Source organism: uncultured Helicobacter sp. (assembly GCF_937906905.1).
GTDB lineage: Bacteria > Campylobacterota > Campylobacteria > Campylobacterales > Helicobacteraceae > Helicobacter_B.
In genome coordinates, this window is the sequence record NZ_CALERY010000002.1 from 173,014 (window position 1) to 230,684 (window position 57,671).

The following is a 57,671-nucleotide window of genomic DNA, read 5'->3' on the forward strand; positions in this document are numbered from 1 at the left end:
CTTGATGCCATTTGCTCTGTGCCTTATCTTATCGATTTTATCTATGACTACAAAGACGCGCTTATCAACCGCGAGCGCCGCGTCAAAGAGCTGTTTAAGAGCTTTGATGATGATGGTGATAGCGAGGGAGAGAGCTTTGATGGAGAAGATGAGATTGAGGAGAGTGAGGAGGAGGGCGAAGAGGGCAAGCGCCCCGTGTCCAAAAAAGACCAGCGTCGAATCGACAAGGTGCTAGAGAGCTTCAAAGCCCTTGAAAAAGCCAAAAAGGACTGGCTCAAGGTGCTAGACTCGCATGCGGATATGAAGTTTGATAATGAAGTCGATGAGCTTGTGTTTATCCTAACACTTGCGCATAAAAAGGAGCTGCTAAAATCTAGGCTGCTTGATCTAGGACCTACAAGCAAGCTTATCAACGAAATCGTCAAAGCCATGGAAAATAGCCTAAAAAACGGCGATGGATTTGAACGCGAGCTAGCCCGCCTAGAATACAAGCTCCCGCTCTTTAATGACACCCTAGTCCAAAACCACCAGAAAATCCTTAGCAATATCACCAATATGAGCCGCGATGAGATCGCCCAAGCCGTGCCAGAGACAACAATGGTAAGTGTCTATATGGAGCTAAAAAAGCTCTTCCAAACCAAAGAAGCAAGCGAAAGTGGCTTCAATATCGACCCAGAAAAGCTTAAAGAAATTTTAGAGCAAATCAAGCGCGGGAAATCTATCTCTGATAAAGCCAAGACCAAAATGGCAAAATCCAACCTCCGCTTAGTGGTAAGTATCGCCAAACGATACACCAACCGCGGGCTGCCATTTTTAGACCTTATCCAAGAGGGCAATATTGGGCTTATGAAAGCGGTGGATAAGTTTGAATACCAAAAGGGCTTTAAATTCTCCACCTATGCGACTTGGTGGATCCGTCAGGCAATTTCTCGCGCCATTGCCGATCAAGCCCGCACCATTAGAATCCCAATCCACATGATAGAGACAATCAATAGGATCCACAAAATTATCCGCAAGCACCTGCAAGAGACAGGCAAAGAGCCAGATGTCGAAGTCATCGCTGAAGAAGTGGGGCTAAGTGTAGATAAAGTCAAAAATGTCATCAAAATCACCAAAGAGCCAGTGAGCCTAGAAGCCCCTATCGGCAGCGATGATGATGGGAAGTTTGGGGATTTTGTGGAGGACAAAACCACGCCAAGTGCTATGGATCATATTTTGAAAGAAGACCTACGCGCCCAAATCGATGAAGTGCTCTCCCAGCTCAATGACAGAGAGCAATCTGTCATTAAAATGCGCTTTGGGCTGCTAGAAGATGAGAGCGACCGCACGCTAGAAGAGATTGGCAAAGAGCTTAATGTAACGCGCGAGCGCGTGCGCCAGATAGAATCCAGCGCGATTAAAAAGCTTAAACACCCAAAAGTGGGCAGAAAACTCAAAAACTACATAGAGGAATAAATGCGTTCTATAAAATCTACTATAAAGCGCGCATTACTCGCGCTTGGATTCTCGCAAAAGACTATCACACATCTAGGCTTTTCTTACGCGCGTGGGAAGAGAAATGTGCGCATTGGGGTTTTTGTGGTGCAAAGGGCGTGTAGGCAGATTCTCATAGGGGGGGGGGCAACCAACTAAGGATTCAGCTTGTAGCGATAAAGCAGGGGGCTTGCCTTTTGCTTGTGCGATAGACACTCAAGTCTTATCTCCGCGCAAAAGCCTGCGCAACCCTGCTTTACTAAAGAAACTGCGGCTACGCCTTGTTTTCTCATCTACAATCTTAGAATCCCGAATTGAGATTAGAAAGCAGATCGATCCAACCGCGAGCGACTCTGCACCAGAAAACAAGCAAAGCCCTGATTCTATCTCTACAATCCTAGAATCTAAAAAGCAAGATTCTAGCAAATCCCCATCACAAGCCAACTCCCTGTCATCGCGAGACTTCCGCAAGGAAGTCGTGGCGATCCACAGCACAAGCCTAGATTCTAGTGCAAACGCAGTGGATTCTATGGATTGCCACGCTTTGCAAAGCAAAGCTCGCAATGACAGAAAACCCCAGAATCTAAACGACTCGGCACAGGATTCTAGGATTTTTGACAAAAACGCTCACAATGTGTTTTGTAGTCAAGTAGATAGGCGGCAGGATTTTTGTGATAAAAATGGGGCTTTGCAAGGCGAGTCAAAGGCGCGCACTTGGGCGTGCGTAACTGCAGATTCGCCGCAGCAATCGCCATTTTTAGCCAAAAAGCCAACGCCAGAACCAAGCAAAGCCCAATCCTCCAGCCAAAACCAACCGCTCCAAACCCCGCCTGTGCTAGTATCTCTCACCTCCTTCCCCGCCCGCCTCCCCTATCTCCACCACACGCTCTACTCTATCCTAACCCAAGACTACAAAGACTTCCACATAGCCCTGTTTCTTAGCTCTAGCGAGATAGCTCCAAGCAAGCTCCCGCTTATCTTAAAGATTTTTGCAAGACTCGGGCTGCTTAGTATCCACTTCGTAGAAGAAAATCTGCGCGCGTATAAAAAGCTCTTTTACGCCCTGCAAGCCTACCCAGAGCATATCATCATCACCATCGATGACGACCAAATCTACGCCCCAAATACCATAAGCCTCCTACTAGAATCCTACGCGCGATTCCCGCGCGCGATCCACACAAATTGGACTTATGACGCAGCGTTTCTAGCCGAGATTCTAGACATAGACCCCGCCCAATACCTCCCAATCATTAAAGAAAACGCCCCTCATTTGGCTCTAGCAAGCGTGGGCGTATCAGGCGTGCTTTACCCGCCAAGTCCCTTTAGCCAAGAGTTTTTCAACACGCACGCCATTGTATCGCTCGCGCCTTATAGCGATGATTTGTGGTTTTTTGTGATGAGTGTGCTAAATGATGTGCCAAAGGTGCTTGTGAAAAACGCGCTAGAGCACCCTAAAGAATCTAGCATAGCCCAAGATGAGAGCCCCAATCTCTGGGAGATAAACTGCGAGCAAAATCGCAACTACGATCAGCTCCGCGCCCTGCTAGAAGCCTACCCACAAGCTAGAGCAAAGATCTTAGAGTCGCTAGGGCTGCGGAGGGGCTAGTAACGAAGCTGGTGCGAGATTGTATTATGCAGGGGAGAGCCTATTTAGGAGTAAAGATAGCGCGCAAGATTCTGCTTGGCTTGGGGTGTTTTATTTCCCCAATGGCGCAAAAAGTCCAATATTTGGCTATATCCACGAATCGCAAGCGTTTTTTGCCTTTGGCATTGATTAGGCGCAAATTTAGAGCTAGATTCTAGGCAGTAGAATCTAGCTCTGCGGGCTAGCAGTCAATGATATTTTGTAGCATATAGCAAGTAATATCATCTTTGCCGTATTTGGTATAAAAATACTCCACAAGCTCCACTGCTCTATCGTAGTCGATATATAAGTCAAACCGCCCATACTGCTTGCGTCCGCTTACCTGCTCCCTTTGACTAATGAGCAAATCGCGCAAGGCGTATTTATCACAAGGGCTGTAATAAAAGTCATTAAGCCTGCGCTCTAGCAGGGCATCGACAATGTGGTCTTTGAGCTTACTATCGGCATAAATTTGTAGCCAGCTACACATAGCTTCCCCTTTCTACACGATCCGTATGCGTTTAGCGATGATCCTAAACATCGCAGGCAGTAGCAGCAATGTCAAGGAGCTAGAAGTTACAAGTCCGCCTAGCACGACTATGGCAAGAGGCTTTTGCACCTCGCTTCCCACACCGCTTGAGAGCAGCATAGGCACAAGCCCAAATGCCGCGATAAATGCGGTCATAAGGATTGGACGCAATCGTCTCTTCGCCCCCATTTCTACAGCTTCATCGACACTTTTGCCCTGCTTGATGAGCTCTTTAAAATACCCTATCATCACCACGCCATTAAGCACGGCGATACCAAAGAGCGTGATAAAGCCAATGCTTGCAGGCACAGAGATATACTCCCCAGATAAAAAGAGCGAGATAAGCCCACCTGTAACGGCAAAGGGGATATTTAGCAAAATCAGCAATGCCAAAGGCACACTTTTAAAAGTGAAATACAAAATAAAAAATATCACCACAATGCTAATTGGGATCACCACCGCAAAGCGCGCGTTGGCTCGCTGCTGGTTCTCAAACTGCCCGCCAAAAGTGATGTAGTAGTTTGGCGGGAGTTTTACTTGCGCGGCAATTTTCTCTTTTGCCTCATCGACAAATCCGCCTAAATCGCGGTTTTCTACATTGCTGCGCACGACACTCATTCTGCGATTATTCTCGCGCACGATTGTTACAGGTCCATCGACTTCTTTAATTTCAGCAATCGAATTGATAGGCACGACATAGCCACGCGAGGAGGACATCTCTAAGGCTTCAAGCTTGGTGATATCTGTGGAGATTTCTGGATCCTGGCGGATAATCACCGGCACGCGCGCCACGCCCATAGGGATATAGGAGACAACAATGCCTTCTAGTGAAGACTTCATAAATTTGGCAAACTCATCGACACTTACGCCCACATTACTCATCACATGCTTTTCTGGCGTGATATAGAGATAATTCACGCCCTCATTTAGCGTGGTAAAGACTTCGCTACTGCCGCGCACGCCTTTGAGAATCTCTCTAATTTGCTTACTAAGCTCATTAAGCGTAGGGATATCATCGCCAAAGATTTTGATCGCCAAGTCCCCACGCACACCCGTAAGCATTTCGGAGATTCTCATATCAATAGGCTGGGTAAAAATAAAGCTAATGCCTACAAATTTCTCCAGCACTTTGCTGATTTTATCAAGCACTTCTTGCTTGGTTTTGACCTGCCACTCTTTTTTAGGGACAAAGGAGATAAACATATCACTTTGATTAAGCCCATCAAGGCTTAAACCTAGCTCATCTGTCCCTGCACGCGCAACGATACTTTTGACCTCTGGGACGGATTCCTTGATTGCTTTTTGGATACGCAAAAGCAAATCGCGCGACTGCACAAGCGAAGTAGAGGGCGTCATCTCCACCATAAGCACCGCATCGCCTTCATCAAGGGTTGGCATAAAGGACTTGCCCACAAAGGGGAATAGCGAGAGTGAAAGGAGCAAAAACACAAATGCACCGCTTATGACTAGCTTGCTGTGGTTTAGGCAGAAATGCAGCGTGGGCGTGTAGATTTTATAAAAAAAGCGCGTGATAAGCGTCTCTTTATGCTCTTTGGTCTTTAGCACAAGAGAGGCGACAACCGGGATCACGGTGATAGATAGCACCAAAGAACCTAAAAGGGCAAAGACTATGCTTTTAGCCAAAGGAGCAAACATCTTGCCCTCTAGTCCCTCAAGGGTAAGGATTGGCACAAAAAATACGATGATGATGATAATCCCACTCACCACAGAGACAGAGATTTCTTTACATGCGCGATAGAGAGCGTGCAGCTTTGTTGTGGTGGTATTGGAGCTTAGCTTTTCAAAGGCGTTTTCCACCATCACCACAGCAGAATCCACCAAAATCCCAATCGCAATCGCCAGCCCCCCTAAGCTCATAAGATTGGCACTCATACCATTTAAGCTCATACAAATAAACGCCACTGAAAGCGCACAGGGCAGGATCACGCTCACAGCAATCGCCGCACGCAAATCCCCTAGAAACAAAAAGAGCAGCACCACAATTAGCACAATAGCTTCAATCAGCACTTTTGTAACATTATCAACAGCCTTTTGCGTAAGCTCAGATCGATCATAGAAGACATTGAGACTCACACCCTCTGGGAGCAGGGGCTTTAGCTCGTCAAATTTTTCATAGATTTTTTCTATGGTTTCTTTAGAATTCGCTCCTTTAAGCGAGAAAACAATCGCTTGTGTCGTCTCACCTATGCCATCTTTGGTCGTGAAGCCAAGTCGCGTCATGTAGCTTGTCTGCACCTGCGCGAAATCCCCGATTTTCACGAAGCCGACTTTTGTCTGTATTGCCAGCTGGGCGATTTGCTCTGGGTTTAGGGCAGCATTTTGGATTTTGACTAAGAAATTTTCGCCATCTCTATCCACACGCCCTGCGCCATCGTTTTTAAGGCTTGCTTCAAGAGCGGATTCTAGCTGGGTTATGGTTACTCCAAGGCGCGCCATATCGTTAAAATCCGGGATCACCACAAAGGCTTTGGCAAAGCCTCCAAGCGAGCTTACATCTGCCACGCCTTTGATCTTTCTAATCTCTGGGCGGATAATAAAGTCTAAAAGCTGGCGTTTTTCAAGATTTGAAATATTGCCTTCAATAGTGAACATAAACATATCTGAAAGCGGGGTAACAATAGGCTGCAAGCGGACATCAACGCCACTTGGCAAATCTGCTAGGACATTTGCTAGGCGCTCGTTTGTCATCTGGCGTGCGAGATAAATATCTACATTATCTTCAAAATCTAGCACAATATCAGCTATGGCGTATTTTGAAGTAGAGCGCAGGAGCTTTTGCCCAGGCAAGCCTTGAAGCTCAAGCTCTAAGGGACGCACGACTCGGTTTTCTACCTCTTCTGGCGCCATTCCGGGGGCTTTGACCGCCACGCGCACTTGGGTTGATGAGACATCAGGGAAAGCATCAATAGCAATGCTTAAAAAGCTATACCCCCCAAACAGCAGCAATGCACACGCACAAATCATAATGATAATGCGCTGCATTAGGGAATATTCGATGATTTTTGCTAGCATTACTGCGCTCCGCCATTATTGCCGAGGTTATTGATAAGTCCTTTAAGTGCGACAAGCGTGCCGGCTGCGATTTGCTCATTGCCTTTGAAAGCTTTGGCATCGATGACAAAGGATTTGCTGCGTTTTTCTATGATTTGCACGAGTTTTGGCTGGTAGCCATTGGCGGTTTTTATGAAGATGAGATTATCTTTGCTATTTTTTATTACCGCATCAGAAGGGACAATAAATGTGCCTTTAGGCTGCTTGCCCTGGATATACACATCAGCAATCTCGCCCACACGGAAAACCCCCTCTCGCAAATCCGCTATCGCCATGATAGAGTTATTATTTTTATCCACGACCACAGAGACGGTGGTGATATCGCCCACATATTGCCCATTATCACTATAGACTTTTGAACCAGGCACGACATAATCAGAGATAGCTAAAGGGATTTTAATGCGCGCTAGGAGGTTATTGTTTTTAGAGATTCTCACATAAGGAGTAAAGGCTGGGATTTTCTCGCCGGTATTTTTAGGCGCGACAGATAGGATTCCACTAGCACTTGCCACCACGCGGAAGCCAAAGCTCCCCCTAGGCTTATCTGGGTCAATCCCAAAGAGTTTGAATGTGTTTTTAAGCTGGGAGAGCTTGAGATAGAGCTCACGGCTTGCTAGGTAGCTTTGCTGGTATTCTCGCTGGGAGATGACACCTGCTTGGAATAAATCTTTGTCCTTTTTGGCGATTTCTTCTGCTACGCGGTATTTGTTTTGGGTATTTTCTAGCTCGAAAAAGAGATTATTGAGCTCATTGGAGCTGATCTCGCAAATCTCGTTGCCTGCTTTTATCTGCTCACCCTCGCGCTTATAGATTGCCACGACGACGACATCAAAGGTGGAGCTTTGTGTCGTGGAGTCTTTGTTGTCAAAGTCGATAAACGCATTAAACGGCACGCCACGCGTGATACTTGGATTCTGGATAGGGATATCGCGTATGCCTAGCCCCTGGGCTTGGATAGGCGTTACACGCACCTCATCATAGCCATAGAGCCCGCCAACTGCCAAAAACAACCAAGCCACACATGCTTTATATACTTTCATTGTGCTTCTCCCATCATTGTGCCTAGACTTTCTTCCAACATGGACTGGATACTCACATACTCAAGCTTGGCATCAGCAAGCGTTATTAAACTATCCATGTAGGAGTTTTGATACGCGAGATATTCAAATAGACTGATTTTTTGCGATTCATAGGCGATTTTTCCCATTTCTACCAAGTCCTTTTTGTTTTGGATATTTTCTTGCTGAAGCTCAATAAAGCTCTTTTTGCTCTCGAGCTGATCTAAATAAGAATCTATACTTACAAGCAGATTGTTTTTGGTGATCTCCCCTTCGCGGACACTTCCACTATGCAAAGCAAGCCATTTGCGCTTTAGGTGCGTATTTTTAGGTGTTATGGGCAAAGGAAGCGAGAATCGAAGCTGTGCGCCATCACTGGATTCTGCATGCGCAATCCCCCCGCCCAGCTCAAATGCTTCAAATCGATCGCGATTGGCTAGTCTTGCGGAGTTTTGATAGTTTTTGGCTTGGAGAGTGAGGATATCGATGTAGGGCGAGGATTCTAGCTTTTCATACGCAGCTTTTGACTCAAGCTGCATGTAGGAGAAAGATAGATTCTCGATAATGATGTCATGCAGGCTATCGAGAATCTCATCATCGATTTTGTCTTGATTGATCGTATGTGCCTCAACCAAGCCTAGGAGCTGGTGGAGTGTGCGCTGGAGCTCAAGTAGCTGGGTTTGAGTCTGCATTTTTAGGAGTTTGGCATCGAGATAGGAGTTATTGAAGCTGATATAGTCTTTTTTGGACATACTGCCAGCATTGAGCTTGGCTTCAGCGATTTTAAGCTGATTGTAGAAATTTCCCTCGCGCTGGGTGGCGATATTGTATTTTTCTTTTGTCAGCGTATAGGTGAGATAGAGACGCTTAGCAGCGATAAATGCCAGCTCCTTGTAAAGGCTATAAGTCTTTTGGTATTGCTCGCTTTGGAGGCGCAGGCTTTTGTGCAAGAGTGTCTGCACCCATGGGAGCTTGGGACGCACCATGAGAAGTGCGGTTACAGAAACTTCGTTTTTCCCCAAGGCATTTTTCACAAACCCTGTATCCACTTCCGCGTATGGTGATTCCCATGAGTTCATGGCACGCTGTGTCTCAAGCAAGCTCTCAAACTGCGCTTTATTCTGCACAAGATTTATGCTATTTCTCTCTACTGCTTCGAAAAATGCTTGCTTGCTTATGGAAGAAGCCTGTGCCAGCGCGCAAAAGCAGCAAAACACAGCAGCACCAAATATCCCCAAACGACCAGAATCTCTCACACACACTCCCCAGACCAAGATTAACACTACACAAAGCTACAAAAGTCATAAAAAGCCGCAAGCTTCGATTCTACTAAGATTTTTTAATCATTTTGTTAATGGTTTAGAATTTATAGCCTATCCACAGCTTGCTTACTAATGTCCTAGAGTAGCGCACCTCATCGAGATATGCTATCGTCAAATGCCATTTCACCCGTGTGAAATCTAGCTCAATCTCGCCTACGACTTGATTGGAGTAATGCACATCAGGGGCAAAAAACATCGTCCGCCCAAGCCCGATAAATCCCCCTAGCTCACACGATTTACCTAGCATAATCCCACGATAATCCAGCTTGACATACCCTGTGCGCCCACCTTCTCCATAAATGTAAGTGTTGTATTCAAGTGGGTTATTATCCGCATAGATGGGGAGCAGATTTGTGGCGTGATTTTTGTCATTGACTACTGCGCCAAGGGATAGATGAAAGTAGCCCAAACCTAGCAGTGCTTCAAGATGCGCCACTCCGCCATTACGCTTGCCAAAGCTACCCTTTTGATAGCAGGCAAGCCCCACTTCCTCTGCGACTTGTGGGTTAGCACAAAGGTTTGGGTCTTGTATCCCAGCACTCACAAAGGTCCCGTGTGCCTTAATCCCCAAATCCCAGAATCCAAAGTCCTTTGTATAGCGCACGCTAAGCCCACTAGCGACATACAAGCTAGCCAAATAGTTTGCATAGAAGCGCAGCCCAAAATGCTCTTTTTGGTAATTGGCATCAGCATAGAAGTGATGATTGATCGCATAGCCTTGGTGCTTTTCATAGAGATTCTTAAGATAGCCATAGCGCGTGTTTTCCGCTGGGTTGGCATAAGACTGCCGATAAAAGCCCCCAAATGCTACACGCACGCCCTTTATATCTGCATACACCTCCGCGCCCTCTAAATAATCCCCCATCCACTCATATTCCGCAGCATATCGCCCCACGCGAAAGCCCATATTTTTATACTCATAGCCTAGAAATAATGCTGGCAAATGCGCGCTATCACTTGTGTAGAAAAGATCCTTTGCTTCATCGTTGTTGATAAGCAAAGAGTAGATTCTAGGGTCTTCTTGCATATCAGTGCGTGTAATGGGTCGCTTGGCATTATCGGCAATCTTCCCAACAGCAGAAAACTCCGTGCCTATGTAGAATCCATAAAATCGCTCGCTTGTCAGTGAGATCTTCGCCCAAAGCGCGCTATATCCCGTGGCAAAGGGCGCGCTAAATAAAGTAGAATCCAAATGCGCCGCAGTGGTGAAAGAGGCTAGGTCAATGTCTGTAACTTGTAAAAAGGGTGCGGATCTCTCGCTACTACTAGAATGAAGTGATGGGCTAGGGGCAGTGGTGATATATGCGCTGGATTCTAGGGCTTGGGGCTGTGTGCTAGCTAGGAGAGCCGCACTTATGATAGTCCATACCCATAGCAAGCGCATAGCAATCCTAAATGGCTAGTTCCTTCAAATCTCCTATGGTGCAAAACTCCGCATAAATCGCATATAGGAGTGTTTTGCGATTGCGCCGCAAGGCAGGATTATCATCATTGACAAGCACTTTATCAAAAAACGCTTCTAGCACATCTTTGAGCAAAAAGAGCGCGTTAAGCTTATCTTGCGGGTGGGTGATGGCGGGGAGATTGAGCGATAGGAGTTTGTTGTAGAGGGTGGATTCGGGGGGGGTTAGGAGGGAAGTGTCGATAGGGTTGGCTGGCGTTGGCTGCTGCTTGGAGGATTGGGCTTTGCTTGGTTTTGGCGTTGGCTTTTGCGCGCTTTTGCGGGAGTCTGCGGCGTGGGCTTGCTCATTACCGCTCAGGTAAATCCCTTCGCCCCCGCCTTGACAACCCACAAAATCATCGCAAAATCCTTCCGCCTGCGGCTTGTTTAAACTTTGAGCGTTACCCCTAGAATCCACTTTTTTATTTTCAGCAGATTTTTCACGCCCAGCTTCTTTTGCTTCTTCTAGAATTCTAGGAATTGCGGTGGTGCTAGTGGTGCTTTTTGTGGATTTTGGGGTAGAGCTAGACTTGAGGTCTGCGGTTGCCCCAAAATCCACAAAATCACCGCTATGACTACCCAAAGCCGAATCCCTAAGCCCAATAGAATCCATATCTTTAGTGATATTTGCCACCCTCTTAAACACTGCCATAAGCTCTTCTCTATCATCGCGCTTTAGCAAAGATTCTAGAGCTTTGGCATTGCTGGCGATGGTGCAGAGATCTGTGCTTGTCCCCCTTGAAGCAGAGCGGAAAATTTGGGCTGGTATGTCTAAAATGGATTCTAGCCGCTCGATGATAAACCCTTGCAAGCGCGTGAGATTCTCTTGGCTAATGGCATAGCCGCACTCTTTGGCTAAATCTACTAGAATCTGCTTTATATCAAAGGCTAGCTCCCACTCTAGCACGATTTTTACCACGCCATTTGCCGCACGCCGCAGGGCAAAGGGGTCTTTTGAGCCACTAGGGATTGTGCCTAGGCTAAAAAGCCCAAGCAAGCTCTCAAGCTTCCCACTAAGGGCTACAATCGCGCTTATTTTGCTGCTTGGCAGCGCAGAGTTCTCGCCATTTGGGAGGTATTGCTCTTTTATCGCTTGGGCGATGTCGTGCGGAAGCCCTTGTGCTAGCGCGTAGTAATGCCCCATAATCCCTTGCAGCTCTGGGAATTCGCCCACCATTTCACTAAGCAAATCTGCCTTAGATAGCGCGAGTGCTTGGGTGATTAGCGCGCTATCTTGCCCCCATAATCGCGCCAAATACGCGCCGATAATCTCTTCTCTGTGTGTTTTCTCCAGCATAGAGCCTAGCCCATCGATATAGGCAATGCTTGCTAAAGGCTCTTTTGCTAGGGGTGTGGCGCAGTCGTTGCGGTAGAAAAACTCCGCATCGCTTAAACGCGCTTTTAGCACGCGCTCATTGCCGCTGATAATCGCGCTAAAATCATCGCAAAGCGCGTTCGCCACGACTATGAAGCCCTGATATAGCCGCCCATCTTTATATACGCTAAAGTATTTTTGATGCTCTTTCATTGAGGTGGTGATCACTTCTCCTGGCAGTGTCAAAAACCGCCTATCAAAGCTCCCTAAAAGCGCGGTGGGATACTCTGTGATGGCTACAATTTGCGCTAGCAGCGCAGAATCTAGCTTGACTTGCACTTGGTGGGCGGACTCTATCGCCCTAATTTGCGCTAGAATCCGCTCCTTTCTCTCATCTGCGCTAAGGATTATGCCGCCATTTTTGAGCTTGTGTAGGTAGTCATCAATCCCTGTGATTTGCACCCACTTTTCCCCTTGCGCCAAAGCAGCATTATCAAAAGTGGATTCTAGTAGATCTTGTGCTTGTGGCTTGTAGGAGCGGTGTAAAAGCGTCGCTGGTAAGAAGCTCTGCCCAAAAATCCTAGAATCCACTTTTGCGCTGATAGGCTCTCCGCCAAGTAGTATCATAATATTGCGGATTGGGCGGATAAAGCTTTCACTCCCACTGCCCTCTTGAGCGTCCCCCCAGCGCATACTCTTGCCAAAGTGTAAGGAGCAGATAAAGCTTACCACCACCTCCCCTAGCACCTGCTCGCTTGGTGTTCCTGCAATAAGTTTGCGATAGTAGAGCACTTCTTTGCCATCTTTTTGTGTAGTTTGTAGGGCAGCGATGGATTCTGGGCTGGTAGGATCTAAGCCGATTTTCTTGCAAAATCCCTCGCCCGCTTTGCTTAAACCCTTGCTCCTGTCCCCATCGACAAATGCCATAGCCACAGGTGCGCCAAAAAACTCTTGCGTAATAGAATCCGTCCGCGTGGGGAATGCGCGACTATAAATAGCAATCCTGCGCGGTGTGTAGTGCAGCTCACAAGGGGCTTGTAAATGCGTATTTGCCAAAGCTTGCTCCCACTTTTGCTTAAGATTGCCCCACTCTTTGAGAAAGGGAAGTGCGGGAAGCTCTTCTGTGAGAATCTCTACTAGCAGCTCTTTAGCTGCTTGCGAATCGCTAGATGACATTAGTGTCCTTAGTCTTTGGGTATAATGCGCCATTGTAGCAAATCCAATATTAAAAGGCTTTTATGAGATTTTTATCCATAGCTATGGCTTTGTGCTGTATGTGGGCTTTAATGCAAGCAGCTCCTAGCGCGAAATTCCCCCAAGTAGAGTGTGCCAACCCTCATCGCTTCACCAAAGCACAAAGAGATCACATCATCTACGCCTATAACTTTGGCGCGCCAAAGGGTATGGGCTACACAATGGCGGCAATCGCGTGGCAGGAGTCTTGCGCTGGGGCGTATATGCTAAATTTTAGCGACCCTTCTGCTGGGCTTTACCACGCGCATATCCCTGTGGTGCTCAAATACTACTCTAGCTACAACGACACGCCCTTTACGCGCAATGTTATGGGGCAGCTGCTTATCGATGATAGGAAATTTGCTAGTCAAGTGGCATTAGACTCGCTAATGTATTGGCACGGCTACCACAAGGGCAATCACAAAAACATCATCAAATCCTACAACAAAGGCTTCCGCTGGCAAAAAGAGCGAGCTAGCAACAAACTCGCAGAATCCTACTACCTAAATATCCGCAAAAAAATCCGCGCCCTAGAATCCTATATCCCCAAATACTCGCGCGTGAAAAATCAAAGCGTATTGATAGAAATCCACGATAAAAACAAATCCGCTGCCACCATAAATAGCCGCATACAAAGTGCCACGCCCCAAGCTAAATCCACCCCAATCGCACCCAAGCAATCTACCCCCAAGCAGCCAAATCCACCAGCAGCCCAAAAGCCTAGCCCCAAGCCCCCCACGACAAAAGAGACACCACCTCGCCGCTACCAAGCCCCAAACACTGCTGATGACTTTGTCGATCTGCCTTTAGAGGGCGGCTCCAAGCAGCCAAATAGCAATCAAGCCCACCCCAATTATGATGCTAACTTTGAAGACTTCACGCTTATTTTTGAGGGGCATTAGTAGAATCTAAAGCCCTAGATCATAAACCCTAGCGCAAAAGGCTCATTAGCTCTATGTGATGAAAATGCTCTGCTATCGCATAGGCATTGTAGTCATCGCTATTTTTGTGCTCTTTGTTTGCACCTTTGGCTAAAAGCTTTTTGACACACTCCACTTCGCCAATCTCTGTGGCAAAGAGCAGTGGGGTAAAGCCGTTGCAATCTTTTTCTACATTATCGACATTGCTAGTGGATTCTAGTAGCAGATCAAAAATCGCATAATACTCTTGGAGAAAACGCTTATGCCCTTTGGTTATCATTGCTAATGCTGCTTGCCATAGCTCTGGGTGGTTAGATCTTGTTGCATAAGCATTGCGCAGTGTCTCATCATCAAAGATTGACTCATTTAGTCTCCCCTTGCTTGCGGCGATAATTTGCTCCTTGCTCATTGCGGATATGGCAGCAGATGGATCAGGCACATTGCCCTTAGCCCAAGCAATACACTGCAAGCAGTAATACAGCGCACTTAGATTGTCTCTATCACAAGTGTGTGTATCTATATCCGCCCCAGAATCTAGCAGTAGCTTCACTACTTCCACAAGCCCTAGAGCAATAGCAAGAGATAGCGCGGTGTGCTTTTTCTTTCTAAGTCTTGTGTTTAGGGCTTCTTGGCTCATCTTTGGGATAAGCAGTGCGCAAAGCTCTAGGGCTTTTTGCTTTTGTGCCTCATTGTAGCGTTGTCGCTCAGGCTCGCCCAAGCCTTGTAATGCAAATATCAGCACACTTCCCCCATCATCTTTACGCCAATTTACATCAGCCCCAAGCTCTATGAGTCTTTTGCTAGATTCTACATCAAGGATTCCACAAGTGTGTGCAAGCTGGCTAACGGGATTAGGGTAAATATCTGTGATCATTTTATTAGGCTTTGTGAAATCTATGGGCAGATTTTTTAGCGTTTCATCATCGGTTGTAAAGTGATTAGGCGAGAAAAGTGCAAACTTCTTCTCCTGCTTTTTTGCACGCTTTTGCTCTAAGATCCCTTGCTCATCTTTGTAGAATAGCAGTGTAAATTTATGCCTAAAATACTGCACCAAATACCCCACATCATCTGCCTGACTCACTAGTCCTAAAAAATACGCGCTTTTGTAGAATTTGCTTAAAGGGGCTTTGGCGTTATTGACATCAAGTGTGTTTTGGCGTGTGAGATTGGCACTAACTGCCATACCTTCTTCTACTACTTTTTTATAATTTTCCCCCATTACGCCTTTGCCATACTCTAAGGCATTTAGATAATGCTCTTGGGCTTTTTTGAGTAGCTCTTTTTGCTTGGTGTGAGAGTTTCGCGCTTTATGAGCGTAGAATCGCCCTTGCATAAAGTGCAGATATGGATCATTTTTATAAGCATTTAGGCTTTCTACTTCCTCTAGCCCATCGGTAAATGCCTTTTCATTAAGCGGCTTATGTGGCAAGCTCGCTGTAAAAAGCTTGCCCTGCGCCTTAGCATAGCTCTCAAACGACTTGTCAAAAAGCTCTAGAATCTGTGGCTCTGTCAAGCTGATAATGTGCTTTGGATTTGTCAAAGCCTGCATACACGATTGCAGATATATCTCACAATCCAAAATCTTATCACCACAAGTGGGAGCAAACGCACGAGAAGGCACAAAAAAGTCAATATACTCAAAGTAGTGCTTATGTGCAATGCGAAGAGAGCTTCCTAGCTGCTGGGCGAAGTTTTTCAAGGCTTCTTGGGGTATTTGATTGATATTTTTTAGCATACATATTGCAAAAATCCTATGCCCATAATAATTTACTAGTGTATTAAGAGCATTTTTTGCCCCGTGTGCTTGGCTAGCACAGGTATTTAGCACTTGCTCTAGTAGCTCTCTACTCTCCAAAACCCCAAACACATTCATAAGCCGATAGTGCGCGACAAGCACTTCACAAAGTTCCTTGCCGAAGTATTTCCCTGCCCAGTTGAAAAAGCTATCAACAAGCTTGGCGATATGGAGTAGCGAGCTAATTTGCGTTGGCGATAGGTTTTCACAATATGAAGCAATCTGGCTGATGTCTTGGATAGATTTGTGGCTTGGGGTGTGGCTGCCATTAAGCCAATTTTCGATACTTTTGCTGGTGTTGGTGTTGATTAGCAGTGTTGTAAGGGTCTTAAAGCTATTGCGATCCCCACTTATTTCACAATATTTCTTTAAATCCACATTGTTTGCGATAAGGACAAGGGCTTTTTGCACTGCGCTTTGCTCCCCAATTATTTCAGGCAAAATCCTATCGATTACTAAGCTTTCGTGCTTGCTATCCATAATGTATTCAAACAATGGCGCGACAAAAGGGATCACAAAATGCACCAAAGTAGCAAAGTCAAGCTGCTTTTGGCTAGCACCTAGTGTCTCTATATGCCCGCAATATTTTTCATAATACTCTAACGCATTGCCCAAAATCGCTTCAAGTGAGTGCGGATCATCAGTGCGAAGCACAGAAGCGATACGCTTTATAAGTGTATCGCGCATACCCCCATACTCACGCAAGGATAGCTCGTCATTTTTCCTAAATCGCTCAAGCTTTTTGCTTTCATAGTGTGGAATCTCTAATCGTTCAAGCTCTTTGCTGCCATAGTGTGGAATTTCTAGGATTTTACATAGCTCACAGATGATCTCGCTTGCGCCATAAAATCTCGCAAATGTTTTCATATAGCTCCTTTAGTTTGGCGATTAGGTATTGTATCTAAGCGATCTTATTGGTGTAAGAAAAGCCAATGACAAGAAACTGCAGCGTTAAGATTCTAGCTTTGTAAATTCGTGTCGCTTTTGTTTCGTGCATTTATGAGAGTCTTTTACTAGAATCCACCTTGCAATGTCTGCAGAGTCATTGCAAATTTATTGATAAGGAGAGAGCAATGAGAACATATATCGCGCCTAAACCTAATCCCCATAAGCCAATGGGACCTATTGGCATTGCGGTGGGAAAAGGAAAGCCTACTATAGACCCTAATGAAGCTGGGTGGCCTTCTACAAATCCGGGCGAGGAAAGCGGCGGCGGCAGAGGCAACAATCCGCCTAAGCCTAAAAAGAAATAACTAAGCCCCTTATGGGGCATATTTACACTACATTCTACGCTACAATACTCAGCACTTACACAATACTACTTGATCACAAGGATCACTATGACATTGCTTGATAGCATTTTGCTTATTGCGTTGTTTGCATTAGGTGGAGTGGGGGCTTTGCTCTATGCGCGCTATATCGCCGCACAAAAAGCCCTGCATTTAAGCGAGACACTTCGCCAAGAGATTGCTACTAAAGCCCAAGCCCTAGAATCCACTGCCAAATCCCTAGAATCTAGCCATATCCAAGCCCTGCAAGAAATCGCCAGCCTAAAAGCCACGCTCACTACTGCCAATGAGCGGCTCCAAGAGCAGCGCGCAGACTCTGCTCGCCAAAAGACAGAGCTGCAAGACAAATATGAGCAAGATCTCTCCAAGCTAGAATCTCAATATAAACTCTCCATAAGCACCTTGCAAAATGAGCTAGCCAAGAATCTAGAGCTACAAAAGACTGCCTTGCTGAATGAAAGCAAGCTCGCGCTTAGCAAGGATTCTAAAGCGATTTTAGATGAGGTTTTCACGCCTATAAAAACGCGCGTGGAAGAGTATCAAAAGACCCTTTTGCAAAACGAAGCCAAGCTCAAAGAAAACATCGACAACGCTTTCAAATACTCCCAAGAGATGAGTAAAAGTGCGCAAGAGCTAGGGCGGATTCTAAAGGGTGATAAAAAGCTGCGCGGAAACTTCGGCGAGCTGCAGCTAAAAAGGGTGTTTGAGAGTAGCGGACTCATTGAAGGCAGACAATATAGCCTCCAAGAGCAGCTCCACACGCAAGGTGGGCGATATATCCCTGATGCGATTGTCCGCCTTGATGACAAGCGCAACATCATCATTGACGCCAAATTCCCCCTGCCAAATGCCATAACTTGCGATGATGAGACAGAGATAAACACCCAAGAAATCGCGCAAAATCTCAAAGCGCGCATTGATGAGCTAGCGAGCAAGCCCTATAAGGACATAGAAAATGCCTATGACTTTGTGCTGCTTTTTATCCCCTATAACAATATCTTAGATCTAGCCTTAGAAGCGGATTCTAGCTTGTATAACTATGCCTATTCTAAGCAGATTTATCTCACCACACCACATACGCTTTTTATGGCGTTAAAGACGATTGCTATCACTTGGCAGCATATCCAAAGCGATAAGAATATCAAGCAAGCCTTTGAAGAGCTTGGGAAGTTTTATGACAAATTTGCCGATGTGTGCAGCGATTTTGACAAGATGGCGCGAGGCTTGCAAAGTGCGCAAAGTGCGGCAGTCGCTATGGATACAAAGCTGCGCGGCAAGGGCGGGCTAGAATCTAGGCTTGATAAGCTAAAAGATCTAGGTGCTAAGACAAAAAAATCAATCTCCAAGTCAAAGAGCGCAAGGAGCGCGGCAATCGCCATGGATTTTGAAGTGGAGGAGGAGAGCCAAGAGGAGGAGCTGGAGGACTAGCGATCCAATCTTGAGCGATCAAGCCTTGCCCAAAATCCTGCTACAAACCAGTGTGGAGCATAGATTCTGCTAGAAAATCCTGGGGTCATCATCGCTAAGTATGCCTGTGTGCAAGAATCTGCTACCTAGATTTTAAGATCCATTGATCTCGCTAGTCTCTCTTTCGAATTTTTCAAACTTGATGTATTTGGGGTATAAATGGCTTGCATAGGGTGAAGTAGGCGAAGTGGCTATCCGCCGCCACTAGCCAAGAATCCAAATCCACACTCTGCACTAGATCTAGATCATAAATTGTTTTGCATTGGCAGCTACTCGCTAGTCAAGCGTGGATTTAGCGCAGCAAAACCTAATGCAAATCTGCGTTTAGCTCGATTTTGCGATTGCTTCTAAAGGCGATCATCTTGCCGCTTTTAGAGTCCTGCCTGTAATGCACCCCGTGCTTGCCTGATAGCTCGCGCCCCTTATATAGTCCGCTATCTTTGATAGCAAAGTCCGCATTGATTGCCGCGATTTTCTCCGCTTCTGCCTTATCGATAGCAAATATCGTGCCTGCAAGCACTGCGATACCGCCATCGACTATACAGCCATCACCTAGGCTTATGCCAGTGGAGCTATTGACCCCTAGTAGGCAGTTTTTGCCAATGGTGATAGGCTCGCTATTGCCCCCGCTTAGCACGCCTAGGATACTTGCCCCACCGCCCACATCGCTGCCTTCTCCTACAATCACGCTAGAGCTTATGCGCCCCTCATTCATACAAGCTCCAAGTGCGCCGGCGTTGAAATTCACATAGCTAGCACCGGGCATTTGCGTGTAGCCGCCGCTGCCAAGGTATGCGCCAAAGCGCGTTTTCGCAGAATCTAGCAGGCGGATATTGTCGTATTGGGGGATTACTTGCATTAAATATCGAGGGAATTTATCTACAAAGTCAATCGCAGGGAAGCTGCCCTCCATTTTTAGGCGGATTTCATTCTCGCGCAGCCACTCTAGCTCATAGGGGGCATTCCCACTCCACGCGACATTTTGCAATAGCCCAAATATCCCATCAAGCTGAAGTGAGCGCAAGGGGGCTTTGCCAAGCGATAGGGCTAGGAGCTTTAAGTAGGCAGACTCTACACTCTCGCATTTGCTATCGCTATATAGCACGCATAAATGGTAGCGGAAATGCCCACTATGAGTGTAGAGGCGATTTTGCGCTAGGGCATTTTGGAGCTCTAGGATAATTTGGATATTTTTATGCGTGCTTGGGTTTGCCAAAGATTCTGCCAAAAATGGCTCATACAGCTCTAACGCACGCTTGATGAAGCCCTCTGTAATGCCAAAAATCGCTTCACTATCACTAGAATGCAGCGGCGCAGCAGCCTTACACGCGTCAAAAAACACCGCATAGCTGCCTAGATTCTCATCTGTCCAATTGAGCAAGGGGTAGGTGGCACTAAGCACAGCTTGGGACTTCTGCCCATACTCAATGCGCGCAATCCCAAAGGCTAAAGGCTTTTTATACTCGGGGAGATTTTGAGTCGCAGAGACAAATGCTTTAAAAGAATCTTTCATCATAGCTCCTTGATTTGAATAGGGGTATTATATTACAAATGGCTTATATATAGCCAAAATGGCGTGCTAAAAGCTGCGAGTGGCACACCAGCCACGATACAAGAAATCGCCAGCCTAGAATCCAGCCCTGCGCGTGCGATCACCGCGACTGCGCTAATGAGTGGGGGCATAGCCACTTCTAGTAGCACCATTTGGTGGTCTTCTTGCACCCCTATGCCAAACACATACAAAAACCCCAAATACAACATCGGCGTAAGTACCATACCAAAGCCTAGCACGACTCCCACCCTCCTCCACTGTAAGCGCAAAAAATCAAAACGCAGCTGCACCCCTATGGCAAAGAGAGCCACCGGCGTAGCGCACGCTGCTAGAGACAAAATCGGCGCGAAAAGTAGCTCTGGGATACTAAAGGGCATAGCCTTAAGCCCAAAGCCACAAAGCATAGAGAGGAAGAGAGGGTTTGCAAAAAGGCGCACCCCCACCGCGCGCAAGCGGAATTTCGCCCCAGAGCTTAGGCTAAGGAGCAGCGGGGTTAAAACAGCTAGTGGTAGCCCCGTGCAAAACTGATCGAGCACGATCGCCTTATGCGCAGCTTGCTCGCCTAGCGCACCCTGCACGATAGGCACGCCCAAAAAAAGCGTATTGTGCAAAGAGACTAGAAATGCTATGGTAAGCGCAGTGGCAAAGCATAAGCGCAAAACCTTTAAGACAAACACAAACGCCAATGCGCCAGCTGCGAGATTGCACACAAGAGCTAGGGCAAAAAGCCCCAAAAGCTCTAAACTCACGCTTGAGTGATACACCCCTGTGAAAATCGCGCTGGGCAGGGCGAAGTTGAGCAAAAAGCCTAGCAGGATATTGCCCTGCCTATCGCCAAGCAGGCGCATTTTCTTCGCCAAGTATCCCAAGGACATAAAGACAAAAACACTATACATCGCCACAAGCACGGCTGCCCCCTTATACGCTAGAATCTAGTTGCACGCTTGCGCTCCTTTGCTTGCTTAAAGCAATCCCAAGCCTAGATTCTAGCACTTTCTTCATAAGCTAGCGCAAAAGCCAGCATAGCGCATAAAAGCTTCTCGCCAAACTCATCAAAAAGCGAAGTATCTGGCTTTTTGTCTTGCAAAATCGCATAGGCACGCGCGATTTCTCGCATAGCACTAGAATCCACTTTAGATTCTAGTGCTATGCCTTGGGTGATATGAGCTAGGTCGCGCTTGGCTTTAGCAAACACTTCTTGTGCGTTATAAATCATTGTCTCATCATAGCCCATAAGCTGCATATAGGATTCTAGCAGGGCAAGGGTGAGCTGCTCTAGGCTTATGCGCTGGGCGTTGTAGGGCTTAAGCGTGCTTAAAAGGAGGTCGCAAAATGGCGTGGTAGAAGTGAGCTTAGAAATTAGCCCTGTGCTTGCAAGCTGTGTGCCAAAGCGTGCTAGAGTGCTACTAGGCAGAGCGTTTTTGTCAAGCTCTTTTGCCAAAAGGCTAGCAAGCAGCCTGCTTGAGAGCGCGCTAAAGGTGCTGGAATCCACCTCATCTAAAGGCATAAACGCAAAGCGCAAGCCCACAAGAGAGCCAAAATACCGCTTTGTGTCTAAATAGCCTAGCTGCATATTGCGCGAGATGGATTGCGGCGTGAAGTCCAGCATCGTGCCTAGATAGCGCGAGGGGCGGATATGGCGCACAAGCGGATTGCTATCGTATTTGGTTACAAAGTCATTATGCAAGGAAATGGCGATGACTTCACTCGCCCCCATTTTGAAGGCTAAATCGATGGGCAAATTATCATAATACCCCCCATCAATGTAGCTCTTCCCGCTAATTTCATACACAGGAAACGCCGGAAAGCACGAAGCAGAAGCCATCACCCAATGCGGAAGACTCTCTTTAGTCAAGCTAGATGTGGTCTGCTCGCAAGCTTGGAAGCTAGGCACCTCCACACACAAAAGCCCAAAGTCCATAGCCGAGCTAGCAAGCTTTGTATAGTCCAAATGTGTGGTGATAATCTCCCACAGCGGCGCGGTATCCATACCCTTATTTTGCGAGTAGGATTTGAGAAATGGCAGGAGCTTTTGGGCGTTGTCAAAATAATAGTCCATATCAGTAGTGAGATTTAAGCCACTGCCTATGACTTTTTCTACATCAAGGCTCTCCCACAACGCGCTAGCTTTATCAAAGTCTCCTTGCGCGATCATCACGCCATTTAGCGCGCCAATGGATACACCTGTAACAAGGCTAAATGAGAATCCAAGCTCGCGCAAAGCCCTATACGCGCCTACTTGATACGCACCCTTTGACCCACCACCACCTAGCACTAAAGCACGCTTAGATTCTGCTACCATAGGCTTAAATCAACCCCAAAGCGTGAGAGAATCGCTAGCACAACAAGGCTAAACACCCCAGCCACAAGCCCAGCTAGCACATCATCTAGCACGACCCCAAGCCCACCTTTAAGCTTCCTATCCACACGCCCAATAATCGAGGGCTTCCAAATATCAAAGAGCCGAAATGTCCCAAACGCCAGAATCATCAGCGACACACTACACCCAGCCACCGCGCCGATAATCGCCATCGCCAGCCACACGCCCACAAGCTCATCGATGACGATCCACTTTTCATCGTGCTTGCCGCTATATGCCTCCCATTTATCAATCTCACGCACGGCGATTATCCCAAGCAAGCACGCAAGCAGGAAAAGCGTCTGCGCAGAGTAGAGCAAAATGGGCAGCCCAAGTAGCACGGAGAGTGCGCTGCCAGCGGTGCCGGGGGCTTTGGGGGATCGACCACTATACAACACACTTAGAAAAGCTATTGCTATGGGCGTTGGCTTTTGCGCGCTTTTGGGGGATTCTGCGGCGGGGGCTTGCTCATTACCGCTTAGGTAAATCCCTTCGCCCCCACCTTGAAAACCCCCAAAATCATCGCAAAATCCTGCCGCCTGCAGCGTGGTTAAATTTTGGGCGTTACCCCCAGAATCCACTTTTTCTAAAGAAGCTGCACTTTGACTTGTGGCGGTTTTGTCGTCATTGCGAGCCGCCGCGTTAGTGGCGGCGTGGCAATCCACTTCTAAAGAAACATCGGCTAACGCCGAGTGGTATCCCTTGTTTTCTAAAGAAACCTGCTGCGCTACGCTTGCATCGCTACGCTTGTTTTCTAAAGAAGCTTCGCTTTGTGGTGGCTTTACACTTTTGGCGGTTTTGTCAAACGAGGATTCTAGGGCTTGGGCGTTGTTTGGCATTACTGCTTCCTTGAGAATTTATTTTTAAACGAGAATTCTAGCCTAGAATCCTTTTTATGGATTGCCACGCCACTGCTGCCGCAGTGTCTCGCAATGACGGAAAATACACACTCCCCTAGAATCCACTTTTGAAAAGTGGATTCTAGGGGTGGAGTTGCTTTGATTCTTAGCCCCTTTTCTTCTTTCTAGGATTTGTAGCTGTTTGTCAATCTCGGCTGATTGTTTATTGTAATTTGTTTTGTAAGCCGCTCTGGGATTCTAAGAATTGGGGCTTTTTGTTTTCACCTTGTTTTGTAAAACCACTTTGGGATTCTAAGATTTGCGATGAGAAATCTTTGCTTTGCGAGCCGCGCAAGGAGATAAGACTCGAGTGTCTATCGACGCAGCGCGGCGAAGCAATCAAAGATTTATCGCGCAAAGCTGAATCCAGCCTTCACAAAAAATACCCCCTTAACCTCTGCTTCCCCAACTCCACCCCAGGCTGATCATACGCATTCACCCCCAGCAGCACCCCCGTGCAAGAAGTCAAAAGCTCGAAATACACTACAAGCGCGCCGATATGCCACGCATCTAACCTCTCTAGCGTAATAGAATCTGTGGGGATAGCAAGCGACTCTAGCGTCTCTAAAGTTGCTTGCTTTTGGAGATTGAGCAAGCGTAAAAATGGCGTGCCATTGACAAAATCGGTGGATTCTAGTCCTGCTAGATGACAATGCGGCACGATAAAGCCAGAATCCTTACTAGAATCCACCTTATCACACTCATCACTTAAAGACAAAAAGCTCACCACCTTATCACGCGCCCCTTGCACGATGAGCTGCAAGAATGAGTGCTGATCGATACTGCCCACAAGCCCCACAGGTGTAAGCCCCACGCCCTGCGTGCTACTAGAATCCGCTTGGCTCAAACTTTTGCCCAAGCTTTCCCCCCAGAGCTGCACAAACCAGCGATTAAGCTCACTAAACACACTCCCATAAGAAAACAGCACACTTATGGGATACTGCTTGTGGTGCTTGGCTAGAAAGGCGGCTTTATCGATGATATGCCCCTCTTTGCCAGCAAAAAAGCTCTCCATCATCGCCCTAGCACCCTGCAAAAGTGCGCTAATATCAAGCCCAAGCAGGCTCAAAGGCACAAGCCCCACTAAAGATAGCACCGAAAATCGCCCCCCCACATTAGCAGGGATTGTAAAGCACTCTAGCCCTTGTGCTTTGGCAAAGCTCTCTAGCGGCGAGCCAGAGTCTGTGATACAGGCTAAATGCCGCTTGTTTGCGCTGCTTAGTAAATCAAAATGCGTGATAAGAAACTTCACTAGAGAAATGCTCTCAATGGTCGTGCCAGATTTAGAGATAAGCAAAAAATGCGTGTTTTGTAGCGCGATGGATTCTAGCACGCGGCTTGTCTCAAAGGGATCTGTATGCTCCAAAAAATGCACGCGCCTAGCACAACCCCTGCAAGAATGCCCCAAAGCCGCTTGCACCGCACGCACCCCTAGTGAGCTACCGCCTACACCGATGATGACAAGATCTGTGATAGGAGAAAAATACTCGCGCGTGCTATATGCTAAAGCGGATTCTAGGGCAAGTGTGTCAAAGGGGAGTTTGTAGTAGCCGCTTGCTCCACTGCTAGATTCTGCCTTGATAGCTTCAAGCACAGAGCTAGAATCCACTTTGGCATAGGAAGTGTGGAAGCTAATCATAACCGCACCTTAACGCCCTAGCACAAACGCCGCCATATCCACAAGCCGCGTGGTGTAGCCAAACTCATTATCATACCACGCAAGGATTTTGGCAAATCGCTCGTGCAGCACCATCGTTTTATCCGGCACGATAATCGCGCTATAAGGCGCGCCGATAAAATCGCTTGAGACGCATTGATCATTATCGATGTGGAAAATCTGGGGCTTTGCTTTAGCTTGTGCGGCAAAAAGCGCGTTTAGCTCATCTTTGCTTGTGGGCTTAGAGAGATTGACACTTAAATCCACCACGCTTACATCAGGTGTAGGCACACGCATAGCATAGCCGGTAAATTTGCCCGCAAGCTCTGGGATCACAAGGGCTACTGCCTTTGCCGCGCCGGTGGAAGTGGGGATCATACTTAGGGCTGCGGCGCGCGCTCGGCGCAAATCTTTGTGCTTGACATCTAGGAGATTTTGGTCGTTGGTGTAGCTGTGGATTGTCGTCATAAGGGCGGATTCTATGCCTAGATTCTCGTGCAAGACTTTGGCGATAGGGGCTAGGCAGTTTGTGGTGCAAGAGGCATTAGAGATGATAGGCTCGCCCTTGTAGCTTTGCTCATTGACCCCATAGACAAAGGTAGGTGTGCTATCAGCAGGAGCGGAGATAATGACCTTTTTGACATTGCCTTTTAGGTGGGGGCGGGACTTTTCTAGGGAGTTAAATTTGCCCGTGCATTCAAGCACAGCTTGCGCGCTGCCAAAATCTAGCGCGGTTATATCGCGATTGCTTTGGATTTTGACGCGCTTGGAGTTGCCGATCTTTAGCGTAGTCTCATCGAGCTTTTCTACATCATATCTGCCATGCACAGAGTCATAGCGCAGTAAATGCACCAGCGTATCTATGCTTGCGGTGGTATTCATACTCACAAGCTCCATATCATCGCGCTTGCCGATGATCCTAGCCGCACAGAGCCCTATGCGCCCTGTGCCGTTGATCGCTACTTGTTTCATCAAACTCCTTTAAAAGTGGATTCTAGTAGTCGCTAGACTTTTGCTCGCTTAAGTTCGCGCGATTGGGGCTTTTCCTCTCTCATCTTTTCTTCTTTCATTTTCTCTTCTCTCATCTTTTCTTCCTCTTGGCGCATAAGCTCTTCTTCAAAAGCGTGGGGGTATTTGTCTTTGCCTTTTAGCTCGATAATCGTGCATTCTGGATAGACTTCTATTAGGTGGAATATATTATCCACGCGCGCTTTGAGTCGCCCTGCGGTGGCTGGGTTACACTTGGGATTCTCTGCTAGCTTTTCAAAGTCCTCCGCATCGACAACAACTTGCGGCTGCTCCTCTGGCACATCGCCCCAGCCATAGTGCTTCATCGCCGTGCGCACCCAATATTTGCCATCGGTGATTTTCACAAGTCGCTTCATTAGGGGGTTGTGCTTAGATGAGTTCTCTAGCACAGGCGAAGCAGTGATCCAACCCTTTATGCGAAAGGTGTAGTCTTTATAGCTTTTTTGCTTAGGCATTACATTGACCAAATCTTGCAGCAAAATCGTTAGGCGGAAATTTTGGTATTTATCTTGTTGCGATAGGGCATTGCCATACGCATTAGCAAAGACAATGAGCGACCACGAGAAAAACCCAACCACAACCGCTGAAGCGACAAAAAACGAGCGAGCATAAAAGGGGCGAGAGACAAGGGCATTGGAATTTGTCTGGCGCGTGTCTTCTTGCTTATACGCCCAGCCTCGCCACGCACTCACCACATAGATTGCCATCGCCGCACTCCACACGCCAATCCCAATAAACGCGCGCGGGCGTTGCAATGGCTCTGCAAGCACCAAATACACGCCATAAGAGAGCATAATCCCACATGCTAGCACTACTGCGCCAAGCAGCAAAGCTAGAATCTTATTGCGCTTAGACTGATAGGCGATAGAGAGTAGGAACACCCCCATAAGCGCGAAAAAGCAAATTTTCACCCCTGTCCAGTCAAAGTCGCTCCACAAGTAGCCAAGATACATTTGCATATTGCTGATAAATCCACTTGGTAGCTCGCTTAGCGGGTAGGACGAAGTGCCAGCTTGCGAGTGAGCGAATGGGTGCATAATAAAGACCTTGAAAATCCCTAGTGCGATAGCATAGTTTAAAAATGATACCCCCATAAATGTGAAAGTCTTTTTGAGCCCAGCATTTGTTTGGTTCCACATAATGAATCCAAAAAATATCGTGAGAATAATCTCTATCCCACTGCTTGCTTGATAGGTCATACACATACCAAGCGAGGCGAGAATCGAGACTGGGATATACGCACGGATATGATGGACAAAGACATAAGGCATGACGCTAAAGAGCACGGAGAGTGCCATATAGGGCGAGTCATATTTGAAAGAAAGCTCTTCTAGAAAGTATGGAGAAAGCCCAATAGGTAATGAGGCAATGACAGCAAGGGTAGTGAGGCGTTTTTTGTATGGTTCTTCGCTCGCTTCCCAGCGGGATCGCTCATTTTTCCAGATAATCTCGCGGATACTCCACACCAAAATCAGCGAAGCAAAGCTCAAAAACGCTATGGCGACAAGCTGCGTCAAAGGCGAGACATCTGCCAGAATCGTATCCATGTGCATAAATGTCGAGAGATAGTAGCTAATATAGCGCGAAAAATTATCCCACTCTTTGTAGCCGATGATAGAGCGATTTAGATCATCGATATAATACACATCAGCGCGGATAAGACTAAAGATGCCAAGCAGATAGAGCCCAAAGGCGATGAGAAAGTATTTCCAAAAGCCTTGCGTATGAAAAAATGCCCATGAAGCGATTTTGAATTCCCTAAAAGCCTGCGTGATAATATTGCGTTTATGTGCCACTTTTCTCTCCTATTTTGGTTGAATTTATCCTTGTTGGGATTGTGTTTTGCGTGGTGTTTTTTTAGGCGGTGCGCTGCTGGATTCTGCTTCACTAGAATCCACGCCTAGCACCGCACCAGAACCTGCCCCAGACATGCGCGTAGCCCTTGTATTTAGGATAAAGTGCGGGCGCATTTTGACTTGCTCATAGATTCTAGCAATATACTCGCCAATGACTCCAAGCAGCATAAGCTGAATCCCACCGATGAAAGTAATGATGACAATAAGGCTTGGATAGCCAGCCACGGCATTGCCGTATAAAATCGTATCAATAATGCGATATATGCCAAAGCACACTGCAAAAGCTGAAATAAAAAAGCCAAGCACAAATGCTATGCGCAGTGGCATCGTGCTAAAGCTTACAATCCCCTCAATGGCGTATTTAAACAGCTTCCAAAAGCTCCAGCTTGAAGACTCTTTAAAATGCGGGATATACTCATACTCAAGGCATTCACGCTTAAAGCCCACCCACGCAAACATCGCCTTAGAGAAGCGATGATACTCTTTCATCTCTAGCAATGCTTGCACAACCTCTTTATCCATAAGACGAAAATCCCGCACGCCAGATTCTATCTTGACTTCGGAGATGAAATTGGAGATTTTATAAAACGCCTCGCTAAGTGCAGCGCGGATCTTTGACTCCCCGGCGCGAGTGGTGCGACGCGCGTAGATGACTTTGGTCTGCCTGCTAGATTCTAGCCAGATTCTAGTCATATCAGCAATCATACCTGGGGGATCTTGCAAATCTGCATCAAGCAGCACAACCCCCTCCCCACTTGCGCGCTCTAAACCTGCAAGGATTGCCGCCTCCTTACCGAAGTTACGCGAGAATGAAAACACCTGCACACGGCGGTTTGGATTAGCATCACTAGTGGCGATGTCTTCTAGGATAGAAAGCGTGCTATCGCGACTGCCATCATTGATGAAAATTAGCTCATATGGGATAAATTCTTGTGTGCTACTAGCTGATGAAGCAGAAGAGCACAAGGCGGGAGAATTTAGATTCTGGGCTAGAGTTTGGCGGAGTAGATCGCGATTTTCTCGCAGGATTGGGACAAGTGCGTCCATAGTTTTTGTGATTTCTTGCAGAAATGGGCGGAGCGAGACTTCTTCATTATAGCAAGGCACGACGACAGAAATACCGATAGTAGCACTCATGATAATCCTCATACAACACAGAAACAAACTTCAAATGGATTCAAAGCCTAGGCAGAAACTTGAAGCAGATATTCTAATACCCCTAAATAAACCGATATTAAATTAGATCTAGCGCCAGTGCGCGCCAAATCTAGCCCAAATCTAGCGAATGCGGGCGAAAGCTTTCTGTGTATCAAGCGTTAATGTCAGCATTTGCTGCAGTGCCAGCGTAGAGTCAAAAGCATAAAATAAAAAGCCCACATTCACACGCAAAAAATCGTTTTTGTATTCGTAGTAGGCATTAAGGCGATTAAGATTGCTTGCTTGGTAGAATGGCAAGCCATTGTAAATACTCTCGCCATATTCACCAAAATACCGCATCTGCGGCTTACCAAAATAATAGCTCTCCTCTATCCCAAATCCCCTAAACTGCAGCTTCGCGCTAATCTCCCCACCAGCACCTAGATAAAAATCCCCAAGCGCACTTGATCGTCGCTTGCGCTCAAGGCTACCTAGCGCACTTAGACTAATATCTGCTCTCTCTAGAGCGCGCACTCTGGTAGATTCTGCAAAGCGGGTAAAATCCAGCCCCACACTCACATTATAGAGAATCTCATCAAGCAGCTGCGTATCAGGCGAGCCAGGGTCGCTTGGGCTGAGCGCTCCATCTTGGGCTAGGAGCTGGGCATTTTTAATATGATAGAGCAGGGCATTGGCTTTGACATAGAGCAAGCGGAGCGCATCTACCCTAAGCTCGCCCAACGCGAAAAACTCATCATAGCGCTTAGCTAGATTCCCACCATACCAGTCAAATACAAACTCCCCGCTAAGCGAGAATCTCTTATCGCTTTGGCGCGGGATTTGCAAGGCTAGACCATTGGTATTTGGCTGGAAAAAGAAAAAGTCCTTGCGAAAAAAGAGCAGTGGATACTCGCCTTGCAGTTTTGCACGCGGGAAAATCCCCGCATACGCACGCCACCTATCGCCCTGATAAGCATAGTAGGCAGTGAGATTAGCACGAGTGAGGAAACGAGTCTCGCCCATATTCTGCAATCCATATGCGCCTAGATAGATTCCATGGCGGTAGAGCCCTTGCCTATCACGCAAAAGAATCCCAAGCTCTGGAGCGAGCTTCACCGCCCAGAGTGTGCGCGTGCTCCAGAGTGTATTCTCGCCCTCGAGATTATCAAGCAGCATGCCAAAATCCATAAGACCTATAAGCTTTATGGCTTGGGGGGGGGCAATGGATTTTGGGCTAGATTCTGGCTCTGGAGAATCTAGTGTATGTGATGACATAGGTGCTGGGCGCGCGGATTGTGCTATAGACTCCGCAGAAGTAGAATCCAGCCTGATAGATTCTGGTGCAGCATGGGAAATCGCGCAAAATAGCACCGCAAACACCAAAATCAAACGCAAGAAAGCCCTACTCACCAGAATCATATTCATCTACTCTCCATTATTTAGAATCCAAATTTTTAGCAAACAAGCAAGGCGCAGTTTCTTGAGCAAACATAAGGATACTGCTTAGGCTGTGTTGATGTTTCTTTAGAGTCCATGCCTAGCGCACTTGGATTCTAGCGCAACTCCCCCGCCAGAATCCAAGTGCGCCCAAGCACCCTGCTGGCGTAGCACTTCATACGCCACGATTCCCACACTTGTGGCGAGATTAAGACTGCGCGCTTGCGCTGCCATAGGGATTGTTAGGCATTGGCTAGCATTGGCACGCAAGATCTCTTCACTAATACCTGCATCTTCACGCCCAAAGTAGAGGAAGCACTCTTTATCAAATCGCGCGTGGTAGTAGGGCTTATCTGCTTTAGTCGTTAGGAAAAAATGCCTAGAATCCACCCCATAGCTCTCCCAAAAATGCTCCACACTATCCCACTCATATTTTTGCAAATACTGCCAATAATCTAGCCCTGCGCGTTTGAGAGACTTCTCACTAAGGCAGAATCCTAGCGGATGGATTAGGTGGAGTGTGGCATTAGCAGCGACACAGAGCCTGCCGATATTCCCTGTGTTTTGGGGGATCCTAGGCTCTATGAGAATGATATGAAGCATAGCACACTAAAAGTGGCTATCTAGCAGGAGTGTCTAAAATCTCATCGACAGCTTGAGAGAGTGCTTGTGCTGCGGCTTTATCAAGGGTTTTTGAGTTTAAAAGATTGCTTTTTAGCAAGTCGGTGTTTAGCTTTTGGATTTTGACAAGCACCCATAGCGTGCCATCTTTGCTTACCCATTTATTGGTGATCTTTGAGCCTGCTAGCACTTGATCGACACTATTGCGGATAGCTTGCACCGCTTCTTGATTGACACTATCTTCACCGCTTGTGGCAAGCTCTTTATACTTGCTCTCAACGCGTGTGGAAATCTGCGTGGCTAGCTCGACTCGTGCTGCTGCGCCTGCTTGTGTGGTGGCGAAGTTCAAATTGTTGTTTTTGACTTTCGCGCTGCCTGTGGCACTAAGCAAGTCGTCATTAGATTCTGTAACCCAAGCAGGTGCGCCCTCTAGTGAAGCGTTGATCGCTTCATTATCACCTAAGCCCTTTTTACAGCCGTTGATCCCAAGTATCGCTACAAGCACAAGGCTCGCAATCGCGCCAAAATTTACAAATTTCAAAACTTTCATCTCCATTCCTTTCGTGTAAGATGGCGCGATTATAAACCATATTTAGTTAATGCTGGCTTTAAACGAGTTGGTATATAATCGCGCCTTTAAGCGCATAACTCCCCTATTTTCACACATTACAAAGGATTTTTATGGCAGCTAATACAACAGGCAAAAAGCGCGTTTTCTCCGGTATCCAGCCCACAGGCGATATACATCTAGGCAATTATTTGGGTGCGATTAAGCAGTGGGTGGAGTCCCAAGAGCAGTATGACAATATCTTTTGCGTGGTAAATTCTCACGCCATTACCACAAAGCAAGACCCCAAGGAGCTAAGGGCAAAGACCTATGAGCTTGTGGCAATGCTTCTAGCGTGTGGGATTGATAGTGAGAGATCGAGCCTTTTTATCCAAAGTGCAATCGATGAGCACGCGGCTTTGGCGTGGATTTTAGACTGCAATATCCCTATGGGCGATATGAGCCGTATGACGCAGTTCAAAGACAAATCCCAAAAAAATCCCAAAAATATCAATGTCGGGCTGTTTAACTACCCAGCCCTTATGGCAGCAGATATTTTGCTCTATCAAGTCGATGGCGTGCCAGTAGGAGAGGACCAAAAGCAGCATTTAGAGCTTACCCGTGATGTGGCTACGCGCTTTAACCGCGACTTTGGCGAGTGCTTCACAATCCCAGAGCCTATAATCCCGCAAATTGGCGCGCGCGTGATGGGGCTTGATAACCCAGAATCCAAAATGAGCAAATCCGCCAAAGGCGAAAACCACGCGATTTTCCTGCTTGATAGTCCAGAAGCCATTGTGCGCAAATGCAAAAAGGCGGTAACGGACTCTAGCGGGGTCATCGCCTTTGACACAGAGCGCGCAGGGATTTACAATCTCCTAAGCATTTATCAAGCCCTAAGCCAGCAGAGCAAAGAGCAGATAGAAGAGCATTTTGCTAGCAAGGGCTATGGCGCGCTAAAGCTTGAGCTAGCTGATATGCTAGTAGCCACACTAGAGCCAATCCAAAAGCGTTATAAGCAGCTTAGTGGCGATAGGGCGTATTTGCAAAATATCTTAGATACAAGCTTAGAGCGTGTGCGCCCCATCGCCAAAGCCACCTACCAAAGAGCCAAAGAGCTTGTAGGGCTTGTGTGAGAGCTTTTGCGCTATGGGGGCTAGGCGTTGCTCTCCTTTGCTTTGCTCGCTTTGCCCGTTTGGGCTTTGCCTGTGTTGCTCGATTGGGCTTTGCGCTTCTTTGCTTTGCTTATGTGGCGCACGCCGCGCCTTTTATCTCGCTTGGCGAGCCGCCTAAATACCGCGACACTAGCACATTCAAAGCCTTTGACTATGCCAACCCAAACGCCCCAAAGGGCGGCACGCTCAAAGCCTACGCGCTAGGCAGCTTTAGCTCGCTTAATGCCTTTAGTCTAGAAGAGAGTGCCGCTGGGCTAGAGCTTGTCTATGACACGCTAATGGCACAGAGTATGGACGAGCCTTATGCGCAATACGCCCTTGTAGCAAGCGATGTAGCCATCGCGCCAAATCATAAAAGCGTAACTTTCACCATAAATCCTAAGGCGCGCTTTAGCGATGGCAGGGCGATTAGCGCGGAAGATGTGGGCTTTAGCTTTGATATGATGCGCCAAAATCCGCTGTATAAGCAGTATTATGCCGATATTAGCGGGTATGAAATACTGGATTCTAGGCGCATTACATTTTTCTTTACCACAAGTGAGAACAAAGAGCTGCCGCTAATCCTAGGGCAGCTTAGTATCCTGCCTAAGCATTACTATGTGCGAGATGGGCAAAACTCCTATGGCAAAGACCCTTTGCAAATCCCGCTAGGCTCTGGGGCATATAAGCTCACGCGCTATGAGGTAGGCAAGCTTGTAGAATACAGGCGTGATGAAAACTACTGGGCAGCGAGTCTGCCTAGCCGCAAGGGGCAGTTTAATTTCGACATTATCCGCTATGAGTATTACCGCGATGATACGGCGGCGTTGCAGGCGTTTTTGGGGCATAGATACGACTTCCGCCTTGAGAGCGCGGCAAAGGTGTGGGCAAATGGATATAGGCAGAGCAAGCAAAGCAATAAAGCTAGCTTCACTAAGCTTGAGATCCCCCATAGCCTGCCAAGCGGTATGCAGGGCTTTTTTATGAATCTGCGCAAAGCCCCATTTGATGATCCGCTTGTGCGGCGTGCGATGATTTTGGCGTTTAATTTTGAATGGAGCAATGACAATCTCTTCTTCTCCCAATATCAGCGCACGACAAGCTTTTTTAACCACTCTGTTTTTGCCTCCACGCCTAGCCTAAGCAGCGAGCAATTAGGGCTTTTAAGGGCGTGTAAAGCGGATTCTAGCTCTATGGACCGCTTGCAAAAGCCCTACACTATCCCCACCGCGCCGACCTTACAAGATGAGCGGGAGAGCTTAAAAAAAGCGCGCGATTTATTGGCGCAAGCTGGCTATGTCGTGCAAAATAATCAGGCGTATAAAAATGGCATTCCACTGCGCTTTACCCTGCTGCTTGATAACCCAGCCTTTGAGCGGCTAGCCATCCGCTATGCAAGAAACCTTGCACGGCTTGGCATCACTATGGAGATACAAAAGCTAGATTCTAGTCAATATGCCAACCGCGTGAAAAGCTTTGATTATGAGATGATTGTGGGCATTATCCCGCAGAGCTTATCGCCGGGCAATGAGCAGCGGTATTTCTTTGGCAGTGTGAGTGCGGATACACAAGGGAGCAGAAATTACAGCGGCGTGAAGAGCGCGCTTGTAGATTGCTTGATAGATAGGCTCATTAACGCGCCAGATAGGCAGCAGCTAGTCCTCGCCACGCGCACGCTTGATCGCGTGCTGCTTGATATGGATATAGTCGTGCCACACTACTTCCTGCCAAGCTTCCGCCTAGCTATTTGGGATAATATCGCTATGCCTAAGGTGCAGCCAAGCTATGACTTTAGCCCTACACTTTGGTGGGACGCACGCAAAAGTGGATTCTAGGGCGTTGGCTTTGCCGCGCTTTTGCGGGAGTCTGCGGCGTGGGCTTGGCTCTCCGCTTAGGTAAATCCCTTCGCCCACGCCTTGACAACCCACAAAATCATCGGCAAATCCTGCCGCCTGCGACTCGTTTAGACTTTGTGCTTCATTCCCAGAATCCACTTTTTCAAGCGATTCAGTCTTGGGTGAGCAATGCGATTGATTGCGCGGTTTTTGGGGCAGTCATTACCGATCTAGGTAACTCCTACCCCAAAAACCGCGCAAAACAACCACAGCCCCACCGCAAATCTTAGAATCTTGTTTCTCCAAAAGAAACTTCGCTCCTAGAATCCACTTTTTTACACTAGCGGCGTTTTTGTCATTGCGAGCAAGCGCGGTAGCGTTTGCGTGGCAAAGCAAGGCGCAGCTTCTTTGGTAAAAAACTAACGCGCAAACTGCCTACCCAAAGCTGAATCTATCCTAGATGGTTAAGTGGGCTAGAGCCTATGCGTCAATAAACCCATCTAACTTAGAGCCATTTTCTTTAAGCAAATCTTCTTGGATTGCTTGGTTGAAAGCATAGACCTTGTCTTTGATCTTGTCAAAATATGCCCCAAACTTCTGCGCTAGGCTCTCATCAATCTCCACTTCTTCATACTCTTTGAGCATAATATACCACTCCATATCCTCCATACTCTCATCATCAAGCACTCCCGCTTCCACGCCTAGCACTTCCTCCAACGCTTTGGCGCACTCTAGCTTGCGATTTTTATCGTGCGGATACAAATACGCGCTAAAGCTCGCTTGGCTATCACTAAAGACTTCTGCTTCGATGACAAAGCACATATCACTCTCATCAAAATCGCTGTGCCATAGACTGATACGGCTTGCTGTGATCTCTGCGCTATATTCTGCACCTACAAGGCGCGCATAAATCTCTGCGAATTGCCCTTTGGCGAGCTGCTTTACTTGTTTGACATTTGTCATTTGAACTCCTTTTGTTTGGTTTGTGGAATCTGCCTAAGCAAGATTCCTAAGCGGAGTTATAGCCAAGAGCTTTGACAACACCTTGTCAAGGATTTAGAAATTTGCCTACAATAGCAACATCTTTCCTAGCAAGGAGGCATTATGCCCAAGCACGACTACACGCAGCGGCTCGCACGCATTATCAAAATCCTGACCCTTCTCTACCACCCAAAAAGTAGCGGCATACTCTGTGCCAAAACCCTAGCGCAAGAATTTGGCGTAAGCCTAAGGACCCTGCGCAGAGATGTAGCGATGATGGGCGCGGATTTTCACTATGAAAAGGATACAATCCACTTCCTAGGCAGCAGACTCCCGACCCCAAGCCAAGCACACTCATTTATCGCCCTAACACTGCTAAAAAGCTTCGCCCATAGTATGAGCGGCAATCTCAAAGCCCAAATGCTCTCCCTCCTAGACTCCCTAGAATCCACTTCTGCCCCCACCAGCACCGATCTGTTTTTCACCCGCTCGAATTTAGAGGAGATCACGCTTCCCGCAGAGTCTATCGCACTCCTGCAAAATGCCATAAAAACGCGCAAAGTCATTAGCTTTGACTTTCTAAAAGAGCCAAACGCCCTAAGCGAAGCCCCCTATGTCCCAGCCTCCACACCGCGCGAAGTCCTACCGCTAAAAATCCTAAACTTCAGTGGCGAGTGGTATCTGCTAGGACTAGAATCTAGCGTGATGAAGAAGTTTTATCTCAACAGCATTGCCAATGTGTGCGAGCTAAGGCAGGGGGAGAAGGTGAGCGATGAGCTGCTAGGGCGGCTGGATAATGCGCTTAATGCGTGGTTTGTGCCAGAAAAAAAGCCCTTTATGGTGCATTTATGGATAGATCCCAAAGTGGCGAAATACTTCAAACGCAAGAAAATCTCCCCCAATCAGCACTTAGTGGAAAAAGCCGATGGCAGCCTAGAAATCACACTGCATATCACAAGTATTATGGAAATCGCGCCCTTGGTGCTTATGTGGATACCAAATATCATCGCCCTAGAGCCAAAAGAGCTGCGAGAGTTCATCATAAACAGCACAGATACCTACCTAAAACGCATAAGCGAATAGCCCTCTAAAATCCTTTGTAGTTTTTGCTTTTGCCAGTGGCGTTGAGAATTATTGCGCTGCTAGATGTTTGATACTTCTGGGCGGCATTGTTGTAGGCAGTTTTGCACTGAAGCATATCCATAGAATCTAGCCAATCAATCATCGCTTGGCGCATTTTGGGGCGCGTTGCGCTTGCGTTTTTTTTTTGTGATAGGGTTGCGCTCTGCGTTTTGACGCAAAATTTTACTTACAAAGGGGATAAAATGGAAAATACAAACAAAGCAGCTACTCCACAGGCTCAACAAGCGAAGATTGTTGTAGTCAATGAAAAATCTGCGGTTTTAGGTTTTATAATCAATCTGCTTGGGCTTGGAATTTTTGGCTTTGATAGATTCTATAAAGGGGATTTTATATTTGGGACTTTTAAGTTGATTGGTGGTGTAGTATTTTTATGGGCTTCATAGTTTGGTATTTTGTTGCAGCAATAGGAGTGGAAATACCTTCGTGGATAGGGTATTGTGCTGGTGCATTATGGTTTTTTAGTGATTTGTGATTTTATCCTTGTGCCACTTGGGATTATCTTTGATAATGCCAAAAAACGAGCTAAACTCGCTATGTCTTAGGGCTTAATCAAGGGTGTGCAATTTCATTAGGTGATAGATAGCTTTGCGATACAAGGGCTTTGAGCCTTGTGTCGTGCCATAGAATCTAACAAGATTCAAAACTACAATAAGGAGTGAAAAATGGATATGGATATGTTTCTTATATGTGTTGGGAATTGCTTTGTCAATACGATAAATAGCGTAGAAAAGCAACTCAACTTAGCAGGGTTATCAGCAAGTAGAGATGAAATAAAACAATTTTTAGAAAAAAATGACAATGAGATTGATGCAATAAGGGACGCTAAAGTGAGATACGGATCTCTTAAATCTCGAATTAAACAGAAAGGTGGGTTTGAGTTTAAGGAATTTTATAAGTGGTATAAGAAGCAAGAAAAAAGTTGTTATTATTGTGGCACGACAGAGAAAGTGCTAAAAGAGCTTTTCCCTAAAAAAGATGAAGATAATCAGCAGGATACCGATAAAACACAAAGTGTAAAAGCCCATAAAATAAAATCTAAAAAGAAATCTTTCACAGGCACACTACACATTGACAAAAAAGACCCAGATAAGCCCTACACCTCTGCTAATTGCGTGCTAGCGTGTGCGTTATGTAATAACGCTAAAAGCGATATGATAAATGCAGAGAACTTTAAAACATATTTTGGTGAGAAAATGGGCGAGTTCATCACCGCTTTGCATAATGATGAAATTTCCAACAAGTAATCCACGCCCATAGTCCCCCTACAATCAAGCCCTAAAGCTTGATACAAACCCACCTAGCGCGCAAGCCTATGTCTCGCGTGCTTTGGCTACGCATCTTTAGGCAGTGTGCCAAGGTGGGTGCGCAGCGTCTCAAGGTAGAGCTGGTAGTTGGCATTAGCGCGATCTTGTGGGCGAGTGGGGTGGTGGATATGATAGCCCGCAGCGCAAAACTTCAGCCTAGCACTTCTCCCCCCAGCAAACAAAAACCTAGCCACAAACTCCCAATCTTCTGACCCGTGTCCTGTGAAGCTCTCATTAAACCCACCTACTCTCTCAAAATCTGCTTTATAAAAGCTCATATTGCAGCCCCCAACATTTGCCTTGGTGGTTTTTTTGAAGCGTTTTGCGCTTGATTTGCTACACACATACACAAGCCACGCTAAAGGCACGCAGCGATAAGCCTTCCAGCTTTTGTATTTAAAGCTCTCTTTATACGCGTTTGTATCGCCATTAGCGCGACAGGCTAAAATCTCTTTGGAAGTGCTTTCACCAAGCATTGTGCGAGAGCCTCCTAGGCACAATCCCCTTTTGGCAAATCGCAGATGATCAGCGATAAAGTGCGGGTCTAAAATCATATCGCCATCAATCATAATAATATATTCCCGCGTGGTGGCGCGGATACCACTATTGCGACTGGCACTAAGGCGAAACCCCTTATCCTCTTGCCAGATATGGCGCAGGGGGCAGGGGAAGCTCTTGGCATAGGATTCTATAAGAATTCTAGTATCATCTGTGCTGCCATCATCAGCGATGATCACTTCTGCTGGGAGTGGGGCAAGATCTCGCACAGAATCTAGCACCAAAGCCAAGCGATCTGGGGAGTTGTAGGTGGTGATGACAAGCGAGACATCGCTAGGGGCTAGCGGATAGGTAATGCCGTGGGATTTAAGCATAGCAAGGTAGCGTTTGTCGTTGATGGCTAGGGCTTCTTGGTTAATGTTGCTATCGTGGTGGATATGGTAAGCCACTGCGCTAAAGGTTACGCGCTTGAGCCTGCCACCTTGGAGCAAAAGCCGCGCGACAAAGTCTGTATCATCTCGCCCCCAGCCCGTATAGCCCTCATCAAATCCACCCAGCTTCTCCCAATCACTCTTATAAAAGCTCATATTACAAGTGCGCACAACAGGCTTGAGATATGGACTCTTGCGCAGGTGGCGCGTAGTTGTGGAGCGTAGGTTTGCCAAATATGCCATAAATCCTATGCGATAAGACTTAGCCTTTTTATGTGCAAATGCTATGGTGTAGGCGCGTCTATCGTGCGAGTTTTGCGCCTTGGCGGCTAGAATCTCTTGGGTTGCAGAAGCGCTTAGCCATGTCCTAGAGCCTTGCAGCACTACACTCCTTTTAGCAAAGCGCAGATGATCAGCGATGAAATGAGAATCTAAAATCATATCGCCATCGATTGTAATGATGTAGTCTTGCGTAGCGGCTTTTATACCCTTGTTGCGACTAATGCTAACGCGAAACCCCTTATCCTCTTGCCAGATATGGCGCAGGGGGCAGGGGAAGCTCTTGGCATAGGATTCTATAAGAATTCTAGTATCATCTGTGCTGCCATCATCAGCGATGATCACTTCTGCTGGGAGTGGGGCAAGATCTCGCACAGAATCTAGCACCAAAGCCAAGCGATCTGGGGAATTATAAGTGGTGATGACAAGCGAAGCACCTAGAGTTGTGCTTGCTGGGGTTGTGTTGGTCTGCATTGGGGGTTTGGTGAGAGAGTGCTTAGGCAAGTGCTTGAAATGGGCTATTTAAAAGTCGTGCCGCCATCGATGACGATTGTCTGCCCTGTGAGCCAGCCGCTTTGAGCGCAGTCGCATAAGAAATACGCCGCGCCAGCTAAATCCTCTGGCGCGCCCATACGATTAAGCGGGGATTGCTCCTCGACTTTGGCGCGCACTTCTGCATAGTCTGGGAAAGCACGCAGTGCATCTGTATCAATCGGTCCCCCACTCACAGCATTGACACGGATTCCCCACTCGCCAAGCTCGGCGGCTGCGTATTTGACCATTGTTTCTACTGCGTTTTTGCAGTTGCCGTGCCCTGCGTAGTTTGGCATATAGACAAGATTGCCTGTGGAGCTTAGGGAGATGATAGAGCCTCCGCCTACTTCTTTCATACGCTTTGCTGCCTCTTGCGCGCCCACGACAAAGGCTAGCACTGTGGCAGTGTAGATATTGTTTAACCCTCTAGGACGCAAGCGCATAAAAGGTCCAAACCCGCCAGCCACACTTTTGCCATAAATGATTGCATTGCTTACAAAAAAATCCACGCGAGAAAAATCAGCATCAATCTTGCTAAAAAGCTCGCTATACTGCTCTGGCTCTAGCACATTTAGTGGATAGTAGCGAGCCTTGATACCAAAAGTGGATTCTACATCTTTGGCGATTTTATCGGCTTCTTCTTCATTTTTATTGTATGTGAAAGCTACATTTACGCCATTTTGCGCGAATTTATACAAAATCGCCTTGCCGATACCGCGCGTAGCCCCTGATATGACAAGCGTTTTGCCTTTCATTTGATTAGAGCCTTGGGATTGTGTCATTGCTTCACCTCATAATGTTGTAATGTCTGCTCGATATAGCGCAGATTTTCCGCGCTTGGAGCAAGCAGCGGCAGTCGATATTCTAGGCTTGATATAAGCCCTGATAGATACATCGCTGCTTTGATAGGGATAGGATTGCTCTCGCAAAACAAAGCGCAATTTATAGCATAAAGTTCATTATTTATAGCTTTTGATTCTTTAAATTTTCGCTCCAAGGCTAGGTGTGTAAGCGTAGAAATTTTATCTGGCAAAAGATTGCCGCTAACGGAGATCACGCCACTGCCGCCATTAGCAAGTATGGGGTAATTGATTGCATCTTCTCCGCTAAATATCGCAAAATCTGGCGCAAGCGTATTTAGCTCGACTATGCGCTCCATAGAGCCGCTAGCCTCTTTAATGGCGGTGATATTTGGCACATCGTTATACAGCCGTATCGCCGTGCTTGGCTCGATATTGACTCCTGTGCGAGAGGGGACATTATAGAGCATAAGGGGGATTTCCACCGATTGTGCTACGGCTTTGTAATGCTGATATAGTCCTTCTTGGGTGGGCTTGTTGTAGTAGGGACTCACGCACAAAATCCCATCTGCGCCACATTGCTGCGCAAATCGAGCTAGCTCTATGGCTTCAGCAGTGGAGTTGCTCCCAGCACCTGCTAGCACCTTTGTGCCGCTATTTTTGCAGACACTCACAGCGATTTCTATGCACTCTTTATGCTCATTGTGTGAGAGCGTGGCGGACTCTCCTGTGGTGCCAACAGGCACGCACGCGTCCATTCCATAGCGGATTTGCCGCTTGATGAGTGAGATGAAGCACTCTTCATCAATCTTGCCGTTTTTAAAGGGCGTGATAAGCGCACTCATCGCGCCGAGAATGGGGGCTGCTGGCTTGGCAGGCATGTATGCTCCTTTGCGTGGGTTGGATTCTGGGTGCTCTATTTTCTAGGCTTCTTGGTTGGGTCGCTGGCGGTGCTGGTTTTTTGGCTTTCTAGAGAAGCTTGAGATTCTTGGGGCTGATTTTGCAAGATCGCTACGCTTAGGCTATCTTGGATAAAATATTTATTAGCCACTTGGATAAGATGATCAAGCGTGAGCTTTGCAAACTCTGCTTCAAACTCCAGCAATGGGCGCAAATCATCACGCGCAAGAAATGCCCCAAAAAGCCCAGCCACAGAGCTTGACTTCTCAAGCGAATACACAAAACTCGCACGCATATTGCGCTTGACCTTTTCAAGCTCCTCTTGCGTGATTTTACCCTGCTTGATTTGCTCGATGATAGAGAGAATCTCTTTTTGCAAGACTTTCGCGCTAACCCCTTCGTTCCCCGCGGCAATAATCATAAACACCCCATCATCTTTCAGCCCCATAGAAGAGACTGAAATCTCGCTCGCGAGGTTTTTCTTATCGATGAGAGCAGAATCTAATAATGCTGATTTTCCGCCACTTAGGATATCACCAAGCGCAGAGAGCGCGACCCTATCCTCATGTGCGAAATTTGGGATTTTATACCCCATGGCAAGCCATTCTATCTGGGTGGGCTTTTTGACAATCACTTCGCGGTAGCCGTCTTGATTGGGCTCTTTGATCGTGCGCTTAGGCAGTGCTCTAGCGGGCTTAATATGGGCAAAATGCTTTTTGGCACTAGCAAATACTTTTTCTGGTGCGATATCGCCAGCTACGACGATTATGGCATTGCTGGGCTGGTAGTAAGTATCGTAAAATTCTTTAATATCCCCAATCTCCCAGTGCAAAATATCGTCCATAAACCCTATAGGCGTCCAGTGGTAAGAATGGTGTAAGAATGCAGTATTGAAAAAGCGGAAATACAAATACCCCACAGGTGAGTTATCTGTGCGCCACCTGCGCTCTTCTGCTACGACTTGACGCTCCTGCTGGAACTCCTCATCTTTTAGCGAGAGATTGCGCATAAGCTCGGCAAAAAGCTTCAGTGAAGTATCAACATGCTCCGCGCTTGATTTGATGAAATAGCGCGTATAGTCAAATCCTGTGGAGGCATTATCCACGCCGCCAAAGCCTTTGACGATTTTATCAAACTCACCTGCTTTTAGATTCTGGGTAGATTTGAAGCTCAAATGCTCGAGCATGTGCGCGATCCCACTTTTGCCCATAACCTCATCACGAGAGCCGACTTTATAGAAAATATCGCTCTCTATCACACCACTGCCATTATCCATAGGGATAACAACAATCCGCAAGCCATTTAGCAGACTCTGCTCAAAAAATTGCGGGAGAATACCTTTGCCCATCATTGCGCTCATCAATACTCCTAATAGAAAAAAATACAAAAAGACATATCGCATACAACTATCCCTTACAAATCCTCTAAACTAGATTCTGCACTAGGCTATGCTAGTTTCTCTCCAGATTTTACCCAGACTTTTGACAATCTCGCGCACTTAGGCAAATCTAGCGAAAATCTGCACCAACAGCCTCTGCAATATTACCAAAGCCATCGTTTTTAAGCAGAGCAGCAAGCTCGCGATTAAGATTCTGGCAAAGACTTGGTCCTGCATACACAAGCCCAGTATAGACTTGCAGCAGACTCGCGCCAAGCCGGATTCGCTCATACGCATCGTGTGCATCGAAAATCCCGCCCACACTGATGAGTGCTGTTTTGTTATGTAGCTCTTTGCCAAGCACAGCAAAAAGCTCCTTGCTTTTCTCCCGCAAAGCCGCACCACTGATTCCACCCTGCTTAGGATTGGCGATGAGCGAGGTATCGGTTGTTGTATTTGTAGCGATGATTCCGCTTGCACCATGATCGATAGCTTTATGGCATACGCTTAGTGCGACATCAGCTTCCATATCGGGCGCTATTTTTAAAAATAGTGGTTTTTTGGTCTTTTTTCTCGCCATTTTGAAAAGCGATTCTACGAACTTTTCATTTTGCAAATCGCGTAGATTTGGGGTATTTGGTGAAGAAAGGTTGAAAGTATAATAATCCCCCACGCCCAGCACATCTTCAAGCGCGTTTTGGTAGTTTAGCAGCGCATCATCACCTGTGATTTCTTTGTTTTTCCCGATATTTACCCCAAGCGGAATCGCAAAGGGTGTAAGCGGTTCGAGTGTTTTTGCCAGCGCGACACTGCCCAGATTATTAAACCCCATAGCATTTTGCAAGCTTTGCTCATTTTCGTGGCGAAAGAGTCTAGGCTTTGGATTCCCACTTTGGGGGATTTTAGTAATTGTCCCAAGCTCCAAATACCCAAAGCCAAGCGCACTAAGCGCTTTGACATTATGCGCATCTTTGTCAAACCCAGCGGCTAGACCGATAGGATTATAGAATCTCATGCCACACACTTCTTGCGCCAAGCTTTCATCAGCATAGCTACAAAATCGCAGTAGCACATCATCGCTAAATGGCAGCGCACGAAATGCTTTGAGTGCCTGCTGGGAGAAATGGTGGATCTTCTCTGGATCGACTTTAAAAAGTAGCGGCTGCAGCCTCTGGTATAGCCCCATACTTGCTCCTTAGATTATGCTTAGTGTGGAAATGGTGCAATTATGCCTAATGGTTGTTGTTTTATCAATAAATTATCCTATCTGCCCTGGGAACGCCCAATGCTAGAATCTGGACACTAGAGAGATCCTGGCTTCCATACAACCAAAAGTCGCGAGAATCTACCAAATCAGTGCTGATTCACCCAATCTAGGATTCTCCAACCATGCGTTGCAGGAGTTTTTTCGCCTTGGCTTGGGCGGCTTTTTTGTTAGAGTTTGAGCTATAAATCTCATTGACATAGCGCTCATATACAATTTGCGAGGAGATTGGATTCTCCTTGGGGGTGGGGATTTTGCGATACTCACCATCGCTTAAAAGCTCATGTGCCTGGACATTATCACTTAGCTGGATTGTGAGAATTTCTATAAGTCTATCGGCGATTAGCTTGTTTGTCGCTGGGGTAAGCAGCTCGACACGGCGCTCGAGATTTCTGGGCATGAGATCTGCGCTGGAGAAATACACTCGCTCTTTAGCATGGGCGAAATAGTAGATTCTAGCATGTTCTAAATATTTGCCAATGATTGAATGCACGCGGATATTTTCACTCATGCCTTTAACCCCCGGGCGTAAGCAGCACACACCGCGGATAATAAGATCAATTTGCACACCAGCTTTTGAAGCAGCATAGAGCGCCCTTATCACATCAGTATCGACAATGGCATTAGCTTTTAAGATGATTCGCCCATCTTTGCCATGCGTAGATTCTGCTTTGATGAGATCTAGGATTTGGGGCTTAATCTGCGTAGGTGCCACACGCAGGGTATCGAGCTCGGTTTTATGCGAGCTACCTGTGGAGAGCGAGTGAAACAGCTTGACCACATCATTACTAATTGCTGGATTACTCGTAAAAAGGCTTATATCTGTATAGATTTTCGCCGAGGCGGTGTTGTAGTTTCCTGTGCTTAGATGGACATATTCGATGATTTTATCGCCCACTTTTTTAATCACAAGCGCAACTTTGGCATGGACTTTGAGTCCTGGCACACCATAGATGACATGCGCGCCAGCAGATTCTAGTGCGCGCGCCCAATGCAAGTTGTTCTCCTCATCAAAGCGAGCTTTAAGCTCGACAAGCACGGTTACTTGCTTTTCTTCTGCTGCTTGGATTAGGGCTTTGACTATGGGGGAATTTTTGCCCACGCGATAGAGTGTCATACGAATGGAGAGGACATCTTTGTCCTTCGCAGCAGTGGTGATAAAATCTACCACCGGGTCAAAGCTCTCATAAGGGTGAAATGCGATAATATCGCTGGATTCTATGGTGTCTAGGATATTGCCTTCAGGGTCGATGGGCGGCAGAGTCTTAGGCACAAATGGCGCAGAGCCCAAATGCGCAAAATCTTTTGCCCCTACAAGCTCCCAGAGCGAGCCAAGATTTAGCAAAATCGAGTAAGAATACACATCTTCAAGCACGACTTCTACTTGCTTTTGGACAAATTCCTTAAGCTCTATCTTGCCCTCTCCTATCTCTAGGCGTGTGATCTCCCCTCTCCGCCGAGCGCGCAAGCCCTCACTCATTAGCTGCATAAAGTCATCAGCTTCATCTTCTTCTATCTCAAAATCCGCATTGCGCGTTACGCGAAATGGCACATAATGCTCCAAGCTATATCCTAGGAAAAGCTCTGCTGCAAACTCCCCTACGATACTCTCCACAGGCACAAACACCCCGCCATCAAGCTCGACAAACCGCTTCAGCACGCGTGGAATCCGCACAATGCCAAATTTCTGCTCTTTCGTCTCATTATGCGCAAGCTCCACAGCAATCCCAAAGCTTAAGTTATTCAAATGCGGGAATGGGTGAGTAGAATCCACTACAATTGGCACAATAACCGGATAAAGATAGCGCAAAAAATACTCGCGCAAACCCTGCTTCTGCGTTTTGTTTAGCTCGCTGAAATTTTTTACCTTGAGCCCTTCTTTATCGAGCTTATCCGCAATCTCAGTAAAAAGCTCTTGGACATGAGATTTTTCTGTGTGGAGATACTCACGGATATGAGCGAGCTGCTGGGCAGAGGTGAGTTTGTCCGCGCCAATCTCACTAATCCCGCTTGCATAGAGCTTTTTAAGCCCCGCTACTCGAATCATATAAAACTCATCGAGATTTGTGCCATAGATTGCAAGGAATTTCAATCGATCAAGTAATGGAGTCTGGGCATTTTTCGCCTCATGTAAGACACGCGTATTAAACCGCAGCCATGATAATTCTCTATTGAAAAACATCGTATCTGCCATTTCCATAATTTTTCCTTGTTATGAGTTGCTCTTTATTGTATCTTAAAGAATGCAAATTTTTCTATTTTGCTCGAAGCAAAAGTTAGGCAGAAGCCAGGAGCTTTATAGGGGAATCGATAGCGATCCAGAGTCCAAGCGCAATCCAGTGCGAGTGGAGATTCTGGGCTACATTATGGGATTCTAGTGCAAGGAGCTGGATAGATTCTGGGCTAATGGTGCATTGGAGCTGCTAGCTAGCAATTTACGCGTTTGCCTGCGATGATGACTTGCTCCACAGCGCCAGAGAGCGTCTCGCCATTATAGGGGCTGGAAAGATCGCTAATGGTGTGCGTGTGGTGTAGATCAGCGATGATGAGATCCGCATCTAGCCCCACTTCTAGCGCGCCTTTTGGCAGGGAGAGAAGCCTAGCTTGTGCATAGGAAGTAAGCTCGCTAAAGCGCGAGAGTGTGATTAGCCCGGATTTCACAAGATGGCTAAAGCCTAGTGAGAAGTAATGCTCTAGCGCGTTTATCCCAAAGCTAGCAGACTCAAAGACTTGGTCTTTTTTAGACTTGTAGCTATCGCTTTGCAAGCAAGTAAGCAGGCTAATGCCAGAATCTAAATGCGCGCGGAGCTTTTCACGCGTGGTAGGGTCTTTAAGCGGAGGGAAGAGCTTAAATCGCGTGTCAAACGCCGCGCAATGCTCATCGCTTAAAATCAAGTGGTGCAAGGAGGTCTGCGCTAAGATTTGCGCACCCATTTGCCTGAAGCACTCGATAATCTGCAAGGATTCTACCTCGCTAATGACATCAAACACCCACTTTGTCCCACTATATCGCGCTAGCTCACAGAGCTTTGCTACTTGCAGGGTTTGGGCTAGAGGGGGGATCGCTGGAAGCCCTAGCTGCGCACTTACTTGGGACTCATTCATCACGCCCTCACTTAGGCTTGGCTCTTGGGGGCTGGCGATGATGGGGACTTGGAGCATTTGGGCGTATTGAGCGATTTTGTAGAGTGTGTAGCCATCGAGCGCTTGACTAGTGTCTTTTGCTTCATTTTGTGCCTGCCCGCCTTTTGCACCCTTGCCCTCTCCTGGCGTGCCAGATTCTGGGGCGAAATCCAAGTAAATCGCGCGCGCTCCAGAATCCACAAGCATGGCGATTTCGCCCATTTGACCAGCACATTCTTGGAGCTTGCACGGCGCGATACTAGGAAAAAAATGCACATGCAAACCAGAATCTAGCAAAGAGACCAGCTCGATAATCGCAGCAGAATCGATACGAGGAGTGGATTCTGGACGCAGGAGGATACTGCCTACGCCACCTTTGAGGGCTTTTTGCGTGAGGGTTTCGAGGTTTTTGCGCGAGAGGGTTTTGTTTTTGGGGTAAGCCATATCAATCAGCGCTGGCATGATCACCCGCGCCCCACATTCGATAACTTCCTCATTTGCTTGTGGCAAGAGATCTTGCCCGATCTCGCATATCACGCCATTTGCGATACGCAAATCCGCCCTCGTCTCTCCCTGATAATCACACAATGTGCCGTTTTTTAGTAGCATATTCTCCCCTTAAGATATAAATTAACCCCAAATCAATGCGCTCCACCACTGCGAGAGCAAATCCACACTCCCTGCCATGATAAGCACACCCATGATGATAAGCACCACCCCAGAAATAATCTCAATAGTGCGCATAAATCGCTTCAATCGCGCGAGCAAGCGAAACCCACGCTCCAGCAGTAGCGCTACGAGTAAAAACGGAAGTGCAAGCCCGCAGGCATAAAGTAGCAACAACACCACACCATAGTCCGTCGTCCCCACCACGAGCGTGATTGCGCCAAATATCGCGCCCGTGCAGGGCGTATAGCCAAGTGCAAAGCTAAGCCCCAGCACAAAAGGCGCGAAAATCTCCACAATCCTCGCGCGCCAGGTAAGCTTCAAATCAACATGCAAAGTTTTATAGAGAAAATTTAGTCGCCAAATCCCCAAAAAATGTATGCCAAAACCAAGCACAATAAGTCCTGCGACGATATTTACAACCCTAGACTGCATAAGTGTGATGACACTTGATAATGCGAGTCCTAGCCCTACAAACACCAGCGAGAATCCAAGCACAAACAGACACGAGCGCCAGAAAATTTTGAGCCGCAAGCTCTGCCCGCCTTGAGCAATATGACTAGAATCAAGCTGCTCGAGTGAAACGCCCGAGATGTAGGACATATACGCTGGGACAAGCGGGAGAATGCAAGGAGAGAGAAATGAAAGCGCACCTGCGACAAATGCAATAACAAACGGCATAGCAGCAGTGCCATTGTAGAACGATTGCAGTAGCAGCTCTTCCATTAAATTCATATCCTAATGTTGTGGTATGTATGTGATTGCATGCCTTATAGATTCTGGGTGGTTAAACATTGGCTGAAATTGTAACGATTTTATGTAATTTTTGCTATGATTTGGGGCTTTTGTTGATGACTGGGCAAAGTTTTATCAGGGCTTTGGACTTTCTCGTATTTTATCCCTACAATAATTTTTCAAAGGAGAGTAAATGGATTTTCTTGTAAATCTTAGCGAGGGCTGGCAGTTTAGCATTCAGCTTTTGGTGGTGCTTATTTGTCTATTTTATGGTGCGCAAAAAGGCGGTATCACGCTAGGGCTGCTTGGTGGGATTGGTATTTTTGTGCTTGTGTTTGGCTTTGACATTAAGCCGGGCAAACCTGCCATTGATGTTATGCTTACGATTTTGGCGGTTGTGGTGGCAAGTGCGACATTGCAAGCAAGTGGTGGGCTAGATGTTATGCTGCAAATTGCGGAGAGAATCCTGCGCCGCAATCCAAAATTCCTAACCATTCTTGCCCCCTTTGTTACCTGCTTCCTTACAATGCTCTGTGGCACAGGGCATGTTGTTTATACGATTATGCCTATCATCTATGATATTGCGATTAAAAACAATATCCGCCCAGAGCGACCTATGGCAGCTGCGTCTATCAGCTCGCAAATGGGGATTGTCGCCTCGCCTGTATCCGTGGCGGTAGTGAGCCTAACCGCGCTACTTCTCAATGCAGATCATAAGCTTGCAGGCTTTGATGGCTATATCAACTTGCTGCAAATCACTATCCCTAGCACATTGTTTGGCGTGCTGATGATTGGGATTTTTAGCTGGTTTAGGGGGAAAGATTTGGACAAAGATCCAGTGTTTCAAGCAAAGCTCAAAGATCCAGAGTTTAAGCAATATGTCTATGGGGATTCTAAAACGCTGCTAGGTGTAAAACTGCCGAAAAAAGACTGGGTAGCGATGTGGATATTCCTAGGGGCGATTGGTGTGGTCGCGTTGATTGGGGCGTTTGACTCGCTTAAGCCCACTTGGGGACAGAAGTATGACTACAAGGCGACTTTAGAGTCTGGCACTACATTGAAATGGACTCCAGAAAAGAGCGATAAAGGAGTCTTCACGCTTAAAGATGTCAAAATCGCTGATGTGGATAATCCCGGAGAAAAAATCGGGCTTGATAAGGCGATTAAAGCTGATAAGCTTGGCAAAGTAGAAGAAGGCAAGGTAGAGAAAGTCTATAAAGCCGATAAACTTGGCAACCCTGATATGGATAAAATCTCTATGGTGCATATTATCCAAATGTTTATGCTCCTAGCTGGCTCGCTTATCATCATTTTCACCAAAGTTGATCCCAAAAAGATCGGTAGCAACGAGATTTTCAAATCTGGTATGATAGCACTTGTGGCGGTGTTTGGGATTTCTTGGATGGCGGATACGATGTTTGCCGTGCATACGCCGATGATGAAATCAGCCCTAGGTGATATTGTTAAGGCACACCCTTGGACTTATGCGATTATGCTGCTGCTTATTTCAAAGTTTGTTAATTCTCAAGCCGCAGCTCTTGCAGCATTTGTGCCAATCGCCCTAAGCATTGGTGTGGAGCCTGGGATCATCGTGGCATTTGCCGCAGCGTGCTATGGCTACTATATTTTGCCAACTTACCCAAGCGATCTAGCGACCATTCAGTTTGACAGAAGTGGGACGACACATATTGGTAAATTTGTCATCAACCATAGCTTCATCTTGCCCGGGCTTATTGGGGTGTTTAGCTCTTGCTGTATTGGGTATGTGCTGGCGATGGTGGCAGGCTATATTTAGTTTTTTAAACAATTCAGCTTTGGGTGGGCAATGCGGCAGTATTGCGATTTTTGTGAAAGGCACGACCGCTAAGGTCGCTAACCTTCCCCAAAAATCGCAAAGCTCCCACAGCCCCACCGCAAATCTTAGAATCGTGTTGAGACAAACAAGCGTAAAAAGCGGATTCTAGCTCCAAATCCTAGAATCCTTTGCGAAGTCTTACATTTTTGAGTCTTATCCTTAGAATCCACTTTTTCACTAGCGGCGTTTCCGTCATTGCGAGCGGTGCTTGCACCGCGTGGCAATCCATACTTGCGCGTTAATTATGTTGTTTCAAAAGTGGATTCTAGGGAGTGAAGTAACTTTTAGGGCAAACGATTCTAAGGTTTGCGGTGTTGCTTTGCTTGCTTTGCTAAAATTTTGGGGTAGGAGTTACCTAAGCGGTAATGACTGCCTCAAAATTTGAGCAATCAGGCAAATGGATACCCAAAACTGAATCGCTTGAAAAAGTGGATTCTAGGGATAAGGTCATAAAAAAGCACTCCCACCTAAAACCCAAGCCACAAGGAGAGAAAATGAAAAAACTTAGCAAAATCCTAGCAATCTTTGCCATACTCGTAGCAGTGGGGTCTGGGATATTTACCGCCTGCTTTTTTAATCATCAAAGTAGCTTGCAAGAGAGAATGCCCAATATGGTCGATATGCCCCTCCACTATGAAAGTCTATCGTATGAAAGTCTATCGAATGTCGGTCCGGTTGTCAGCAAAGTAGCTCCCCACGCTATGAGAGTCGCGCCAAACCACAGAGAAATGGCAAAATCCACCGACTCTTTTGTGCAAAAAGATGAAAATCCCTTCAAACTTGTGGCAAATAATCCGCTCTCTACCTTTAGCTCCGATGTCGATACCGCTTCGTATGCCATTGTGCGCAAAGTCATAGAGTCTGGCAGATTGCCTAGCCCTGATATGGTGCGTATAGAGGAGCTGCTCAATAGCTTTTCCTACAATTATCAAGCACCAAAGGGCGATGAGCCAATCTCCATAAACCTAGAGCTCGCACCCGCTCTGTGGAATCCTGCGCACAAAATCGCGCGCATAGGCTTGCAGGCAAAGGCGATTGACTGGGATAAACGCAAGCCATTTAATCTTGTTTTCCTTATCGATACTTCTGGCTCGATGCAAGGTGAGAGCCGCCTAGGGCTTGTGCAAAAGTCCCTAAAACTCCTAGTAGAAAATCTAAGCTCCAAAGATTCTGTGGGGATTGTTACCTACGCTGGAAGCTCTACAATCGCGCTAAAGCCCACTAATGATAAGAAAAAGATCCTAGAAGCTATCGACTCACTTAGTGCCTCTGGCAGCACACACGGAAGTGCTGGGATAGAGGACGCCTATAAGCTTGCGCAAAAGCATTTTATCAACGGCGGATATAATCGCGTGATCCTAGCTACTGATGGGGATTTCAATGTGGGGATCACAAGCGAAAAAGACTTGCTAGACCTCATCAAGCAAAAGGCGCAGGGCGGGATCTATCTCTCGGTGTTTGGCTATGGTATGGGGAACTACAAAGACTCTATGCTTCAAAAGCTCGCCGACTCTGGCAATGGTAACTACGGCTATATCGACACGCTCCTTGAAGCCAAAAAGCACCTAGTCGAGCAAGTAGGTGCTACACTCATTACCGTGGCAAAAGATGTGAAAATCCAAGTGGAGTTTAACCCTGCTAAAGTCGCTGCATATCGGCTTATCGGCTATGAGAAGCGATTGCTAAATGATGAGGACTTCAACGATGATAGCAAGGACGCAGGTGAAATGGGAAGCTCCCATCGCGTTACCGCGCTTTATGAGATTGTCCCTGTGGGGGTAGAATCTAGCCTAGCTACTCTCAATAATGCCAAGCTCGCCCCAGATGCCAAGGGCATTATAGATCCGCTCAAATACACCCAAACCACCAAGAAACAATCACCAAGTCAAGTAAATGGCGCAAATGAAAATGGTGCAGGAAGTGCCGAGTGGCTTAATGTCAAAATCCGCTACAAAGAGCCTGCCAACAAAGCGCGCAATGATGAGCGTAGCAAGCTTATCGAGCGCGCACTAGATTCTAGCGCGATTTTGGCTACACCTAGTGCAGATATGCGCTTCGCCCAGAGTGTGGCGGGCTTTGGGTTGCTGCTTATGGACTCTAAGTTTGTGGATTCTAGCTTTAGGGGCGATTCAAGTAGCAAAAATAGCACACAGAGCAAAAGCGGCTATCAAACAATCCTTGACACTCTAAGTCAGCAGGGCGTATGCGATGATAGCTATAAGCAGGAGTTCCTAGGGCTAGTGGCAAAGGCAAGCCGCCTTGCCAATCTTGCCAAATGACTTGGCAGGCTAGCCTTAAATCTACTTTAGCAAAAAGCCGTATTCATAGACTTTTACTTCTATCTTTTTGGCTAAGTTTTTTAAGGTGTAGTTGAGCTCTCCTAGCTTTTGCTTGTAGGCTTCATCTTGGGCTTTTTGGGGTGGGTTCATTTTGCCTTTGTCATTAAAGCCTTGAAAGTGGGCTTTGATGTCATAGAGTGCGGCGTTTGGGTTGTAGTCTTTAGAATCTCGTGTTTGTTCGTGGTAGTGCTTAAAAAGCTCTTTTCCTGCTTGTAGCACTTCTTTTGCTTCATCGCTAAAAATTAGTGGCTTTGTGGGAATAAAGTCTAGCTCATCTTTAAACAAGCTTTTACTATCAGTGCTTTTAGAATCTGGCTTGATTTTGCCTTGCAAAAAGTCTTGCATAAAGTAAGATTCAAAGGCTTCAGCTGCGTCTATATCTTTTTCACTAAAGGGGATAAAGTGATTTATGCCCTCTTTGCAAGTGATTCTATTTTGTCCGTGAAATAGCATAAAGGCAAGGCAGTCGCTATGAAACTCTGTGTCCTTTTCCCATTTTGTATTTGGGCTTAGGAATTGGTCTCTATCATTTATCCAAGTGGCTTTAATACAATGACGGACGGAGAAGTAAATGCTTGTTGGAATGAGATTATTTGGTGTTATGGTGTTTTTCATTTGATTGTTTGTTGGCATAAAATTTAATATTGCTATATGATTATTGTGTTGAAAATCTGGGGAGTCAGCCATTAAAATTCCAAGAATAGAATCTGTTGTTGGCTCAAAAGTTTTTAGCCACTTGTTAATGCTTTCTTTATTGTCTAGCGTTGTATAAAATCGCTTTTTTCCTAAACTCGCCCCGTTTTCATCAAAAGTATCTAGGGTTATGCTCTTTTTCATTCAATGCCTTTTAGCATATCGCTTAGAATCTGTTTTAGCTCATCTTTACTTAGCTCATCACTTGCTACGCTAACGATAATGTCTTCTAGCTTTTGATAGAAGTCTTTTGGCGTGGCTTTGTGGTTGAGCGTTATAAAGGCATCGCCGATAAGCAATGCGGTGCGTTTATTACCATCTGCAAAGGGGTGAAACTTCACACAGGCAAACATTATATGCGTAAGCTTATCTATAAATCTTGGGTAATAATCATCATTTTGGATTTGTGTTAAAGCAGAATCTAAAAGAGCGATTTGCTTAGGGTTTGCCCCTTTTAGTCCGCCTATTTCATCTAGCATATCATCGTGGATTTTTTGCACTTCTTGTAAGCTTAAATATCTCATTTATCTTTTAGCCTTTCAAATACTGAGCGAATCTCTGGGTCTTGTAACTTGTTTTTTAACTGCTCTCTTACACTTTCAAAATCGCTTTTAGATTCTGGCTCTTTTGTAATCTTTAAATCACTTTTTAAGCCTTTTAGGCTTTCAATCACTTGCAAAAGTTTAGAATCTACATTTTCTAATATCAAAGTCATTTCTGCTCCTTTTATCAAATTTAAAACACTTCGCTATGGCTACTAATACGCATTGCCACTAGTTCTAAAAAGTCATCATTGTAACGATAAATCAGCACTAAACAAGGCGCGGATATGGCAGTCCCTACAATTTGCATACTCTCCTTTAAGTGCGTGGTCTTTGTATTTTGGCTCTAGACTCTCACCATTAGCAAGGCGTGTGAGAATCTCTAGCGTATGCTCTTGGTCTTTTGGGCTTAACTTTTTAAAGTCTTTTTTAAAAGCTTTTGTATAGGTGATTGTGTATTTCACGATAGAAGCTCCGCTTTTAGCTCCTCTATGCTGTCAAAAGATTTTAGTGTGCCTTTCTTGCGTTTTTTCTCAATCTCTTTAAGCGATTTTTTTAGCTTTTTTGCTGCTTTTTTGCTTGGTGTGTAGTCGTGGGCTTTACAAATAGGGCATTCATCTTGCACTTCTATTTGCAAGTCTTTATTTAATCCTTGTAAAGATTCTATAACACGCAAGGTGTTTGTATCTACATTTTCTAATATCAAAGTCATTTTCTACTCCTTAGTGTATTTTTTGGATTCTAGCAAAATATTTGTGCTTTAGCTTATTACTATTCTTTTTGGCTTAAATCCCATATCAAAAAGCCTATGGGGAAGTTTCCTTTGACATTATCAAAGGTGTAAGCTGGAGCGATAAAGCCTTTTAGAAACTTTGCTTGAAAAGTCTCTCTAAACTTTACAAAATTACTAGAGTTAATGTATTTCAATTTTGAAAAGGCGGCTAGGTGGCAGTGTGGAATCTCATTGTAGATTCTAAAGAAAAATTGTGCGAAAAGCTCATTACTCGCCTTCCCCATAGAATCTTTGTAGCGTTCATAGGTGGCATTACCTAGGCTTACGCCATCTTTATTTTTGCCTGTGCCTGTGGTTTGTGCTGTTGTGCCAGCTTCTGCATAGGGTGGATTGATGAATATAATCAGCTTTTTGCGCTCATTTTCATCGGCTAGGATTTGCCGCAGCTTCTTAGGCAGTTTAGATTCTGGAGCATGAGAGTCCAAGCTATCATTTAGAAAATCAAACTGAAAGATATGATTTTCTAGTAGCGGCAGAGAGGCATTGCGAGAGAGCTCTTTCATCACATCTACATCGGGCACATCAAGCGTGGAGGCAAAAATACGCGCAGGGTTGTTGAGATTTGCCAGTAGGTTGCCCGTCCCTGCGGCACAATCCCAGATATAATACTCCTCCTGCCACTCCTCCCCTAAGGCTTTTTCAAGGTAGCTCTGTGCTTTTTCTACCCAGATCTGCGGGGTGAAAAATGAGCCTTTGCGCTCTCTAATGTCGCTTGGCACAAGCATATCTCGGCGCGAGATGATAAACTCCCAATACTCCTCTTTAGGCGGTCTCTCATAGAGATTCCAAAAGGCTATATGGGCTTTTTGCTCATCTCTAAACTCTGCCCGCTGCCCGCTAAAAAGCCCTAGCGAGTTTTTCTCACGCATAAGCTCGTAGTGATTATGCTCTAAAACCACAAAAAGCTTTTCTTTAATGCTTTGATTATCAATACTCAATAGGTCTGCCAAGAAAAAATCCGCTTCAATGATATTTGATTTTCTCGCAGCTTCCCAATCTATCCAAATAGAATCTTTCACGCTTGCAAGCCATTTTTGATACACGCTCATAAAGTTGTTTTTACTAATGGGGATTTTGTGGATTTGGTCATTGCTTAGCGTGAAGTTGGCTAGGATAAAAGCTCGCAACTCTTTGGCGTCATTTTTGAGATCAAACTGGAGCTTTTTAGAATCTAGCAGCGCACTTAGTGTGCCTTGGAGCTGCTTAAACTCTTTGCTATCGTGATTGCTTGGTGTAACATTCCAATTGAAGTCATTTTGGGAAAATACGCTCATCACCTCGTGATAAGGGATAAAGGCGATTTTCTCACAATCAAAAGCTCCTAAAAATAGCGGAGGCAGGTAGGATTCCTGCGTGCGCTCCTTGCCTATGGTAAGGATAAGCTGGATCAAAGACTCGATGATGTCAGCCTTGTTGCCCTTTTTCGCCTCTGCCCACAAAAAGTTTATGGGCTCAAAAAGTGTTTTGCTAGTAAAACTCACACAAAAGTCAATCCGCCCTAAAATTGCACTGCAATCAAGCGCACCTAAAATGGCTTTAGTATCTTTGTCAAGCTTAGAATCTTTCATGCTAAAAACTTCGAGTAGCTCTGGGTGCGTGGGATTTAGGCTGAAAAAATCCTGCTTGATTCTGGCTTTTATCTCTTCTTCTGCGAGATTGGTGGGGTAGAGAGTGGTGGTTTGACTCATTGACACTCCTTATTGACACTCTTTGGTGAATGTGCTTGGATTACAAAAACTTGTATGGAAGATTTGTGCTCAATTGTAACCAAAAGCGCGATAAATCAAAATATTTTGCAGCGAACTATCACTAAAGTCGCAGGACTGCAAGACAGGCAGATGGGCTAGATTCTCGCTTTTACTTAGTTTTGCTATACTGCGGCTTTGTTTTTGGCTTTATTTCGCGCATTTACAACACCAAGCAAGGAGCGATAATGGCAGTAGCAAACATTGATAAAGTGGCGGTGGCGGAGTTTTTTAGATTCTGCGATGACAATGAAGTGGAGTTTATCGACTTCCGCTTCACAGATATTAAGGGTGTGTGGCATCACATGAGTTTCTCACGCTCTGCAATTGATGAAGAAAGCTTCCAAGGGCTACCCTTTGACGCAAGCTCTATCCCTGCATGGCAGCCAGTGAATAAATCGGATATGATGATTATCCCTGATCCTGTGCGCTACTTCATCGATCCTTTTACTGCGGATACCACGGCGGTGGTGTTCTGCGATGTGTGGGATATTTACAAAAACGAGCCCTATGAAAAATGCCCGCGCTCTATCGTAAAACGCGCGATGAAATTTTTACGCGAGAGCGGTATTGGCGATGTGGCGTATTATGGACCAGAGAATGAGTTTTTCGTCTTTGATTCTATAAAGATAAAGGACGCGGTAAATTGCCAATACTACGAGCTGGATTCCGAAGAGGGCGAGTGGAATCGCGCTAAAGAGTTTGAAGGTGTCAATATCGGGCATCGCCCCGGGACTAAGGGCGGATACTTCCCTGTGGCTCCGGTGGATTCTATGGTGGATTTGCGTGCGGAGATGGTAAAGGTGCTCAACCAAGTGGGGCTAGAGACCTTTGTGGTGCATCACGAAGCCGCACAAGCACAAGGCGAAATAGGCGTGAAATTTGGCGATATGCTAGAAGCAGCAGATAATGTCCAAAAGCTCAAATATGTCGTCAAAATGGTCGCTCATCTCAATGGCAAAACTGCGACCTTTATGCCAAAGCCCTTGTATGGCGATAACGGCAGTGGCATGCATGTGCATATTAGCATTTGGAAAAATGGTGAGA

The 57,671-nt window shown here is 46.4% G+C and carries 47 protein-coding genes and 2 pseudogenes (2 of these 49 only partly in view); 15 read left to right on the forward strand and 34 right to left on the reverse strand.

Annotated elements, in window-relative coordinates; genetic code table 11:
- The 3 genes in view from rpoD to Q0171_RS00905 are tightly spaced (at most 31 nt apart) and all read left to right on the forward strand, a layout consistent with a single transcriptional unit that may run on beyond the window.
- Positions 1–1,455, forward strand: the 3' portion of a protein-coding gene (gene rpoD / locus Q0171_RS00895) for an RNA polymerase sigma factor RpoD (RefSeq protein WP_299325719.1). Its footprint begins 423 nt before the window's first position; the window shows 1,455 of its 1,878 coding nt (coding positions 424–1,878); the start codon falls outside the window, past its left edge; the stop codon is at positions 1,453–1,455.
- A complete protein-coding gene (locus Q0171_RS00900) occupies positions 1,456–1,632 on the forward strand; it encodes a hypothetical protein (RefSeq protein WP_299325721.1) in 177 nt (58 codons plus the stop codon).
- Positions 1,633–1,663: 31 nt separating this feature from the next.
- On the forward strand, positions 1,664–3,079 hold the full coding sequence (locus Q0171_RS00905) for a hypothetical protein (RefSeq protein WP_299325723.1): 1,416 nt from the start codon (positions 1,664–1,666) through the stop codon (positions 3,077–3,079).
- Between the two features lie 220 nt (positions 3,080–3,299).
- On the opposite strand, the gene Q0171_RS00910 is transcribed toward Q0171_RS00905, so the two are convergent.
- The 6 genes from Q0171_RS00910 to glyS form a co-directional block, all read right to left on the reverse strand.
- On the reverse strand, positions 3,300–3,587 hold the full coding sequence (locus Q0171_RS00910; RefSeq protein WP_299325725.1) for a DUF3240 family protein: 288 nt from the start codon (positions 3,585–3,587) through the stop codon (positions 3,300–3,302).
- 12 nt (positions 3,588–3,599) lie between these two features.
- Positions 3,600–6,659: an efflux RND transporter permease subunit gene (locus Q0171_RS00915; protein WP_299325727.1), complete on the reverse strand. Its 3,060-nt coding sequence runs from the start codon at positions 6,657–6,659 to the stop codon at positions 3,600–3,602.
- Complete coding sequence (locus tag Q0171_RS00920; RefSeq protein WP_299325728.1) at positions 6,659–7,738, reverse strand: sodium:proton antiporter; 1,080 nt, start codon at positions 7,736–7,738, stop codon at positions 6,659–6,661. Before Q0171_RS00920 ends, Q0171_RS00915 begins: the two co-directional genes overlap by 1 nt.
- On the reverse strand, positions 7,735–9,012 hold the full coding sequence (locus Q0171_RS00925; protein WP_299325731.1) for a TolC family protein: 1,278 nt from the start codon (positions 9,010–9,012) through the stop codon (positions 7,735–7,737). Before Q0171_RS00925 ends, Q0171_RS00920 begins: the two co-directional genes overlap by 4 nt.
- Positions 9,013–9,115: 103 nt before the next feature.
- Complete coding sequence (locus Q0171_RS00930) at positions 9,116–10,462, reverse strand: outer membrane family protein (protein WP_299325733.1); 1,347 nt, start codon at positions 10,460–10,462, stop codon at positions 9,116–9,118.
- 7 nt (positions 10,463–10,469) lie between these two features.
- On the reverse strand, positions 10,470–13,010 hold the full coding sequence (glyS, locus tag Q0171_RS00935) for a glycine--tRNA ligase subunit beta (protein WP_299325734.1): 2,541 nt from the start codon (positions 13,008–13,010) through the stop codon (positions 10,470–10,472).
- A gap of 98 nt (positions 13,011–13,108) precedes the next feature.
- Here glyS and Q0171_RS00940 point away from each other — a divergent pair, with 98 nt between their 5' ends.
- On the forward strand, positions 13,109–13,969 hold the full coding sequence (locus tag Q0171_RS00940) for a hypothetical protein (RefSeq protein ID WP_299325736.1): 861 nt from the start codon (positions 13,109–13,111) through the stop codon (positions 13,967–13,969).
- Positions 13,970–13,997: 28 nt separating this feature from the next.
- Here the strand turns inward: Q0171_RS00940 and Q0171_RS00945 are convergent, their stop codons facing one another.
- Positions 13,998–16,649, reverse strand: a complete 2,652-nt coding sequence (locus tag Q0171_RS00945; protein ID WP_299325738.1) for an ankyrin repeat domain-containing protein — start codon at positions 16,647–16,649, stop codon at positions 13,998–14,000.
- A gap of 206 nt (positions 16,650–16,855) precedes the next feature.
- Here Q0171_RS00945 and Q0171_RS00950 point away from each other — a divergent pair, with 206 nt between their 5' ends.
- Both Q0171_RS00950 and rmuC read left to right on the forward strand, forming a co-directional pair.
- Positions 16,856–17,035 carry a hypothetical protein gene (locus Q0171_RS00950; RefSeq protein WP_299325739.1) on the forward strand — a complete coding sequence of 60 codons (180 nt, stop codon included), beginning with the start codon at positions 16,856–16,858 and terminating at the stop codon, positions 17,033–17,035.
- Between the two features lie 87 nt (positions 17,036–17,122).
- Positions 17,123–18,499: a DNA recombination protein RmuC gene (gene rmuC, locus Q0171_RS00955; protein WP_299325740.1), complete on the forward strand. Its 1,377-nt coding sequence runs from the start codon at positions 17,123–17,125 to the stop codon at positions 18,497–18,499.
- Between the two features lie 346 nt (positions 18,500–18,845).
- On the opposite strand, the gene Q0171_RS00960 is transcribed toward rmuC, so the two are convergent.
- The 11 genes from Q0171_RS00960 to Q0171_RS01010 form a co-directional block, all read right to left on the reverse strand.
- On the reverse strand, positions 18,846–20,051 hold the full coding sequence (locus Q0171_RS00960) for a 2,3,4,5-tetrahydropyridine-2,6-carboxylate N-succinyltransferase (protein ID WP_299325741.1): 1,206 nt from the start codon (positions 20,049–20,051) through the stop codon (positions 18,846–18,848).
- Between the two features lie 32 nt (positions 20,052–20,083).
- On the reverse strand, positions 20,084–20,998 hold the full coding sequence (locus Q0171_RS00965; RefSeq protein ID WP_299325742.1) for an AEC family transporter: 915 nt from the start codon (positions 20,996–20,998) through the stop codon (positions 20,084–20,086).
- Positions 20,999–21,069: 71 nt separating this feature from the next.
- Positions 21,070–22,392, reverse strand: coding sequence for a patatin-like phospholipase family protein (locus Q0171_RS00970; protein WP_299325744.1), 1,323 nt, complete (start codon positions 22,390–22,392; stop codon positions 21,070–21,072).
- Positions 22,386–22,868, reverse strand: a complete 483-nt coding sequence (locus tag Q0171_RS00975; RefSeq protein WP_299325883.1) for a phosphatidylglycerophosphatase A — start codon at positions 22,866–22,868, stop codon at positions 22,386–22,388. Before Q0171_RS00975 ends, Q0171_RS00970 begins: the two co-directional genes overlap by 7 nt.
- 853 nt (positions 22,869–23,721) lie before the next feature.
- Positions 23,722–24,987: a glucose-6-phosphate isomerase gene (locus tag Q0171_RS00980; RefSeq protein WP_299325746.1), complete on the reverse strand. Its 1,266-nt coding sequence runs from the start codon at positions 24,985–24,987 to the stop codon at positions 23,722–23,724.
- A 9-nt stretch (positions 24,988–24,996) separates the two neighbouring features.
- A complete protein-coding gene (gap, locus tag Q0171_RS00985; protein ID WP_299325748.1) occupies positions 24,997–25,980 on the reverse strand; it encodes a type I glyceraldehyde-3-phosphate dehydrogenase in 984 nt (327 codons plus the stop codon).
- Between the two features lie 29 nt (positions 25,981–26,009).
- Positions 26,010–27,830 (reverse strand): glucosyltransferase domain-containing protein, encoded by a 1,821-nt coding sequence (locus Q0171_RS00990; protein ID WP_299325750.1) that lies wholly within the window; start codon positions 27,828–27,830, stop codon positions 26,010–26,012.
- Positions 27,831–27,854: 24 nt separating this feature from the next.
- Positions 27,855–29,027, reverse strand: coding sequence for a glycosyltransferase family 2 protein (locus Q0171_RS00995; protein ID WP_299325752.1), 1,173 nt, complete (start codon positions 29,025–29,027; stop codon positions 27,855–27,857).
- A gap of 141 nt (positions 29,028–29,168) precedes the next feature.
- Complete coding sequence (locus Q0171_RS01000) at positions 29,169–30,452, reverse strand: hypothetical protein (RefSeq protein ID WP_299325754.1); 1,284 nt, start codon at positions 30,450–30,452, stop codon at positions 29,169–29,171.
- A gap of 99 nt (positions 30,453–30,551) precedes the next feature.
- Positions 30,552–31,067, reverse strand: a complete 516-nt coding sequence (locus Q0171_RS01005; protein WP_299325756.1) for a tRNA (cytidine(34)-2'-O)-methyltransferase — start codon at positions 31,065–31,067, stop codon at positions 30,552–30,554.
- A gap of 16 nt (positions 31,068–31,083) precedes the next feature.
- Positions 31,084–31,635: an LPP20 family lipoprotein gene (locus tag Q0171_RS01010; protein WP_299325758.1), complete on the reverse strand. Its 552-nt coding sequence runs from the start codon at positions 31,633–31,635 to the stop codon at positions 31,084–31,086.
- Between the two features lie 131 nt (positions 31,636–31,766).
- Here Q0171_RS01010 and trpS point away from each other — a divergent pair, with 131 nt between their 5' ends.
- From trpS to Q0171_RS01025, 3 genes are all read left to right on the forward strand, one after another.
- Entirely contained in the window at positions 31,767–32,768 is a 1,002-nt protein-coding gene (trpS, locus tag Q0171_RS01015) for a tryptophan--tRNA ligase (RefSeq protein ID WP_299325759.1), read from the forward strand.
- An 83-nt stretch (positions 32,769–32,851) separates the two neighbouring features.
- A complete protein-coding gene (locus Q0171_RS01020; RefSeq protein ID WP_299325884.1) occupies positions 32,852–34,621 on the forward strand; it encodes an extracellular solute-binding protein in 1,770 nt (589 codons plus the stop codon).
- Between the two features lie 38 nt (positions 34,622–34,659).
- Complete coding sequence (locus tag Q0171_RS01025) at positions 34,660–34,911, forward strand: hypothetical protein (protein WP_299325760.1); 252 nt, start codon at positions 34,660–34,662, stop codon at positions 34,909–34,911.
- 190 nt (positions 34,912–35,101) lie between these two features.
- Here the strand turns inward: Q0171_RS01025 and Q0171_RS01030 are convergent, their stop codons facing one another.
- A complete protein-coding gene (locus Q0171_RS01030) occupies positions 35,102–35,584 on the reverse strand; it encodes a hypothetical protein (protein ID WP_299325761.1) in 483 nt (160 codons plus the stop codon).
- Between the two features lie 141 nt (positions 35,585–35,725).
- On the opposite strand from Q0171_RS01030, the gene Q0171_RS01035 reads away from it, so the two are divergent.
- Positions 35,726–36,685, forward strand: coding sequence for a WYL domain-containing protein (locus tag Q0171_RS01035; protein ID WP_299325763.1), 960 nt, complete (start codon positions 35,726–35,728; stop codon positions 36,683–36,685).
- 4 nt (positions 36,686–36,689) lie between these two features.
- Here the strand turns inward: Q0171_RS01035 and Q0171_RS01040 are convergent, their stop codons facing one another.
- Complete coding sequence (locus Q0171_RS01040) at positions 36,690–36,839, reverse strand: hypothetical protein (RefSeq protein ID WP_299325765.1); 150 nt, start codon at positions 36,837–36,839, stop codon at positions 36,690–36,692.
- An 88-nt stretch (positions 36,840–36,927) separates the two neighbouring features.
- Here Q0171_RS01040 and Q0171_RS01045 point away from each other — a divergent pair, with 88 nt between their 5' ends.
- Both Q0171_RS01045 and Q0171_RS01050 read left to right on the forward strand, forming a co-directional pair.
- Positions 36,928–37,128 carry a hypothetical protein gene (locus Q0171_RS01045; protein ID WP_299325767.1) on the forward strand — a complete coding sequence of 67 codons (201 nt, stop codon included), beginning with the start codon at positions 36,928–36,930 and terminating at the stop codon, positions 37,126–37,128.
- A 279-nt stretch (positions 37,129–37,407) separates the two neighbouring features.
- Positions 37,408–37,989, forward strand: coding sequence for a hypothetical protein (locus tag Q0171_RS01050; RefSeq protein ID WP_299325768.1), 582 nt, complete (start codon positions 37,408–37,410; stop codon positions 37,987–37,989).
- Between the two features lie 86 nt (positions 37,990–38,075).
- Here Q0171_RS01050 and Q0171_RS01055 read toward each other — a convergent pair whose 3' ends face one another.
- The 8 genes and pseudogenes from Q0171_RS01055 to Q0171_RS01090 form a co-directional block, all read right to left on the reverse strand.
- A complete protein-coding gene (locus Q0171_RS01055; protein ID WP_299325770.1) occupies positions 38,076–39,761 on the reverse strand; it encodes a glycosyltransferase family 2 protein in 1,686 nt (561 codons plus the stop codon).
- A gap of 14 nt (positions 39,762–39,775) precedes the next feature.
- Positions 39,776–40,573, reverse strand: a complete 798-nt coding sequence (locus Q0171_RS01060) for an enoyl-ACP reductase (protein WP_299325772.1) — start codon at positions 40,571–40,573, stop codon at positions 39,776–39,778.
- Positions 40,570–41,472 (reverse strand): 4-hydroxy-tetrahydrodipicolinate synthase, encoded by a 903-nt coding sequence (gene dapA / locus Q0171_RS01065; protein ID WP_299325774.1) that lies wholly within the window; start codon positions 41,470–41,472, stop codon positions 40,570–40,572. The genes Q0171_RS01060 and dapA overlap by 4 nt, the downstream gene beginning before the upstream one ends.
- Positions 41,473–41,624: 152 nt before the next feature.
- Positions 41,625–42,851, reverse strand: a pseudogene (locus Q0171_RS01070) (pitrilysin family protein); the annotation flags it as partial.
- A 148-nt stretch (positions 42,852–42,999) separates the two neighbouring features.
- Positions 43,000–44,055, reverse strand: coding sequence for a dihydroorotate dehydrogenase (quinone) (gene pyrD / locus Q0171_RS01075; protein WP_299325777.1), 1,056 nt, complete (start codon positions 44,053–44,055; stop codon positions 43,000–43,002).
- A gap of 187 nt (positions 44,056–44,242) precedes the next feature.
- Positions 44,243–46,333: an RNA degradosome polyphosphate kinase gene (locus tag Q0171_RS01080; RefSeq protein ID WP_299325778.1), complete on the reverse strand. Its 2,091-nt coding sequence runs from the start codon at positions 46,331–46,333 to the stop codon at positions 44,243–44,245.
- 227 nt (positions 46,334–46,560) lie between these two features.
- Complete coding sequence (locus tag Q0171_RS01085; RefSeq protein WP_299325779.1) at positions 46,561–47,865, reverse strand: amidohydrolase family protein; 1,305 nt, start codon at positions 47,863–47,865, stop codon at positions 46,561–46,563.
- Positions 47,866–47,886: 21 nt separating this feature from the next.
- On the reverse strand, positions 47,887–48,657 hold the full coding sequence (locus Q0171_RS01090; protein ID WP_299325780.1) for a cytochrome c biogenesis protein CcdA: 771 nt from the start codon (positions 48,655–48,657) through the stop codon (positions 47,887–47,889).
- A 193-nt stretch (positions 48,658–48,850) separates the two neighbouring features.
- On the opposite strand from Q0171_RS01090, the gene Q0171_RS01095 reads away from it, so the two are divergent.
- Entirely contained in the window at positions 48,851–50,452 is a 1,602-nt protein-coding gene (locus Q0171_RS01095) for an anaerobic C4-dicarboxylate transporter (RefSeq protein WP_299325781.1), read from the forward strand.
- Positions 50,453–50,877: 425 nt separating this feature from the next.
- Positions 50,878–52,791 (forward strand): VWA domain-containing protein, encoded by a 1,914-nt coding sequence (locus Q0171_RS01100; RefSeq protein ID WP_299325782.1) that lies wholly within the window; start codon positions 50,878–50,880, stop codon positions 52,789–52,791.
- A 21-nt stretch (positions 52,792–52,812) separates the two neighbouring features.
- On the opposite strand, the gene Q0171_RS01105 is transcribed toward Q0171_RS01100, so the two are convergent.
- The 6 genes and pseudogenes from Q0171_RS01105 to Q0171_RS01130 form a co-directional block, all read right to left on the reverse strand.
- On the reverse strand, positions 52,813–53,688 hold the full coding sequence (locus Q0171_RS01105) for a hypothetical protein (RefSeq protein ID WP_299325784.1): 876 nt from the start codon (positions 53,686–53,688) through the stop codon (positions 52,813–52,815).
- Entirely contained in the window at positions 53,685–54,068 is a 384-nt protein-coding gene (locus tag Q0171_RS01110; protein WP_299325786.1) for a type II toxin-antitoxin system death-on-curing family toxin, read from the reverse strand. The genes Q0171_RS01105 and Q0171_RS01110 overlap by 4 nt, the downstream gene beginning before the upstream one ends.
- A complete protein-coding gene (locus tag Q0171_RS01115; protein ID WP_082199456.1) occupies positions 54,065–54,259 on the reverse strand; it encodes a hypothetical protein in 195 nt (64 codons plus the stop codon). Before Q0171_RS01115 ends, Q0171_RS01110 begins: the two co-directional genes overlap by 4 nt.
- A 20-nt stretch (positions 54,260–54,279) precedes the next feature.
- Positions 54,280–54,550: pseudogene (locus tag Q0171_RS01120) on the reverse strand (type II toxin-antitoxin system YafQ family toxin).
- Positions 54,547–54,798 (reverse strand): hypothetical protein, encoded by a 252-nt coding sequence (locus tag Q0171_RS01125; RefSeq protein ID WP_237014292.1) that lies wholly within the window; start codon positions 54,796–54,798, stop codon positions 54,547–54,549. Before Q0171_RS01125 ends, Q0171_RS01120 begins: the two are co-directional and overlap by 4 nt.
- A gap of 59 nt (positions 54,799–54,857) precedes the next feature.
- Positions 54,858–56,567, reverse strand: coding sequence for a hypothetical protein (locus Q0171_RS01130; protein ID WP_299325793.1), 1,710 nt, complete (start codon positions 56,565–56,567; stop codon positions 54,858–54,860).
- 245 nt (positions 56,568–56,812) lie between these two features.
- On the opposite strand from Q0171_RS01130, the gene glnA reads away from it, so the two are divergent.
- On the forward strand, positions 56,813–57,671 hold the 5' portion of the coding sequence (gene glnA / locus Q0171_RS01135) for a type I glutamate--ammonia ligase (RefSeq protein ID WP_299325794.1). 578 nt of this gene lie beyond the right edge of the window; 859 of the gene's 1,437 nt are visible here — the first part of the coding sequence; the start codon lies at positions 56,813–56,815; its stop codon lies beyond the right edge, outside the window.

Excerpts from the sequence above, each read along its gene's own strand:
- Q0171_RS00910 (WP_299325725.1), bottom strand. The coding sequence starts at position 3,587 with ATGTGTAGCTGGCTACAAATTTATGCCGATAGTAAGCTCAAAGACCAC.
- pyrD (WP_299325777.1), bottom strand. The coding sequence starts at position 44,055 with ATGGGGCTATACCAGAGGCTGCAGCCGCTACTTTTTAAAGTCGATCCA.
- Q0171_RS01005 (WP_299325756.1), bottom strand. The coding sequence starts at position 31,067 with ATGCTTCATATCATTCTCATAGAGCCTAGGATCCCCCAAAACACAGGG.
- Q0171_RS00930 (WP_299325733.1), bottom strand. The coding sequence starts at position 10,462 with ATGCGCTTGCTATGGGTATGGACTATCATAAGTGCGGCTCTCCTAGCT.
- Q0171_RS01050 (WP_299325768.1), top strand. The coding sequence starts at position 37,408 with ATGGATATGGATATGTTTCTTATATGTGTTGGGAATTGCTTTGTCAAT.
- Q0171_RS00900 (WP_299325721.1), top strand. The coding sequence starts at position 1,456 with ATGCGTTCTATAAAATCTACTATAAAGCGCGCATTACTCGCGCTTGGA.
- Q0171_RS01100 (WP_299325782.1), top strand. The coding sequence starts at position 50,878 with ATGACTGCCTCAAAATTTGAGCAATCAGGCAAATGGATACCCAAAACT.
- Q0171_RS00945 (WP_299325738.1), bottom strand. The coding sequence starts at position 16,649 with ATGAAAACATTTGCGAGATTTTATGGCGCAAGCGAGATCATCTGTGAG.
- Q0171_RS01080 (WP_299325778.1), bottom strand. The coding sequence starts at position 46,333 with ATGGAAATGGCAGATACGATGTTTTTCAATAGAGAATTATCATGGCTG.
- Q0171_RS00940 (WP_299325736.1), top strand. The coding sequence starts at position 13,109 with ATGTGGGCTTTAATGCAAGCAGCTCCTAGCGCGAAATTCCCCCAAGTA.
- Q0171_RS01130 (WP_299325793.1), bottom strand. The coding sequence starts at position 56,567 with ATGAGTCAAACCACCACTCTCTACCCCACCAATCTCGCAGAAGAAGAG.
- Q0171_RS01105 (WP_299325784.1), bottom strand. The coding sequence starts at position 53,688 with ATGAAAAAGAGCATAACCCTAGATACTTTTGATGAAAACGGGGCGAGT.
- Q0171_RS01060 (WP_299325772.1), bottom strand. The coding sequence starts at position 40,573 with ATGACACAATCCCAAGGCTCTAATCAAATGAAAGGCAAAACGCTTGTC.
- Q0171_RS01040 (WP_299325765.1), bottom strand. The coding sequence starts at position 36,839 with ATGCGCCAAGCGATGATTGATTGGCTAGATTCTATGGATATGCTTCAG.
- Q0171_RS00980 (WP_299325746.1), bottom strand. The coding sequence starts at position 24,987 with ATGATTAGCTTCCACACTTCCTATGCCAAAGTGGATTCTAGCTCTGTG.
- Q0171_RS00950 (WP_299325739.1), top strand. The coding sequence starts at position 16,856 with ATGAGAACATATATCGCGCCTAAACCTAATCCCCATAAGCCAATGGGA.
- Q0171_RS01090 (WP_299325780.1), bottom strand. The coding sequence starts at position 48,657 with ATGAATTTAATGGAAGAGCTGCTACTGCAATCGTTCTACAATGGCACT.
- Q0171_RS00995 (WP_299325752.1), bottom strand. The coding sequence starts at position 29,027 with ATGAGTGCTACTATCGGTATTTCTGTCGTCGTGCCTTGCTATAATGAA.
- rmuC (WP_299325740.1), top strand. The coding sequence starts at position 17,123 with ATGACATTGCTTGATAGCATTTTGCTTATTGCGTTGTTTGCATTAGGT.
- Q0171_RS01125 (WP_237014292.1), bottom strand. The coding sequence starts at position 54,798 with ATGACTTTGATATTAGAAAATGTAGATACAAACACCTTGCGTGTTATA.
- Q0171_RS01030 (WP_299325761.1), bottom strand. The coding sequence starts at position 35,584 with ATGACAAATGTCAAACAAGTAAAGCAGCTCGCCAAAGGGCAATTCGCA.
- Q0171_RS01035 (WP_299325763.1), top strand. The coding sequence starts at position 35,726 with ATGCCCAAGCACGACTACACGCAGCGGCTCGCACGCATTATCAAAATC.
- Q0171_RS00960 (WP_299325741.1), bottom strand. The coding sequence starts at position 20,051 with ATGAAAGATTCTTTTAAAGCATTTGTCTCTGCGACTCAAAATCTCCCC.
- Q0171_RS01085 (WP_299325779.1), bottom strand. The coding sequence starts at position 47,865 with ATGCTACTAAAAAACGGCACATTGTGTGATTATCAGGGAGAGACGAGG.
- Q0171_RS01115 (WP_082199456.1), bottom strand. The coding sequence starts at position 54,259 with ATGACTTTGATATTAGAAAATGTAGATTCTAAACTTTTGCAAGTGATT.
- Q0171_RS01000 (WP_299325754.1), bottom strand. The coding sequence starts at position 30,452 with ATGAATATGATTCTGGTGAGTAGGGCTTTCTTGCGTTTGATTTTGGTG.
- Q0171_RS00970 (WP_299325744.1), bottom strand. The coding sequence starts at position 22,392 with ATGGTAGCAGAATCTAAGCGTGCTTTAGTGCTAGGTGGTGGTGGGTCA.
- glyS (WP_299325734.1), bottom strand. The coding sequence starts at position 13,010 with ATGTCATCTAGCGATTCGCAAGCAGCTAAAGAGCTGCTAGTAGAGATT.
- dapA (WP_299325774.1), bottom strand. The coding sequence starts at position 41,472 with ATGCCTGCCAAGCCAGCAGCCCCCATTCTCGGCGCGATGAGTGCGCTT.
- Q0171_RS01010 (WP_299325758.1), bottom strand. The coding sequence starts at position 31,635 with ATGAAAGTTTTGAAATTTGTAAATTTTGGCGCGATTGCGAGCCTTGTG.
- Q0171_RS00920 (WP_299325728.1), bottom strand. The coding sequence starts at position 7,738 with ATGAAAGTATATAAAGCATGTGTGGCTTGGTTGTTTTTGGCAGTTGGC.
- trpS (WP_299325759.1), top strand. The coding sequence starts at position 31,767 with ATGGCAGCTAATACAACAGGCAAAAAGCGCGTTTTCTCCGGTATCCAG.
- Q0171_RS00915 (WP_299325727.1), bottom strand. The coding sequence starts at position 6,659 with ATGCTAGCAAAAATCATCGAATATTCCCTAATGCAGCGCATTATCATT.
- Q0171_RS01110 (WP_299325786.1), bottom strand. The coding sequence starts at position 54,068 with ATGAGATATTTAAGCTTACAAGAAGTGCAAAAAATCCACGATGATATG.
- Q0171_RS01045 (WP_299325767.1), top strand. The coding sequence starts at position 36,928 with ATGGAAAATACAAACAAAGCAGCTACTCCACAGGCTCAACAAGCGAAG.
- Q0171_RS01095 (WP_299325781.1), top strand. The coding sequence starts at position 48,851 with ATGGATTTTCTTGTAAATCTTAGCGAGGGCTGGCAGTTTAGCATTCAG.